Here is a 57,671-nt window from a genome sequence, read left to right on the forward strand (position 1 = left end):
TCCGACGGCACCCCTCGGGCCCGGTGACACCACCCCCCAGGTCATCCGTTCGACAGGGGGCAACAGTCATGCCGGGCCCGGAGGCCAGCGGCCCCATTGCAGGACCGCGAAAAACATAACGGGGCGGGCGGCGGGCGCCGGGGGGCGGGCGGCGGGCGGATCGGCGGCGAGGTCAGCGGTCAGGTCAGGTCAGGCCAGGCCAGATCAGGTCAGGTCAGGTCAGGTCAGGTCAGGTCAGGCCAGGCCAGATCAGGTCAGGTCAGGTCAGGTCGGATCAGCGGTGGGATCGGCGGGCAGGCACGTCGGGGTCAGGTCTCGGCACCGGGGCGGGTTCGTCCCGGGATGCCGGCCCGGCGCAGCGCGGACCGCCAGGACAGGGCGAGCACGACCTCGGCGACGCCGAGCAGGACCAGCCACAGGCCGAGGAGCCGCGTGAGGACCTGGGCGGACTCCGTGGGCAGGGCGAGCACGACGATCCCGGCGGTGATGCCGAGGACGGCGACCACCATGGCGACGCCGCGGTGCGGCATGTCCTTGGTGGCGACGGCCGCGTAGAAGCCCAGGATTCCGGACACCAGCCAGACCCCGCCGACGATCAGCGAGAGCGCGGCGATGGTCTGCAGCGGGTTCCGCAGGCACAGCACTCCGCCCAGGACGAACAGCAGGGCGACCAGCAGCCCCGCGACCCGCTCGCCCGCCTCTTCCCTGCCGAAGACGGCGACGAACCGGAAGGCGCCGATCACCAGCAGGTACAGGCCGAGGAGCACGGCCAGCACGTGCAGGGTCACGTCCGGCCAGACCAGGGCCAGGATTCCTGGAACGAGCGTGGCGATCGCCGCGCCCAGGACCCAGGTCCACGAACGGCCCAGGCGCGACAGCTGCTCCGCGGGGTCGGGCTGGCCGAAGGGGGCCGCCCCGCCGGCCGTCGGTTCGGGCCCGGCACCGCGTGCCGGGCCACTCGGCGTGGTCATGGCTCCTCCTCTCGTCAGGGCGGGCCGTTCCCCCCGATGGGCCGGGGAGGGGACCGGACCTGACTCCGTCCCTTCGAGCGTTCACCCGGTTCCCTTCCGTGGCCTCACCCGTTGCGGGTGAGGCCACGGAAGGGAACGGTCCGGCCAGGAAGGGAACGGCCCGGTCAGTGCTTCAGGATGATCTTGAACGAGATGATCAGCATGCCGAGCAGCAGGTTCACCGTGGCGGTGACCGCCATGAGCCGCGCGGTCGCACCGGCCCGCCGCGCGGCGGCCACCGACCAGCCGATCTGGCCGACCACCGCCACGCAGACCGCCAGCCAGAGCGTGCCCTCGATGTCCAGGCCCAGGAGCGGGCTGACGGCCACGGCGGCCGCGGGCGGGACGGCGGCCTTGACGATCGGCCACTCCTCCCGGCAGGCGTGCAGGACGGCGCGACGGTCCACGGTCCGTTCCACCAGCCGCGTGCCGAACAGTTCGGCGTGCACGTGGGCCGCCCAGAACACCACACCGGTGAGCAGGAGCAGCACCACCAGTTCCGCGCGCGGGAAGTTCCCCAGGGTGCCCGCGCCGATGACGACGGAGGCCGCGAGCATCGAACCGTAGACGCCGCCCGAGTAGTCGGCGTCGCGGCCGGTCGCGGAGGCGGGGGAACGCGTACGGGACATGGGGTCTCCCTGGGGTCCTGCGGGCCGACGGGTCCGGCGCCGGAACGGCCGGGTGCCGGACACCGGGCGCGGGCTTCCGCCGGCGCCGGCGCCCGGCGCACGTCTCCGCTCCCATTGCATCAGTGCGACCCGCCCCGCGCACCTCACCCGTGGCGCGGGCAGGGGCGGGACGTGGCCCGCCCGGACGGGCGGCGGCGCAGGTCCGGAACAAGATCGGTATCGTCCTCGCGACATCCGCTCCGCTTCTCCCGATCACACCGGACCTGCCCATGAACCGTCATCAAGGCCGCTCTCCCGGCCTCGCCGTACGCCGTCGCCCGCCTGCGCTTCCGGTCGCCCTGCTCACGGCCCTGTTCGCGGCCGTCCTGACCCTCGTCGCACCCGTCGCGCCGGCCCGCGCCGCCGACTGCGGCGGAGCGGGGGTGGAGCGCTTCGGGCCCGCCTCGCTGACCGGGGCGATCGTCGGCGCGACCGTGCACGAGGGGCGCGCCTACGTCGTCACCCGGGGCTTCAAGCCCCCGGTGCTCGCCGAGTACGACCTGGCGACGCGGAGGGTCGTCCGGGAGACGCCGATACCCGACGGTCCGGAGACCGGGGAGCCGGAGGGCGCGTGGGCCACCACCGTCTCGGGCGGCAAGATCTACGTCGGCACCTACCCCGTGCCGGACCTCTACCGCTTCGACCCGGCCACCGGGCAGATCGCCCGGGTGGCCTCGTTCGGCGTCAGCGGCGGCTTCGTCTGGAGCCTGGCCACCGCTCCGGACGGCAAGGTCTACGCGGGCACGTATCCGGACGGCAAGGTGCACGAGTACAACCCCGCCACCGGAGCGACCCGCGACTTCGGGGTGCTCGACGCGAAAGAGCACTACGTGCGCGGCGTGGACGTCGACGACACCTACGTGTACGCGGCCCTGCCCGACACCAAGAAGCTGGTATCGATCAACCGGTCCACGGGCGCGGTCAAGACCCTTGCCACGAGCGCGGCCGGCTTCTCCACCGTCTCCGTCGGCCGCACGCGGGTGCGCGCCGGAGCCGGCAGCACGCTGTACGACGTCAAGACGGACGGCACGGACCTCCGCACGGTGAACGTGGGCGCCTCCATCGACTCGTTCGGCCTGGCGCCCGACTACACCGCGTACGTCTCCACCCGCCCGAACGGCGAGATCTTCCGCTACCGCACGGCCGAGCCCCTGCAGTCGCTGGGCGTCCCGCGCTCCCAGGAGGAGACCCGCGGCCTGTTCCTCGACGGGAACACGCTGACCGGCTTCTCCGGCAGCGGCGGGATCTGGACGATGGACGTCACGACCGGCCGGTCGGAGTACACGAGCCTGCTCGACGCCGGTCTCACCGGCGGTGCCGAGCGTCCCCAGTCGGTCTTCCTCGACGCGGACCGCGGCAACGTCTGGGTCGGCGGCCACTTCTCCCTCACGGTGCACACGCCCGCCACGGGCGCCAGGACGACCGTCTGGGTACCGGGCGAGCCGAAGGCGCTGGCCCGTCGCGCCGACAAGCTCTACGCGGCGATCTACCCGAGCGGCGAGATCGTCGAGCTCGACCTCCAGGCGCCGCAGACCCCCCTGGTCTCCCTCGGCTACCTGGGACACGCCCAGCAGCGCCCTTGGGACATGGAGTACGACCCCGCCACCGACCGGCTCCTGGTGGCCAGTGCGCCGCTCGGCACCGGCACGCAGGGCGCGCTGTCCGTCGTCGACCCCGCCACGGGCACGAAGGACGTCTACCTGAACGTGATCCCCAACGAGAGCCTGATGAGCCTCAGCCTGGGCCCGGACGGCATCGTCTACCTGGGCGGCGACGTCCGGGGCGGCGGCTACGGCGACCCCGCGGACTGGAACGCCGCCGCCAGCGTCGCGGCCTTCGACCTGGCCACGCGCACCGTGAAGTGGGCGCTCGACCCGGTGGCGGGCAACCAGACGATCCAGGACATCAAGATCCACAACGGGATCCTGTACGGCATCTTCAAGCGGAACGCCGGCTGGTTCACGATGAACGCGTCGACCCGTCAGATCCTGGACAAGGGCACGCTGCCCGGTTACGGCGAGATCGAGGTGCACCAGGACAAGGTGTTCACGTCGACGTACTTCGGCGGCGGCAACGTGCACCTGCTCGGCCCCGGACTCGCGGATCCGCAGCTCGTCGCCACCGGCCTCGGCGACGACTGGTATACCGACCCGCAGCTCGCCTTCGTGCCGGGCAGTTGGAACGCCTGGGCGCTGGCCGGCCGCGACCTGGCCCGGCTGCGGCTCGACCCGGCATGCCCGCCGCTGACCGTCACTCCGTGACGCGGTGACACGGGTGGGGGCCGCGCCGCGGTGCGGCACGGCCCCTTTCGTGCGCCGGTCCGTCAGACCCCGGGGATCTGGCGGGCCTGGAAGGCCGCGCGGACGGCGTCCGCCGCGCTCTGGCCGTACATGCCGCGAGCCGTCGCGATGGTCTTGGCGGCCGCGTCCGAGAAGGAGGTGTCGGGCGCGAAGCCGAACTGGGCGTTCACGATGATCCGGTCGGCCGTCCGGGCGCCGAGCCGGCCACGGATGTCCCACAGGGCACGGGACCAGATCTCGCCGTCCGCGTGGACCTCGCCGACCCGGTCGGCATAGACCTTGTCGCCGTCGACAGTGCGCAGGCAGTGCGGGGCGGTGCTGTACGGGACGGAGTCCCAGTCGGCGACGCACGCGGGGTTCGCCTTCACCGGCCAGCCGTGGCGGGCGGCGGCGTTGCTGCCGACCGCGACGGCCAGGTAGTCGCCGAAGGCCTCGCCGATCGCGCCGGCCTCCGCAGAGCTGCCGAAGCCGGGCACCTGGGCCTCGTGCACGGCGTGCCCGTACTCGTGGACGATCACCTCGGCGTCCTCGGCGTCGTCGACGCCGCCCTTGCCGAAGCGGATCTCGTCCTTCTTGTCGGTGAAGAAGGAGTTGTCCGCACCCCACTGGTTGATGCGGACGGGCTGCTGCCGGTCGTTGGCGCCGGGCAGCTCGCTGCCGAAGCCGAGGCCCTGCAGGTACTCCTGGGCCTCGTTGACCCAGAAATAGGCCATGACCTGCTCGAACTGGTCGTCGTGCCGGTCGTACGTGCCGGCCTCGGCGGTCTTCGCCGAGGCGCCCGTGTCGGACCTGACGGAGGCCCAGCGGCCGGAGAGGCCGCCGCTGCCGTCGAGGTTGCGCAGCACGGCGGTGGCGTAGGCGCCGACGGGCACCGCGGTGGCGGAGTCCTTGGCGTCGGTGAGCAACTGGTCGCCCGAGGACTGCACGGGGTTGACCATGAAGATGCGGGCCTGCGGTCCGGCCGTGGCGGGGGCCTGCCCCGTGGCCGAGGCCGCTCCTGCCGGAGCGATCAGCGCCACGGTGGCGGTGGCCGCGGCTATCAGGCCGCGGGATGTGCGGCGAGCCATCAACGTCCTCCCGTTGGGGGGTGTGAGATGTGGGGGATGGCGTGGTGCGGCCGTGATCATCGCCCACGACCGGCCTCCGCGTCGAGGGTCAGGGCAGGAGAGCGGGCCGGGCCTCGCGGGCGAGCCCGTGGGCGAGGTCCGGCCACCAGGCGCCGGCCGGTGGATCGACGACGCCGTACTCGGGGTCGACGGTGCCGCCGGTGCCGCGGGTGCAGCGGCCGTCGGACTCCCCGATCGTCTTCACGTACAGGTACGCGTCGACGAGGGGGACGCCGGTGTCGGCGGTCGGGCGCGGGCCGATGCCGCGGCCGGGCGGGTTGCACCAGGTCTCGGGGTCGGCGTAGGCGCCGGCGGCGGGCTTCCAGGGGCCGAGGCCGTTGCGGCTGGTGTCGACGACGAAGTGGAGCAGCTCGCCTGCGGACGGGTGGCCGGCGGCCTGCTCGTACCAGGCGTCGGTCCAGTGCCAGGTGCTCGGGTCGTCGGGCGAGACGGCGTTGCCGGGCAGGCCGTCGTTGGGCGCGGCGGCCGAGTAGTACTGGTTGGCGCACCAGTCGGTGTGGCCGCGGGCCCAGTCGGGCCCCTCGGTGGCGAACCAGACGCAGGTGGCCACCCAGGTGCCGTACCGGGTGGACTGGTCGGTGGGCTGGAAGTTGGAGACGTTCAGGGCGAAGCCGTCGGCGCGTCCGGCACCGGCGTCGATGAGCCGCTGGGCGATGTCGCCGACGGCCCGCCACTGGCTGTTGCCGGCGTCGAGGTACACGGCGGTGCCCGTGTGGGCCTTGAGGGTGGTGACGGCGAAGTCGAGGTCGGCGAGCCGGGCGGCGGTGAGGGCGCCCGTCGGGTCGACGGCGCCCGCGCAGTCCTCGGGGAGGGCGGCGAGGCCGTCCGGCTCCAGGACCACGACGGCGTCCCGGTCCCCGATGCCGTCGGCGAGGGCGCTGATCCACTCCCGGTACGCGGCGGACGAGGCCGCGCCGCCACTGGAGTAGAGGCCGCAGTCGCGGCCGGGCACGTTGTACGCGACGAGTACGGGCAGCTGCCCGGCCGCGCGGGCCCTGACCACGAGGTCCGCCGCGTCGTCGCGGACCTGCTCGGGCGTGCCGCCGGTGAACCACTCGGCCTGCGGCAGTCCGGCGAGTGCCGTCATGCGGGCCGCGTCGTCGGTGTCGCCGGCAGCCCGGTCGACGAGCGCCTGCCGGGCGGCCCCGCTGTCGGGGTCCACGTAGAACCGGCTCGCGGGCGTGAGCGGCCCGGCGGCCGCGGGCTCCTCGGCCCCGGCCGCGGGGGCGACGGCGATCCAGGCGGCGCAGACGGCGAGCGCCGCCGCCAGTCGGGCGGCGCGCCGCCCTGGAATCCGGTCCTTCATGGAACGACCCTCCCTCGGTGTGATCGGGAGCAGCCTAGGCGGCCATGATCACTTCGGGGCGGGAACGGCCGGATCGGGCGGTACGCCCGGCGCGTGCGCCGGTGTACGGGGGCACGTGCGGGCGCTCAGTCCTGGCGGCTGCTCTCGTCCCTGAGCCACGTGTCGAAGTCGCGCTTCCTGATGGCTCTGCGCGCGCCGCGGCGGGCGGCGAGCGCGGCCGCGAGGAAGACGAACATCGCGGGGAGCAGGGCCGGTTCGGCGCGGAGGATCGCGCGCAGGTCACCCAGGCCGGTGCGGGCCGAGGGCGGCGCGGCGGGTGACGCGGCCCCCGCGGGGTCCGGTGCCCCGTCCGGGGGCGACTGGCGCTGGTGGTCCTCGAGTTGGGCCGTCGAGGTGGCCGCGCGGATCCGGCGCCGGACGAGGTCGGCCCAGGTGCGGGGCGGGCGGACCACGACGCGGGCGGCCGGGACCACGGCGCGTTCGGCCGGACCGAAGGCGAGCGAGGCGGCCAGGTCGTCGGCCATCAGGGGCGGCAGGGCCGCGATGCGGGCGTGGCCCTCACCGGACATGGCGATCACCCCGCGCCCGAACAGCCCGTCCCGTACGGCGGGAAGCCGCTGCCACACCCGGTAGTAGGCCCGGACCCGCCAGGAGCAGCCGGTCATCGGCAGCTCCCGCTCGGGCGCGGCGGCGAGGACGCCGCCGGGGCCGGCGAGCGCGTCGGTGAGGGCCCGTACGCCGGAGGCGCCGATCTCCACGTCGGCGTCGACGTAGATCCGCGGGAAGCCGTGGGCGTGCTCGTCGCCGAGGCGCAGGGCCTCGTGCTTGGAGGGGACGGGCGTCTCGACCACCCGGACCCGCGGCCCGCGCGCGGCGGCGACGTCGGCGGTGGCGTCCGTACAGCCGTTGCACACGACCAGGATGTCGAACTCCGGCTCGGAGGAGCCGTCCAGGAGGCCGTCCAGGAGGCGTCCGAGGGTGCGTTCCTCGTTGTGGGCGGGGATCACGATGCTGGGCACATGCACAGTATGACCAACCCGTCCCACTCTTACAGTTCCTTCAACTATCGGTAGGAGTTTCACACAACTGCTGGTTGGCCTGCCCCAGTTGGTCTAGATTGAGCGCTGCCGAACCCGCTCGGTCGCGAACACCCTCGTGTCCCGGGCGGTTTCTGCGTCCTGTGCGGACCCGGCCGTGGCTGGGGAGACTTGCGTCCTCGGTCCGCACCGTTCAGTCAGGCGGAAGAGCCGCGTACCCTTGCCGACCGTCGCCGCCCTTCCCCTGCCCATGAGCCGTGCGCTCATGGGCGAATCGGGGGAAAGGCCGCGAGGGGTCCGACGGGGTGCGCGCGAAGCGCCCTTGGGGGGAATGGATGACCGTCCTGCCGGTCACGCATGAGCGGCATCGTGTCGAATCCACACACGTCGACGTCCAACGCCTGTGGTGGCGAAGGAGACATCAGACAGCGCTGCTGGTCGCGGACGCCGCCGCGGCCGTCGCCGCCGCGGTGCTCGTGCTGCGGGCGGGCGGCGGCCACTGGCCTGTCGTCCTCGCCCTGCCGCCGGCCTGGTTGGTCGTGCTGTACGCCCACCGGGCGCACGCACGCAACACGCTCGGCTCCGGGACCGAGGTCTACCGGCGCGTACTGCGCGGCACGCTGGTCCTGCCGGCCCTGGCCGCGGGCATCGGCTGGGGGATCGCGGGCGATCTCGATCTGCTGCACGAGATGATCCTGGCGGCCCCGGCGGCCGCCGCGCTGTCCCTGGCGGCCCGGTTCGCGCTGCGGCAGCGGCTGCGCCGTGACTGGGCGCGCGGCGAGAACCGTACGACCGCGGTCCTCGTCGGCCCGTCGGCCGGCGTCGCCGAACTGCTCACGGCACTGCTGCGCGACGCGCGGCCCGGCGCTCCCGCGGCGGCCGTGCTCCAGGGCATGGACATCGCCGGGGTGTGCCTCACCGATCCGGCGAACGCCAAGGAGATCGACGCCCTCGGGGTGCCGGTGCTCGGCGGCGTCGACGAAGTCCCGGGCGCCATCCGGACGTTCCGCGGCTCCACGGCCGTGGTGGTGCTGCCGGCTCCGGAGATCGACGCGGCCCTGCTGCGCCGGCTCTCCTGGAGCACGGCCGCCGCGGGCGGCGACTTCCTGCTCGCGCCCGCGTTCGGCGACGTGGCGGCCGCGCGGCTGGAGGTCCGGCCGATCGGCGGCGTGCCGCTGATCCACGTCCGGGCGCCGCGGCTCTCCCGGCTCGCCCGGCTCCCGAAGGAGCTGGCCGAACGTCTGATCGCCGCGGTGCTGCTGGTGCTCCTGTCCCCGCTGATCTGCGTGGTCGCGGTGACGGTGCGGCTCGGCAGCCGGGGACCCGCCTTCTTCCGGCAGGTGCGGGTGGGCCTGCACGGCAAGCAGTTCACCATGCTGAAGTTCCGCACGATGCGGCCCGACGCGGAGGCCCTGCGGGCGGAGCTCGCGGACGCCAACCACAACAGCGACGGACTGCTCTTCAAGGTCCGCGAGGACCCGCGGGTGACCAAGGTGGGCGCCACGCTGCGCCGTTACTCGCTGGACGAACTGCCGCAGCTGATCAATGTGCTGAGCGGCCGGATGTCGCTGATCGGGCCGCGTCCGCCGCTGCCCGAGGAGGTCGCCGGCTACAGCCACGAGGTCCGGCGCCGCCTGCTCGTGAAGCCCGGACTCACCGGCCTGTGGCAGGTCAGCGGCCGCTCCGACCTGCCGTGGGACGAGGCCGTACGGCTCGACCTGGCGTACGTCGACAACTGGTCGCTCGGCCTCGACGCGGTGATCCTGCTCCGCACAGGTCCCGCCGTCCTGCGCGGCACGGGTGCCTACTGACATGCGCACACACCAGCCCACCGACCTGGGCACCGACCTGGAGGGGAACACGTTGAACGACGCCGCCCGACCCGACGAGCGACTGGGAGTCGCCGTCATAGGCGCCGGCTACTGGGGCCCCAACCTCGTGCGCAACTTCCAGTCCAGCGACCGCTTCCGGCTGCGCTGGCTGTGCGACCTCGACGTCACGCGCGCCCAGCGGGTCCTCGGCGGGTACTCGACGGTGCAGGCCACCGCCGACTACGCGGCGGTCCTGGCCGACCCCGAGGTGCACGCCGTCGCGGTCGCCACACCGGCCGGCACGCACCTGGACGTGGCGCTCGCCGCGCTGCGCGCCGGCAAGCACGTCCTCGTCGAGAAGCCGCTCGCCACCACCTACGCCGACGGGGCGCGCCTGGTCGCCGAGGCCGAGGAGCGTGGTCTGACGCTGATGTGCGACCACACCTACTGCTACACGCCGGCCGTGGCCAAGATCCGCGAGCTGGTGCACGAGGGCGCGCTCGGGGACATCCACTACGTGGACTCGGTGCGGATCAACCTCGGTCTGGTCCAGAAGGACATCGACGTGCTGTGGGACCTCGCCCCGCACGACCTGTCCATCCTCGACTTCATCCTGCCCGAGCACGTGGAGCCGGTGGCGGTCGCCGCGCACGGCGCGGACCCGATCGGCGCGGGCCAGGACTGCATCACGTACCTCACCCTGCAGCTCAACACGGGCGCCATCGCGCACGTGCACGTCAACTGGCTCTCCCCCACCAAGGTGCGCACCACCATGGTCGGCGGCGCCAAGCGCACCCTGATCTGGGACGACCTGAACCCGGCGCAGCGCGTCGCGGTCTTCGACCGCGGGGTGGACCTGGCGACCCCGCAGGACCTGGGCGCGGACGAGCGCCGCGAGGCCCTCATCTCGTACCGGAGCGGCGACATGGTCGCCCCCGCGATCGGCGAGAAGGAGGCGCTGCGCAGCATGGTCGACGAGTTCGCGGCGTCGATCACCGAGGGGCGGGCGCCGCTGACCGACGGGCGGGCGGGCCTGCGGGTCCTGGACATTCTGGAGGCGGCCTCGCGGAGCCTGGAGTTCCGTGGTGCGGTCGTCGGCCTGCGGACCGGTGCCGACCGGTCCCTGAAGCACGCGAACGAAGCGGTGGGAGAACGGCGTTGAGCGACATTCGGGACAAGCGGATCCTGGTCACCGGCGGTGCCGGCACCATCGGCTCCCACGTGACGGACCTGCTGGTCGAGGGGGGTGCGCGCGAGGTCGTCGTGCTCGACAACTTCGTGCGCGGCCGTCGGGCCAACCTGGCCCGGGCGATGGCGAGCGGGCGGGTCGAACTCGTCGAGGGCGACATCCGTGACGCGGCGACCGTGCGCCGGGTCACGGAGGGCGCCGACCTCGTCTACCACCTGGCGGCGATCCGCATCACCCAGTGCGCGGAGGAGCCACGGCTGGCCAACGAGGTGATGGTCTACGGCACGTTCAACGTGCTGGAGGCCGCGGCCGCCGCCGGGGTGGGCAAGGTGATCGCCTCGTCCTCGGCGTCCGTGTACGGCCTGGCCGAGCAGTTCCCGACCACCGAGCGGCACCACCCGTACAACAACGACACCTTCTACGGGGCGGCGAAGGCCTTCAACGAGGGCATGCTGCGCAGCTTCCACTCCATGTACGGCCTGGACTATGTGGCCCTGCGCTACTTCAACGTCTACGGGCCGCGGATGGACATCCACGGTCTGTACACCGAGGTGCTGATCCGCTGGATGGAGCGGATCGCTTCGGGCGAGCCGCCGCTGATCCTCGGCGACGGCACGCAGACGATGGACTTCGTCGACGTCCGTGACATCGCGCGCGCCAACATCCTGGCCGCCCGCGCGGACCTCACGGACGAGGTGTTCAACGTGGCGAGTTCCACGGAGACCTCGCTGCGCGAGCTCGCCGACGCGCTGCTCGACGTGATGGGCTCCGACCTGGAGCCGGTGCACGGCCCGGCGCGGGCGGTCAACGGGGTGACCCGGCGGCTCGCCGACACCACGCTGGCCGAGGAGCGGCTCGGCTTCAAGGCCGAGATCGACCTGCGCACCGGCCTGAAGGACCTGGTCGACTGGTGGCGGGCGGAGAAGGGCGCGACCGCGACGGACGCCGAGCAGGCACCGGTGCGGATCCCCGTGATGGTGCCGTGGCTGGGCGAGGAGGAGGCGACCGCCGCCGCCGAGGCCGTGCGGTCCGGCTGGGTCGCCCAGGGTCCCCGGGTCGCCGACTTCGAGCAGGCCTTCGCGGAGCGGGTCGGCGCCCGGCACGGCGTGGCCGTCAGCTCCTGCACGACCGCCCTGCACCTGGCGCTCGTCGCCCTCGGGGTCGGTCCCGGCGACGAGGTCGTCGTCCCGTCGCTGTCCTTCATCGCCACCGCCAACGCCGTGCGGTACGTGGGCGCCGAGCCGGTCTTCGCGGACGTCGACCTCGCCACCGGCAATCTCACCGCGGCGACGGTGGACGCGGTCCGCACCGGGCACACCAAGGCCGTCCTGGTCGTCCACCAGGGCGGGGTGCCCGCGGACGTGGAGGAGCTGCGGGAGGCCTGCGCGGCCTGGGGACTGCCGCTGGTGGAGGACGCGGCCTGCGCGATCGGCTCGACCGTCGCCGGCGGTTCCGTCGGCCGGGGCGCGCTGCTCGCCGCCTGGTCGTTCCACCCGCGCAAGCTGCTCACCACCGGCGAGGGCGGCATGATCACCACCGACGACGCCGAGTGGGCGGCACGACTGCGCCGGCTGCGCGAGCACGGGATGAACGTGTCGGCCGCGGAGCGGCACGCGAGCGGCAAACCGGTCCTGGAGAGCTACCTGGAGACCGGGTTCAACTACCGGATGACCGACATCCAGGCCGCGGTCGGCCTGGCCCAGCTGGCCAAGCTCGACGCGATGGTGGCGCGGCGCAGGGAACTCGGCGCCCGCTACGCCGAGTTGCTCGCCGACGTGCCCGGCCTGGAGCCCGTGCGGGACCCGGAGCACGGCGCGGGCAACTTCCAGTCGTACTGGGTGCTGCTGGCCGAGGACTTCCCGGTGAGCCGCGACGAGCTGCTCGCGCTGCTCGCCGAGGCCGGGGTCTCGGCCCGCCGCGGCATCATGGCCAGCCACCTCGAACCCGCCTACGAGGGGCACCCGGCGGCGGCGCTCCCGGTCACCGAGCGGATCAGCCGCGACTCGCTGATCCTGCCGCTGTTCCACACCATGACCGAGCAGCAGCAGGACCACGTGGTCGCCGTGCTGCGGGACGCGGCGGCGCGTCCGTGACCCAGCTCGTGATCATCGGCGCCGGCGGCTTCGCGCGGGAGACCGCGCAGGCCGCCCGCGCCGCGGGCCTGCCGCTGGCGGGCCATCTCGACGACGACCCGGCGCTGCACGGCGTCGAGGTCGACGGCGTGCCCGTGCTCGGGGGCACCGAGCGGGCGGCGGAGCTGCCGAACGCGTCCTTCGTGGTGTGCGTCGGCAGCCCGCGCGACTACGCGTCCCGGGCGCGGGTGGTGCGGCGGCTCGCCCTGCCCGAGCACCGCTACACCACGGTGGTCCACCCGACCGCCGCGGTCGCGGCGAGCTCCACGGTCGGGCCCGGCACGGTGCTGCTGGCCCACACCGTGCTGACCGCGGCCGTGCGGGTGGGCCGGCACGTCGCGGTGATGCCGCAGACGGTCCTCACCCACGACGACGACGTCGCGGACTTCGCCACCCTGGCCTCGGGCGTACGACTCGGCGGCGGCGCCCGGATCGGCCGGGGCGCGTACCTGGGGGCGGGTGCCCTGGTCCGCGAGGGCACGGCGGTCGGCGCCTGGTCGCTGGTCGGCATGGGCTCCGTGGTCCTCGGCGACGTGCCCCCGGGCCAGGTGTGGGCGGGCTCTCCGGCCCGTCTGCTGCGCCCGGCGCCGCCCTCCGCACTCGACGAACTGCACGACCGAAGCGACGACGGCATCGACCAGGGGGACCTGCCGGTCCCGGCACGAGGAGCGAACGCATGAACCAGATTCCCCTGGTGGACCTGAAGGCCGCCCACGCGGAGGTCGCGGAGGAGATACGCGTCGGCTTCGACCGGGTCCTCGCGAACACCGCCTTCATCGGCGGCGAGGAGGTCGCCGCCTTCGAGCGCGAGTACGCCGAGTTCGGCGGCGTCGCGCACGTCGTGGGCGTGGCCAACGGCACCGACGCCCTGGAGCTGGCGCTGCGCGCGAGCGGCGTCGGGGCGGGCGACGAGGTCGTGCTGCCCGCGAACACCTTCATCGCCACCGCCGGAGCGGTCGCCAGGACCGGCGCCCGCGCGGTCCTGGTCGACTGCGACCCCGACACCCTGCTGATCGATCCCCGGGCCGCCCGTGCCGCGGTCGGCGGGGCCACCAAGGCCGTGGTGCCCGTCCACCTGTACGGGCAGTGCGCCGACGTCGCCGCCCTCGCCGAGGGGCTGCCCGCGCACGTACGCATCGTGGAGGACGCCGCCCAGAGCCAGGGCGCGAGCCGGCACGGGCGTACCCCGGGCAGCGGAGGCATCGCCGCCACCAGCTTCTACCCGGGCAAGAACCTCGGCGCCTACGGGGACGCGGGCGCGGTCCTCACCGACGACGCCGAGGCCGCCGCCCTGGTGCGGGCCGTCGCCAACCACGGCGGGGTCCACAAGTACCGGCACGACGTCCCCGGCTTCAACAGCCGGCTCGACGGCCTGCAGGCCGTCGTGCTGCGCGCGAAGCTGCGCAGGCTCGCGGCCGGCAACGAGGCCCGGCGGACGGCGGCGGCGCGCTACGACGAGCTGCTCGCCCCCCTCGCCGGCACCGGCCGCGTGGTCCGCCCCACGACGGCCGACGGCAACGCGCACGTGTGGCACCTGTACGTGGTGCGCGTGCCGGGCGCCGACCGGGACGCGGTGGTGGGCAAGCTCAACGCGAGCGGCATCGGGGCGGGTGTGCACTACCCGGCGCCCGTGCACCTGACGCCCGCCTACCGCCATCTCGGCCATGAGCGCGGGGACTTCCCGCACGCCGAGCGGGCGGCCGACGAGATCCTGTCGCTGCCGCTGTTCCCGCAGATCACCCACGACCAGCAGCGACAGGTCGTGGACGCACTGGTGAATGCCCTGAACTAGGGCCCGCTCCCCCACCCCGGCCGGTAGGCCTGGACCTGTACTGCCCGTGAAAGGTACAGCGATGCAAAACCACTTCCGTCGGGCCAGAGGCGCCGTGTTCGCCCTGGCCGCGGCGCTGACAGCGATCTTCTTGCCGCCGGGCGGAGAGGCGAGCGCGCTCGCCGATCCCTGCGGAACGGGCAGTAATCCCATCGTCTGCGAGAACTCCAAGCCGGGCACACCCATGTCCGACTGGTTCGCGGGCAGCTCCTGGGGCGACATCGCGGGATTCCCCACCAAGATGAGCCTCCAGGCCGGGGAGACCCTCCAGTTCAAGGTCCAGTCCCCCTCTTCGTACCGCGTGAAGATCTACCGGCTCGGCTGGTACGGCGGTGACGGCGCGCGGCTGATCTCCACGGAGGCCCAGGCCGCCCAGACCTACCCCGCCACCTACCTGACGCAGCGTCCCAGCTGTGTGAAGGACCAGCCGACCGGCCTGATGGACTGCGGCAACTGGCCCACCACGGTGAGCTGGACGGTGCCGAACGACGCGGTCTCGGGCCTCTACGTGGCCAACTTCGACCAGGCGGACGGCAACGGCCTCATGCCGTACCCCTTCGTGGTGCGCAACGACGCCAGCCACTCCGACGTCGTCGTGCAGACCTCGGACCAGACCTGGCAGGCGTACAACGACTGGGGCGGCACCAACCTCTACGACGGGCAGGGGCCGGCGCCGGACGGGCGGGCCTACAAGGTCAGTTACAACCGCCCGATGGACATCGGCGGCGAGAACGGCATCTACGGCTCCGAGTACGAGATGATCTCGTGGCTGGAGCGCAACGGCTACGACCTGAGCTACGTCTCCGGTCTGGACACGGCCACCCGGGGCTCCTCCCTGCTCGCGAACCACAAGATGTTCATGTCGCAGGGGCACGACGAGTACTGGACGCAGGAGCAGTTCACCAACGTGCTCAACGCCCGCAAGGCGGGCCAGCACCAGACGTACTTCGCCGGCAACGAGGTCTTCTGGAAGACCCGCCTCGAGCCGAGCATCGACGGCAGCGGCACGGCGAACCGGACCCTGGTCTGCTACAAGGAGACCAAGCTCAAGTTCCCGACCCCGAACGGCGTCCCCGACCCGAGCAACGTGTGGACGGGGACCTGGATGGACCCGGACAGCACGAAGGAGGGCGAGCCCTACCGGCCGCAGAACATCCTCACCGGCTCGCTGTTCCAGGTGAACGGCCCGCGCAACGACGCCATCACCGTGCCCGCCGCGTTCGCGAAGATGCGCCTGTGGCGCAACACCACGGTCGCCGGCCTGACCGGCAACCAGGTCGCCACCTTCCCGCAGGGCACCCTCGGCTACGAGTGGGACAGCGACATCGAGAACGCCTCCCGGCCGTCCGGCCAGATCAGGCTCTCCTCGACCACCGTCGACGTGAACGACGGCAACTACCTGCTCGACTGGGGCAACTACTACGGCAACGGCACGGCGACCCACAGCCTGGTCGCCTTCCGTGACCAGACCTCGAACGCCCTGGTCTTCGGCACCGGGACCGTCCAGTGGTCCTGGGGTCTGACCAACGTCCCGACGGCCGACCCGAACGGCGGCGTGGTCACCGAGGACAAGCGGATGCAGCAGGCCACCGTGAACGTCCTGGCCGACATGGGCATCCAGCCGAAGTCCCTGCAGTCCGGGCTCGTCACGGCCTCCGCCTCCACCGACACCACCGGGCCGGCCGTCACGGTCACCAGCCCGGCCGCCAACGCCTCCGTCCCGGCGCTGCGTCAGATCACCGTCACCGGCACCGCCGCGGACTCGGGCGGCGGCGTGGTCGCCCGGGTGGAGGTCTCCACCGACGGCGGCACCACCTGGAAGGCGGCCGAGGGCACGGGCTCCTGGAGCTACAAGTGGACCCCGATCGCCGAGGGTCCGGTCCAGCTCAAGGTCCGCGCCGTGGACGACAGCGTCAACATCGGCAACGCCACCACCGTCCCGCTGACCGTGGCGCAGCAGCAGTGCCCGTGCACGGTGTGGCCGGCGACGGCCGCCCCGACCAAGCCCAACGGCGGCGACGGCAGCTCGGTCGAGCTCGGCGTGAAGGTCCGCAGCTCGGTGCCGGGCACGATCACCGGCGTCCGCTTCTACAAGTCGAGCGCCAACACCGGTACGCACAAGGGAAGTCTGTGGTCCGCCGGCGGTCAGCTCCTCGCGACCGGCACGTTCACCAACGAGACGGCCTCCGGCTGGCAGGAGCTGAAGTTCGCCACCCCCGTGCCGGTGAAGGCGAACACCACCTACATCGCCTCGTACTTCGCGCCGAACGGCGGATACTCCTACGACGCGCACTACTTCACGGACAAGGCCGCGGGGCTCGCCCCGCTGACGGCCCTGCAGTCCGGCACCGACGGCGGCAACGGCGTCTACCGGTACGGGTCCGCCGGAGGCTTCCCCAACCAGGCGGCCTCGGGCAGCAACTACTGGGTGGACGCCATCCTGGAGACCGGCTCGGCCAGTACCGTGCCGCCGACCGTCACCGGCCGCACTCCGGCCGCCGGCGCCACCGGCGTGTCGATCACGGCCCCGCTGTCGGCCACCTTCAACCAGAGCATCGACAGCGGCACCCTGGTGTTCACCGTGAAGGGCCCCGGCGGCGCGGCCGTCCCGGGCCGGGCCACGCTCGACGGCGACGGGAAGACCGCGGCCTTCACCCTCAACAGCCAGCTGGCGCTGGGCACCACGTACACGGCCTCCGTGCAGGCGGCCGACCTGTGGGGCAACGCGATGGCCGACCCGGTCACGTGGACCTTCACGACCAGCTCGACCCCGCCGCCCACCGCCTGCCCGTGCACCCTGTGGAGCGCGCAGACCGTGCCCCTGAAGCCGGCGGAGACCGGTGACGGCAACTCCCTGGAGCTGGGCACCCGTTTCCAGTCCTCGATCGCCGGCAAGGTCACCGGCATCACCTTCTACAAGGGCGCGACCAACACCGGCAGCCACACCGGCAGCCTGTGGGCCGCCGACGGCACCCTGCTGGCCACCGGCACCTTCAGCGGTGAGACGGCCACCGGCTGGCAGACGCTGACCTTCGCCACTCCGGTCACGATCACCGCCGGCACCACCTACGTGGCCTCGTACCACGCGCCCAACGGCAACTACGCCTCGGATCCCGGATACTTCACGGGCACGCACCTGAACTACCCGCTGTCGGCACCCGCCGACGCCAGCGGCAGCGCCAACGGCCTCTACCGGTACGGCGCCACGAGCGCCTTCCCGAACGGCTCCTACAACTCCACCAACTACTGGGTCGGCCCGGTCTTCACGACCGACTGACCGCCCGACCGACCGATCCACCCGACCGAAAACGGGGAACGCACCACATGAGCTCTGTCAGCGTCGTGATCCCCTGCTACAAGTACGGCCACTTCCTGGCCGACTGCGTACGCAGCGTGCTCGACGAACAGCCCGGCCTCGACGTGCGGGTACTGATCATCGACGACGCGTCCCCCGACGACTCGGCGGAGGTGGCCAGGAAACTGGCCGCCTCCGACCCGAGGATCGAGGTGCGGGTCCACGAGCGCAACAAGGGCCATATCGCCACCTACAACGAGGGCCTCCTGGAGTGGGCGGACGGCGACTACGTCGTCCTGCTGTCCGCCGACGACCGGCTGGTCCCCGGGGCGCTCGTGCGGGCCGTGGCCCTGCTCGACGCCCACCCGGAGGCCGGCTTCGCCTACGGCAGGCCGCTCCGTTTCCAGCACGGCGGGCCGCTGCCGGCGGCCCGCACCCGGAGCACCGGCTCCGTGGTCTATCCCGGCCACTGGTGGCTGGAGCGCCGCTTCCGCGAGGGCACCGGGTGCATCACCTCGCCCGAGGTCGTGGTCCGCACCAGCCTGCAGAAGAAGGTGGGCGGCTACGACCCCGAGCTGCCGCACGCCGGGGACATCGAGATGTGGATGCGGCTGGCCGCCCACGCGGACGTGGGCTACGTCCGCGGGGCGGACCAGGCCTTCTACCGCGTGCACGGCGGCAACATGTCCACCACGGACTTCGGCGGCCAGCTCGACGACATCCGCCAGCGGCGGGTGGCGTTCACCTCGGTCCTCGACAAGTGCGCCGACCTCCTCCCGCAGGCGGACCGCCTCGCCGGCCTGGTCGACACACGCCTGGCCCGCCAGGCGCTGCGCCGGGCCTACCGGGCGTACGACCGGGGGCGGACGGACGTCGTGCCCGTGGACGAGCTGGTGGACTTCGCCCGCGCGTGCCGGCCCGACGCCGAGGCGCTGCCGGAGTTCCGGGCGCTGCGGCTGCGCCGCCGGATCGGCGCCCGCACCATGCCGTACCTCCAGCCGCTCGTCCTCTCGGCGGTGGCCGAGCGGGCCCGCGAGTGGTTCTGGTGGCAGTCGTGGAAGCGGCGCGGGATCTAGCGGCTGCGGCCCGGCCTCGCCCCGCTGCGGCGCTCCGGGTCCCTTCCGGTCCCTCCGGGTCCCCTCCGAGTCACTCCGAACGAAAGGCATGTCCGTGAACTACCGGGTCCAGCCCACCGCCCAGGTCGACGAGAAGGCCGTCGTCGGCGCCGGCAGCAGCGTGTGGGAGCTCGCCCAGATCCGCGAGGAAGCCCGCCTCGGCGAGAACTGCGTGGTGGGCCGGGGGGCGTACGTCGGCCCCGGTGTGACCGTCGGCGACAACTGCAAGCTGCAGAACTACGCCCTGGTGTACGAGCCCGCGGTGCTCGGCGACGGGGTGTTCATCGGTCCGTCCGTGGTCCTCACCAACGACCACAACCCGCGCGCCGTGGACCCCGAGGGCAGGCTCAAGCGCGGTGGCGACTGGGAGCCGGTCGCCGTGCGGATCGGCGACGGCGCGGCCGTCGGCGCCCGCTCGGTGTGCGTGGCCCCGGTGACGATCGGGCGCTGGGCGCTCGTGGCGGCCGGCTCGGTGGTGACCGCCGACGTCCCCGACTTCGCCCTGGTGATGGGCGTGCCCGCGCGGCGGGCGGGCTGGGTCGGCAAGGCGGGCGTCCGGCTGACCGCCCACCCGGAGCGTCCGGGGATCTGGGAGTGCCCGGAGACGGGCGAGCTCTACGAGGAGCGGGACGGGCGTCTCACTGAGCACGGTGCGGCGCACTGACCTCCGGCTCCGGCTCGGCACGCCGGCGACGGCGCGCCGTCGCGTACCGCTCGGCCCACAGCGCGGACACGACGCCGCTGAGGGCGCCGAGGAAGCCCACTCCGGCGAAGGCGCGGGACCGGTTGGGGGGCAGCGCGACCGTGCCGGGGCGGTTCACCAGGTCGACGGTGAGCAGCGTCGCGGCGGGCACGCCCTGCGCGGCCTGGAGGGCGTTCAGGTGCCGGCTGTAGACCCCGATGATCGCCTGTACCGTGCGGTCGGCGGCCTCGGGCGCGGACCGCTCGGCCTCGATCTGCAGGGTGGGGATCGAGTAGTAGGGGGTGGCGCTGGTGCCGCTGTTGCGGGGGGTGATCCGGTAGGTGCCGCGCACCCCGGCCTCCCGCAGTTCGGCGCGCCCCGCGGGCGACTGGAGCTGCTGGACCACCGCGAAGGAGACCATGGCCAGCGAGGGCTGCAGGTTGGTCAGCTGGTTGGGCTGGTTGTCGGTGCGCGGCGGTTTCACCACGAGCACCGCGGAGCTCTGGTAGCGCGGTGCGGGCCGCAGCGCCGGGTAGCAGGCGGCGCCGGTGACGAGCGCGGCGAGGACCAGGACGTACCAGCGGCGCAGCAGCACGCGGGCGAGTCCCTCGGGAGTCAGCACGTCTCTGTTCATCAGCACCGATACTGGCAGCACCGAGGGGAACCGGGGGAGGGTTCGTGAGCATCGCCGAGATCTTCCGCGTGCTGTGGCGGCGTTGGTACGTGATGGTGCCGCTGACCCTGGTGGGTCTGGTCGCCGGCGGCTATCTCTACACGACGGTCCCCGTGACGTACGAGTCGCAGAGCGAGCTCGCCCTGCTCAACTCCAGCCGCGTGGCCAAGCCGGCCCCCAGCTACGGCAATCCGCTGGCGTACGCGAGCGGTTCGCTGATCGGCACCGCCGATGTGCTCATCCGGGCGCTGCAGTCGCCGGAGACGGTGCGGACCCTGCAGACGCAGGGGATCACCGACGAGTACGGGGTCGACTTCGCCGCCAAGGCCGAGGGGCCGCTGCTGACCGTGACGGTCAAGGGCGAGGACCGGGCGAAGGTGCTCGACGAGACCCGGAAGATCACGGACTACGCGGCCGAGCAGCTGCAGGTCCTGCAGAAGCAGGCCCGGGTGCCGGACGGCTACTACGTGCAGTCGGCGCGGATCGTGCCGCCGCAGAAGCCGGTCTCGCAGCCGAAGTCCCGCTACCAGAAGGTCGCCGCGGTCGTCGTCTTCGCGATCACCGGCGCCTTCCTGCTGTCGTTCCTGGTGGAGACCTGGGCCGGGGCCCGCCGCCGCTCCAAGGGCCTGCCGGACCCGCACCCCGCTCCCCCGGCGCCCGCGCCCGGGGCGGGCCGGCTGCGCCGGCTGCTCACCCGGCCGCTGGACGCGACGGCCGTGCTGACCGGCTACCTGGCCCTAGCCCTGTTCCTGCCCTCCAACCTGGCCCTGCCCGCCCTGGGCGGCGCGGGCACGCCGGCGAACGTCTTCGCGCTGCTCGGTCTCTTCTGGTACCTGGCGACCTGGTGCAGCGGCCGGATCGGCCCGGCGCCCGGCACCCGCACCATGCGGACGGTGATGCTGGTCGTGGGCTTCGCCGTCCTGCTGTCGTACATCGCCAACCAGGACCGCATCAGCAACCAGAAGGAGATCCTGGCGGCCGACCGCGGGCTGATCGTGCTGCTGGTGTGGGTGTCCCTGGTCGTCCTGACGACGGCCGGCATCCAGGACCGCGAGCGGCTGAACGTGCTGATGGGACGGCTCGTCGTGATGGGCACGGTGGTCGCCGCGCTGGGCCTGTACGACTTCTTCACCGGCACCAACATCGCCGACTCGCTGCGCATCCCGGGCCTCAACTCCAGCACGGCGAGCGTCACGGTGATGGACCGCGGCTCCTTCACCCGGCCCCGCTCGCTGACCGCGCATCCGCTGGAGTTCAGCGGCATGCTGGCGATCCTGCTGCCGTTCGCCGTCTGGTACGCCTTCGACCCGGCGCGGCGGCACCTGCGCGCGTACAAGCGCTGGGCGCCGGTGGTACTGCTCGGCGGCGGGCTGCCGCTGACCGTGTCGCGGACCTCGATCATCGGGATCGTGGTGGTCGCGCTGGTGATGGTGCCGCGGTGGAAGCCCGAGCGGCGCTGGACGGCGATCGGCATCCTGTTCGGCTCGGTGGCGGTGTTCAAGGTCCTCGTGCCGGGCCTGATCGGCACGATCACGGGGCTCTTCTCGGGCAGTCTCAACAACGCGGACAGCAGCACCCAGGCCCGCACCATCAAGTACCCGAAGATCTACGAGTACTTCGTGCAGGATCCGGTGTTCGGCCGGGGCTTCGGCACCTTCACGCCGGAGCGCTACTTCTTCACCGACAACCAGTACCTGCTCACCGTCGCCGAGCTGGGCGCCGTCGGTGTCGCCTGTCTGCTCCTGCTCGGTCTGACCGGGGTGCACCAGGGTGGTGCGATCCGGCGGCTCGCCCGCGGCGAGTCGGACCGGGAGCTCGGCCAGGCGTTCTTCGCCTCGGCGACGGTCGCCCTGGTGATCAGCGCCACCTTCGACACCCTCAGCTTCCCCATGTTCGCGGGCGTCTTCTTCCTGCTCCTCGGCGCGGGCGGCAGTTGCCTCGGCTTCGTACGGCGCGAGGCGGCGGAGGCCGCCGCGCCGCCGGTGCCTCCCGCGGACCGCGCGGCCGGCCCGACCCCGCCGCGTCCCCGTACACCTGGCTCCGAGCGTCTCGTGGAGATTTGATGCACCATCAGTCCGAATCCGCGGCCGGTCCCGTCGCCGTCCTCGTCGTCACCTGGAACAGCGCGGACGTGCTGCCCGGCTTCCTCGACTCGCTCCCGGCGGGGATGAAGGGCCTGGACTGGCGGCTCGTCGTCGCCGACAACGCCTCCTCCGACGACACCGTCGCCGTGGTGCGCGGGCTCGCGCCCGAGGCCACGGTCGTGGAGACCGGCCGCAACGGCGGCTACGCCTTCGGGGTCAACGCGGCCCTGCGCGCCGCCGACGCCTGGGAGGACGGCTACCGCGCCGTGCTGATCTGCAACCCGGACATCCGGATGGGCGAGGGCTGCGCCGCCACTCTGGTCGAGGCCCTCGGCACCCCGCTGCCGGACGGCTCGCGGGTCGGGATCTCGGTGCCGCTCCTGTACGAGGAGGACGGGGCCCTCATCCACTCGCTGCGCCGCGAGTCCAGCCTGAGCCGGGCCCTGGGCGAGGCGGTGCTCGGCAACCGCAGGGCCGGACGCTTCCCGCGCCTGAGCGAGCTGGTCACCGCACCGGCCGCCTACGCGGGCCCTACGACGACCGACTGGGCGACCGGCGCGCTGATGGCGCTGTCCCGGGCGTGCGTGGTCGCCTGCGGGCCGTGGGACGAGTCCTTCTTCCTCTACTCGGAGGAGACCGAGTACTGCCTGCGGGCCGGGGGCCTCGGCCTGCGGACCCGCCTGGAGCCGGCGGCGCGGGCGACCCACCTCGGCGGTGACTCGCGGATCTCCCCGCGCCTGTGGTCGCTGCTCGTGGTGAACCGGGTGCGGCTCTACCGGCGCCGGCACGGTCTCGCCGCCACCGCGGCGTTCCGCGGGGCGGTGCTGCTGCGGGAGCTGTCCCGGGCGGCGCTCGGGCGGGAGCCCGCGCGCGCCGCCGTGGGGGCACTGCTGCGCGGGCCTCAGTCCCGCCACGAGGTGTAGAAGCTCCCGGGGTTGACCAGGTACCGCACGGTCGGCCGGGCCACATGGGCGACCCTGCGCGTCCGGCCGTAGCGGCGGATCAGTTCCCAGTCCTCGCGGGGCAGCACTTCGGGAGTGCGCCGCAGCCGGCTGAAGTGCAGGGCCGGGGTCCGCCGCGCGACGAAGGCGTTGGTGTCGAGGAAGGCCTCGTGCGCGGCCCTGCGCCGGTCGTAGGGCACCGACAGGACGTCCATGTCGGTGCCGTCCGGCCGGACCCGGCGCAGCGCCGTGTACACGCCGTCCGGGCCGCCCGGGGCCTCCAGGGCGGCCAGGGCCTCCTGGAGGTGGTCGGGCTCCCACACGTTGTCGTCGTCGAGGAAGGCGACGTACGCCGAGTCGGTCAGCCGGATGCCCACGTTGCGCACGACGCCCGCCACGCCGGTGTTCCGGGCCAGCGAGACGGCGAAGAGGCGCGGGTCGGCGGGGAGTTCGGGCAGTCCCGCGCCGTCGTCGACGACGATGACGACCTGGTCGCGCACCGACTGCGCCAGGGCCGAGCGGACCGCCCGGAGCAGGGCATCGGGGCGCCGGTGGGTGGCGATGACGGTCGCCACCCGGGCCGTCGGACGCCTCCCGAGGACCTGGGCGAGCCGGGCGGTCTCCGCGTCCTCGACGCGGCGCAGCCTCCGCGCGGTGGGCGCGAGCAGGACCTTGTTCCGCAGCTCGTACAGGACGAGCCAGCCGAAGCGCCGTTTCAGCAGCTCCCAGGGCGCTCTCAGGGCCCGGCGCGGCAGGCCGCCCATCAGGGCCGGGTGCGGACGGCCGTCAGCGACTTGGTGAGCCCGGCCACCCGCTCGCTGAGGATCACCGACCGGGGGAAGAGGTAGCGCATCTCGGCGCGGGTCAGCAGCTCGATGTTGATGACCGCGTCCATGCCCTCCTCCGGCGTGCCGGGGCGGCTGTGGGTGAGTGGCCAGTGGCGTACGAGCTTGGCCTGGGCGGCCAGCGGGAGGAACTGGAAGCCGGGGGCGAGGAAGTGCGGCTCCACCGGGAAGTAGCGGTACGGCGTCTGCACCCAGTGCAGCGGGGCCAGTTGCTCGATGGCGCTGACGAAGCGGCGTCGCTGGCTGGGGCCGCCCACGTGCTCGATGGTCGAGTTGGACACGACGAGGTCGAACTCGCCGAGCTTGGCGGGGATCTCGGGATCGGTCACGTCGGCGATCTCGGCGGTGATCCAGTCGGGCAGCTCGGCGGGGTGCTCCTCCAGGTTCACCAGGTGCACGTGCTTCGGCCGCAGCGGGGAGCGCGTCCAGTTCGAGGCGGTGCCGCCGAGGTCGACGACGCGCATGTCGGCGATGCCGGGGAAGCAGTTGCGGAACCGCTCCCAGCGGGCCGCGCGGAATCGTTCGCCGAGCGAGTCGGGCGCGTCGACGAAACGATTGCGGAGGGCACGGATGCCGGACATCGCATCAACCACCTGGGGTTCGAGGAGAGGGTGGGGTCAGGCCCAACCCTATGCGGGGAGTGGGGATTTATCAGCTGATCTGGTGACCTTGTCGACTCACGGCTGGGACGGGACGACGGGCGTCCCGTCCGCCGTCCTGTTGCCGCGCCACACGTTCCCCTTGCCCGTGGGGTTCCAGTAGGCGACGGCGCCGTACCTGCCGCCCGCCGGGTAGTACTGGGGCGAGAAGACGTTGTCGGTGACCTCGATGCCCGTGGAGTCCTTGCCCCCGGCGTAGAGCGTGTAGGCGCCGCCGGCCAGCCAGTTGTCGTCGACGACGGTGTTGGTGACGGGCGCGCTGTCGGCGAAGAGGCCGATCGCGGCGGAGGCGCCCTTCTCGACGGGAGTCGCGTTGAGCAGGGTGTTGTGACGGATGATCAGTTTGCCCTTGCCGCCGCCGTTGCTGATGACGGCGTTGGTGTGCTGCCACTCCCCGTCGAGGTTCTTGAACGGGGTGATGTCGTGCACGTAGTTGTCGTGCAGGTTCCCCTGGCCCATGGAGAGGGCGTCGCCGAAGACGGAGATGTCGCAGTGGCCGACCTCGATCGAGCTCGTGCTCATGTTCGACACCGCGTAGTCCGAACCGCCGTTGTTGGGGCCCTTTCCGGGGACGGCGGTGATGGTGGTGTGGAGGACCCGCAGACCGGAGTAGCCGGGGCGCAGGTTGATCCCCCACCAGTTGGTCGAGGTGACGCGGCTGTCGATGACGGTGACGTTGTTGGCGTAGATGTCGAGGGAGCCGGTGATGTCCCAGCCCCGGATGACGGTGCCGTCGGTGCGGATCGACGCGTTGCCGGTGCTCTGCGGGGTCAGCGTCGCGATCCGCGGCCCGGTGGTGCTCGCGTCGGGGTAGCCGCAGGCCTTGGGGCTCGCGCAGCCCTTCGGCGCCGGCGGCTTGCCGTCCGCGGTGCCGGGGGACGCGCCGGGCGTGCCGGTGGCCCCGGGCGCGGTGATGGCGCGCGAGTCGCACAGGGCCGCGCCGCCCAGGCACAGTGCCTTCTGGCCGAGTCCCGTGAAGGTGAACAGCGAGAACAGCAGGACAGCGGCGAGCAACGCCGCGCCGAGGACCTTGCGGCGGCGGGATCGGGCCAGGGGACTCACCTCATCGCTCACGGGCCGGCTCGGCCGGCCGCTTCTGCGCCGGTACGGGGGCGACGGCGCGCTCGGCGTCCGCCACGGACCGCTCGTTCCCCCGGCTCCGGCTCCGCCGGGCGAGCGCGCCGCGCACCAGTGTGCGGCCGGGCAGCACGCACAGCCCGTAACACACGAGTCCGACGGCGCTCGTGGCGCACAGGGCCGCGATCCCCTCGCCGAGGCGCTGCCGCAGCAGGACGAGGACGACGCCCATCACGGCCCCGCCCAGCACCGGCCGGACGCAGACCCGCGCGAGGGCGCGGGCCGCGATGCCGCCGCGGCGCAGGGCGACGAGGAAGGCGGGCAGGACGACCGCGCCGGCGACCACGACATGACCGACGGCGACCGTGCCGATGCCTCCGGCGCGGGCCGCGAGGATCAGCACGGGGACCAGGGTGACCAGCCAGAGCCCCTGGATGAGCAGCAGCGAGCGGCGCCGGCCGATCGCGACCAGGCAGTCGTACGTGAGCTCGGCGGCGATCCTGGCGAGGCCGAGGGCCATCAGCCAGGGCAGCGCCTCGGCGGCGGGCCGCCACTTGGCGCCGTAGACGAGCTCGACGAGGGGTCCGGCGAGCGCGCCGAGCAGGACGCAGGCCGGGACGGTGGCGGCCATCAGGACGCCGAGTGCGCGGGCGAAGCCCTCGGAGAGGGCCTTCGGGTCGTCGGCGAGGCGGGAGAAGCCCGCGAAGGAGACCCGGCGGGCGGTCTCGGAGATGACCCGCACGGGCCAGCCCGCCATGTTGAAGGCGAGCATGTAGAAGCCGAGGGCGATGTTGCCGAGGACCGCGCCGACGATCATGGCGTCGGCGTTCACCACGGCGAGCGAGAGCAGGCTGGCGCCGGCGAGCGGCAGGCCGAAGCGGAGGAGCGCCCTGGCCTGCTCCTTGTCCCAGCCGAACTTCAGCATGCCGGGGGCGGCGACGGCGCAGCCGGCGAGGGCCACCACGTTGCCGGCGACGGCGCCGCAGGCGAAGCTCATGGCGCCCCAGCCGCGGAGGGCGAGGACCAGCGTCACGGAGGTGCTGACGACGAAGTTGAGGGCGTCGACGACCATCCGGCGGCCCTGCCGGAACTCGCGCGTGAGGACGCCCGCGGGCACCTGGGACAGCCCGTCGAGCACCAGGCACAGGCACATGACCCGCAGCACGGCGGTGGCCTCGCTCGAACCGAGCAGTGCGGCCACGGCCGGCGCGGAGACGAAGAGCACCAGGTAGAGCAGGCCGCTGGACAGGGCGCCGAGGGTGAGCACGGTCGGCGCGAACCGCCGTACGTCGCCGTCCCACCGGACGACGGCGAGGGTGACGCCCAGCTCGTTGGCGGCGAGCAGGACCATGAGGACGGTCTGGGCGACGCCGTAGACACCCCAGGCGGCCGGGTCGAGCACGTAGCGGACCAGGATGATGCCGGTGGCGAAGTTGCCGAGCCGCATCACCATCGTGTTGACGAGGCTCCACCGGGTCGCCGAGCGGACCTTGGTACCCAGGGACGCCTGGCCCTCGGCGGGTGCGGACTCCATCGAGGGGCTCCTTGTCACTTCACCCACGACGGCGGCCGCTTGGCGGGGCGGCGCTCGGCGGCGGGCAGCACGGGCAGCTGGACGGTGGGCTGGTCGGGCTGCTGCTCCCGGTCGCCTTCGGACCGGTCGTGCTCGGGGGCGGGGTGGGTGTCGGGGGCGTCCTGCGCGTCGGTGCCGGTCAGCAGCCCGTCCGTGAGGTGGCCGCCCAGGTCGGCCGGCCGGGCGGGGCGGGCCGCCGCCGGTGCGGGCCGGGGGGCGGCCTCGGAGACGGGCTCGGGCGCGGGCTCGGTCCGATCGATGTCCGAATCCTGACGGTGCTTCCTCGGGGACCGGCCCCGGCGGCGGGCCTCCGCGAAGAAGGTCGCCACCAGACTGAGCACGATGCCGAGGCCCGCGGCCATGACCAGGTACTGGACCTTGGACTTGAGCTGGGGCTCGGGATCCTGCGGCGGGACGATCGTGGTGATCCGGATCATGGAGTCCGGGGACACCTTCTGGTCCGCCTGCAGGTCCTCGAGCCGCTGGGCGGTGAACGCCATCAGCGTCTTGTTGCCCTGCAGGACCGCGTCCCGGTCCTCGCCGGTCACGGTGAGCCAGAGCAGCGGTCCCTGCGCGTTGTCCGCGATCTTCGCCTCGTACTTCTCGGTGAGCCCCTGGGCCTTCAGCTCGGCCGCGGAGGCGTCGGAGTTGACGTTGCGGGCGAGGCTGTCGGCCATGCCGGTCAGCGAGGGCTCCATGCTGAGGAAGGGGTTGCCGTCCGCCTCCGCGCCCTTGCGGGAGTTGAGCATGGCGACCGTGCTCTGCGACTCGTACGAGACCGGTACGAGCAGCCACGCGCCCACCGTCAGCCCGGCGGTGAGCAACAGCCCGGGCACGAGGACGTACCACCGCCGGCACATGACCCGGAAGATCTCTGCGAGGTCCATGGCGTTCCCCCTTGCGCGCCCCTGATCGGCGGCTGCTCAACTGCCTTGCCGCAGATGAGGATAGGTGGGATCGCGAGCGGACGTGAGCCCTTCGCGATCACCACGTTCGACGTTCTGCGGTGATACGTGCCGTCGACGGTGTCGGTCGACGGTCAGCGGTGGTCCGTGGGGCGGGGGTGATCGGTGGGTCTGGGACGTTCGGCCGCCGTTCCGCCGTCCAGGAGCACCCGGGCGATGCGTTCGCCCGCGTGCCCGTCCCACAGTTCGGGGCGGCGGGGCGGCGGCGGGTCGTCGAGGAGCCGGACGGCGGTGGCGACGATCCGGGCCGGGTCACGGCCGGCCAGGACGTTGGTGCCTTGCTCGACCGTGATCGGGCGCTCGGTGTTGTCCCGCAGCGTCACGCACGGCACCCCGAGGGCGGTGGTCTCCTCCTGGACGCCGCCGGAGTCGGTGAGCACGATGCGGGCCCCGGCCTGCAGGGCGATGAAGTCGAGGTAGCCGGCGGGCGGCACGAGCCGGATGCCGCCGGGCACGCCGAGGGCGTTCAGCTTGTCGGCGGCCCTCGGATGGACGGGCAGGACGAGCGGGCAGTGCGCGGCGACCTCGCCGAGCCCCTTGAGGAGCCCGGCGAGGATCTCGGGGTCGTCGACGTTGGCCGGCCGGTGCAGGGTGACGAGACCGTACCGCCCCGCGTCCAGACCGAGTTCGGCCAATGTGGCCGACTCCTTCGCCCGTTCCAGGTTGGCGAAGAGGGTGTCGATCATGACGTTGCCGACGACGTGGATCTGGTCGTCCCGGTAGCCCTCGGCCCGCAGGTTGTCGGCGGCGTCGGGGGACGGGGCCAGCAGGTAGTCGCTGATCCGGTCGGTGGCGACCCGGTTGACCTCCTCCGGCATGGACCAGTCGCGGCTGCGCAGGCCCGCCTCGACGTGGGCGAGCAGCGGGCCTCCCTTGGCCGCGACCAGGGCGCAGGCCAGGGTGGAGTTGACGTCGCCGACCACGACCACGACGTCCGGCGCGAGCTGCTCGACGAGCGGCTCGAAGGCGGCCATCACGCGTCCGGTCTGGGTGGCGTGGCTGCCCGAACCCACGCCGAGGAAGTGGTCGGGCGGGCGCAGGCCGAGGTCCTGGAAGAAGACGTCGTTCATGGCCGGGTCGTAGTGCTGACCGGTGTGGACGAGGACCACCTCGGCGCCCTGGGCCTCCAGGGCGTCCATCACCGGTTTGATCTTCATGTAGTTGGGCCGTGCGCCTGCGACGCAGAGGATCCTACGGACGGTGGTGACGGTCATGTGGTTCAGAGCACCTCGGTCCTGGGTCCGCTCAGCCGGCGCCGGCAGTCGAGTACGTAGTCGGCGTGGGCCTCGACGAGCTCGTAGTCGAAGGCGTCGTGGTCGGTGATGAGCACCACCGCGTCGGCGGCGGCGAGCTCCTTCTCGGTGAGCTCCACGCGGCGGAGGCGGTTGTCGACCCGGTGGCCCTCGACCACGTGCGGGTCGGCGGCGCGGACCTCGGCGCCCATGTCCAGGAGGAGTTGGGAGATGCGCAGGGCGGGCGACTCGCGGGCGTCGCCGGTGTTCTTCTTGTAGGCGAGGCCGAGCAGCAGGATCCGGGAGCCGTTGACGGCCCGCTTGCGGGTGTTGAAGGCGCTGACCAGCCGCTGGATCACGTAGTCGGGCATGTGGTTGTTGATGTCGTTGGCGAGCTCGACGAAGCGGAAGCTCTGCCCGAGTTCGCGCTGCACCCGCCAGGAGAGGTACGAGGGGTCGATCGGCAGGCAGTGCCCGCCGACGCCCGGTCCGGGGGTGAAGCGCATGAAGCCGAAGGGCTTGCTGGAGGCGGCGTCGATCGCCTGCCACACGTCGATGTCGAGGTGGCGGGCGAACATCGCTATCTCGTTGACCAGGGCGATGTTGACGTGCCGGAAGGTGTTCTCCAGGAGCTTGGCGAGCTCGGCCTCCTTGGGCGAGCCGACGGGCACCGTGGTGTCGACGAGGCCGTCGTAGAAATCCTGCACGGCCTTGAGCGAGCCCGCGTCCACGCCGGAGACGACCTTGGGGGTCTGCTCGAAGCCCCAGACCGGGTTGCCCGGGTCGATCCGCTCGGGGCTGTAGCCGAGGTGGAAGTCCGATCCGGCGACGAGTCCGGACCCCTCTTCGAGGAGGGGGCCGAACAGCTCCTGGGTGGTGCCGGGGTAGGTGGTCGACTCCAGGACGACGGTCGCCCCGGGGCGCAGGTAGCGGGCCAGGGTGCGGGCCGACTCCTCGATGTAGCGCAGGTCGGGGGTGCCTTCGTGCAGCGGGGTCGGCACGGTGACGACGGCGACGTCGAAGCCGCCGATGTCCCGTACGGAGTCGCTCGCGCGGTAGGTCCCGGCCTCGATGGCGGCGCGGAGGCGTTCGGAGGAGACGTCCTCGACGTACGACTCCCCCGCCGCGAGGCTCTTCACCCGGTCGGCGTCCACGTCGTAGCCGATGACCTCGTGCCCGGTCTCGGCGGCCCGGACGGCAAGCGGCAGTCCGACGTATCCCTGTCCCACGACGACGACGCGCATCACGATTCCCCCCTGCTTGCGGTGCTGATCGACGGTGCCGGCGTGCGGCGGAGCAACTCCCGTCCCGTCATGAGGGCGAAGGAGACGTTGGTGGTGAGGTAGCGCCTGCCGAGCCGGCGCGGCTCCTGGAGCGCGCGGTAGAGCCATTCGAGACCGAGTCGCTGCCAGCGCTCGGGCGCGCGTCGGGTGACCCCGGCGAGGATGTCGAAGGAGCCTCCGACGCCGTGCACGAGCGCCACCTTGCTGCGCTCGCCGTAACCGGCGGTGAAGATCTCCTTCTTGGGCGAGGTCATGCCGAGGAACAGCATGTCGGCGCCGGCGGCGGCGATGGCGTCGGCGATCGCGGGCTGCTCGCTGTCGTCGAAGTAGCCGTTGCGGCTGCCGGCGACGCGCAGGCCGGGGAAGCGGACGGCGATCTGGCGGAGCATCTTCTCCAGGACGTCCTGCCGGGCGCCGAGGAGGTAGACGGAGTGTCCGGCGGCCTCGGCCTCGCCGAGCAGCCGCATGAACAGGTCGATGCCGGCGACGCGTTCGGGCAGAGGACGGCGGAGCAGCCGGGCCGCCCACACGACGGCCTGGCCGTCGGCGAGGACCAGGTCGCAGCCGGAGACCGCCCGGGCGAGCGCGGGGTCGCGGCGCATGTTGACCAGCTTGGCGGCGTTCACGACGCCGATCTCCAGGCGCTCGCCGGCGCGCACGGCGGCGAGGCAACGGTCGACGGTCTGGTCCATGGTGAGCGCGTCGAGGGTGACACCGAAGAGGTGCTGACGGTTCGTCATCTGCCACCCGCCCCGGTGTCGTCGGCCCCCGGCGCCGTGGCCTTCGCCCCGGTGACCCCGACCCCGGCGCCGGCGCCGTCGTCGCGGATCGAGCCGAGCCAGGCGAAGAGCATCCAGCCGAACTCGTACGGCCGGCACTCGCGGTCCACCGCCGTGGGGCGGAACACGGAGTCGAGCACGCCGAGCCGCAGCCCGGGCACCAGGCGGGTGGACAGCCCGCGGGCGGCACGCACCGCCTTCTTCGGGTCGCCGCGGTACACCTTGCGCCAGGTGACCCCGAGGTCGTCGAGGATCATCGGCTCGGGCGTGCCGGCGCGGGCGAGTTCGGGGACCTCGGTCATCCAGCGCAGTCCGCGCCGGATCGGCTCGCCGAAGTCGGTGCCGCCGGCCTCGGCGAGGTCGAGCAGCGCCGTGGGGGCCATCGCGTGCTGGTGCACGCTGTAGACGGGATATCCCTCGACGACGGTGCCGCGCCGGGCGTCGTAGTGCCACCACCACTGCCCGCCGTCGCCCTGCAGGGCGCAGATGCGGGTGGCGCAGGCGTCGGCGGCGGCGAGGGCCTCCGGGTCGTCGCCGGAGGTGTGCGCGCGGGCGAGGGCCTGCAGCGGGTAGGTCTGGTCGGCGAAGCAGCCGATGTGGTCGCGGTACCAGGCGTTGAGGCCGGGTCCGGTGGCGTGCGGGAAGAGCGGGCTGCCGCCGATCCGGGCGCGCAGCAGCCGGTCGCGGGCGGCGGCGAGGCGCTGCTCCACGTCGAGGGTGCCGCGGGCGGCGGCGAGCGCGGAGAGCACCCAGGCGGCCTCGACCGTGTACTGGGGGCGGCCCGGTACGTCGAGGGCGGCGACCCGGTCGAGCGCGTCCGACAGCTTGGGGTGGCCGGTCTCGGCGGCGGCCCACGCGACGAGAGCGGCGTCGCCGAGGTTGCGGACGCAGGGGAGCCGCTCGACGAGCAGGCCGGTGAACTCCTCGGCGGTGTGGCCGCCGAGGACCGCGCGCTGCCGGTCGGCGGGCAGGAAGCGCACGCCGAGGGCGGTGATCGCGGCGTAACGGATGCTGGTGCCGCGCTGCTCCAGGGTCCACCCGCCGGCGTCGGCGCGGTGCCCGGCCCGGGTGAAGACGAAGCCGGTCCCCTCCGGCACGAGCATCTTCGGGAGCCCCCGCTCCGCCACGGCGAGCAGGCGGGTGGCGAGGTCGTGGAGCGGCCGGTCGGCCGTCGCGAGCTCGGTCATCCGTGAACTGCGTGGAATGTCGGGTGTGTTGGCAGGACGATCGGACACACCCACCCCCCTCGGGTCGGTCCCGGACCAGAGCGGCTGGTCCGGATCGGCTGGCTGATCCACCGGCTGTGATGCCGGCTGTTGTGGTGCGGGACTGCGACGGGGTGTCGTGCGACGCCGGGTTGCGGGCAGCGCGACGCGGCGCAGGACGTGACCGCGGCACCCCTGGGGGGACGCCGCCCTGCGCGTCGGCGCGCTCATCCAGCGGTTGCCCGCTTCTCGGGCAGGCCGGCGCGCGATCGGTCCCGGGTGTCACGAACCCGGGCAAGTCGAACATGATGAGACGGACAGGCGGCGTCGAAGCGTCTGCGCTTCGGCCCCCTGCCGGTGAAACCCCCCACGAACACCCCCAGCGCACAGCGCGAACGTTGTGCTCAACTCGCAGCGTACAACGGGAAGATAGGCGCACAACACGGTGACGATGAGGCCTTTCGCGGAATTGGTGGCAAGCGGTCGCGAAGCCGCACCGATCGCGCCCTTCCGACAGACGTCCAGCGGTTACAGTGGGCGCGCGCTCACCCGCTCGACGAGGCTGGAGTCCTGGACCGTGTACCTGGCCGACCGCTCCACACCACAGGGGACGACCGGCTCCGCGCCGGACCGCGTCCGCGGCACGGTCCGGGCGGTCTCCCCGACCGTCCTGGCGCTGGGCACGGTCAGTCTGATCACCGACGTCTCCAGCGAGATGGTCACCGCCGTGCTGCCGCTGTACCTGGTCGTGGGGCTCGGGCTCAGTCCGCTGGGCTTCGGGATGCTCGACGGCGTGCAGAACGGCGTGAGCGCCCTGGTGCAGCTCACCGGCGGCCATCTCGCCGACCGGGTGCGCAACCACAAGCTGATCGCCGGCATCGGTTACGGCCTGTCGGCGTTGTGCAAACCCCTGCTGCTGGTCCACAACTTGGGCGCCCTGGGTACGGCGCTGGCCCTGGACCGTACGGGCAAGGGCCTGCGCACCGCCCCGCGCGACGCCCTGATCTCGCTGTCCGCCCCGCCGGAACGGCAGGGACGGGCCTTCGGCGTGCACCGGGCGATGGACACCACCGGGGCACTGCTCGGCCCGATCCTCGCGTTCCTCATCCTGGGCGTGGCGGCCGGGGGTTACGACGCGGTGTTCGCGGTCAGCGGGTGCGTGGCGGCCCTGGGGGTGCTGGTGCTGCTGCTCTTCGTGCCGGGCGGACGGACGGCTCCCGCCCCCGCGTCGGCCGAGGGGGCCGCGTCCCCTTCCCGCGAGGCACGGGTGGATCTGCGGGCGGCGTTCGGGCTGTTGCGGACACGACGGCTGCGGGCCCTGTTCGCGTGCGCGGTCCTGCTCGGCCTGACGACCGTCAGCGACGCGTTCCTGTACCTGCTGGTGCAGCGCCGGACGGGGATCGACGAGCAGCTGTTCCCGCTGCTGCCCCTGGGCACCGCCACGGTGTTCCTGCTGCTCGCGCTGCCGGCCGGGCGGCTCGCCGACCGGGTGGGGCGCCGGGTGGTGTTCCTGGCCGGGCACGCCGGGCTGCTGCTCGCGTACGCCCTCCTGCTGTGGGCGCCCGGCACCCCGGCGCTGCCCTGGCTGGTCCTGGTGCTGCACGGCGTCTTCTACGCCGCGACCGACGGCGTGCTGCCCGCGGCGGTCGCCGCCGTGGTGCCCGAGCGGCTCCGGGCCAGTGGCATCGCCCTGGTCGGCACGGGCCAGGCGCTCGCCCGCTTCTGCTGTTCCCTGGCCTTCGGCGCCGCGTGGGCCGCGTGGGGCGACGGCCCCGCGCTGGCCGGGGCGGCCGTCGGCCTCGCCTGCTGCGCGGCCGTCGCCGGTGCCGCCCTGCGTCCCACGGGAGATCCGCGATGACCCTCACCCCGCTGCGCCGCCTGCTGATCCTCGTCGCGGGGTTGCTGCTCCTCGGCGGCGTGGGCGCCTGGTCCGTCCTGTCGGCGGCCGACCGGGCCGCCGAGGAGAACGAGCCACGGCCGGGCGGTCCGGTCTTCGCCGGCGGCACGGTGCGGTTGGACGAGCCGGGCCGGCTGGTCTTCCGCAACACGGCGGCGGGCCCGCACCGCGACCGTCTGGTGTCGGTCCCGGCCGCCACCGCGGCGGGCGCGACCCGCACCGCTTCCGACGTGAGCTGCCTGCGCTTCCACGCCGCCGCCGGCACCGGTGTCTGCCTCCAGTCCACCACCGTCCTGGGCCGCCCGGCCTACCGCGCGCAGATCCTCGACGCCGATCTGCGCGTGCGACGGACGTACTCCCTCGCGGGCATCCCGAGCCGGGCTCGGGTCTCCCCCAGCGGGCGGCTTGCCGCCTGGACGGTGTTCGTGAAGGGCGAGTCGTACGGGTCCGCGTTCTTCTCGACCCGTACCGCGGTCCTCGACACGCGCGGCTGGGAACTCGTCCCGAACCTGGAGGAGTTCGCGATCGTCCTGGACGGGCGGCCGTACCGGAACAAGGACGTCAACTTCTGGGGCGTGACCTTCGCGAAGGACGACGACACGTTCTACGCGACCCTGAGCACCGGCGAGGAGACGTACCTCGTCCGCGGCTCGCTCGCGGCCCGCTCCGTCACGACGCTGACCCGTAACGTCGAGTGCCCGTCCCTCTCGCCCGACGGCACGCGGGTCGCCTACAAGAAGCGCGTCCTCGGGAAATCCGCACTCTGGCGCGAACACGTCCTGGACCTGCGGACCCTGACGTCCACCCCGCTCGCCGAGCGGCGCAGCGTGGACGACCAGGCCGTGTGGCTCGACGACCGGACCCTCGCGTACGCGCTGCCGGCGGACACCCGCGCGAACTCGGACGACGTCTGGACCGTCCCGGCCGACGGCACGGGTTCCCCCCGCGTCCTCCTGGAGGACGGCCTGGCCCCGGCGGCCTCCGGGGCGGCCGGGTGAGGAACGTGCGGCGGCTCCGGTCCAGGGGTTGACCGGAGCCGCCGGAGTGCAACCGCGTGGGGCGCGGTCCTGCCGTTCAAACACGAGGGCCGTCTGAGGAGGAGGGGGCGACCCTTCGATGTTCTGTTCGGGCCCGTGGGGGCTCCTTTAGTAAATATACTTTCTGTCGAGAAAGCAAGAGAATGAAAATTTTCATGCTACCCGCGGGTACGGCCCATCATCCGGCCCCGCTCCGGGCCCAGCCGGACGGATCAGTCGTCCAGGAAGAAGGCGTGCTGGTCCGCCGCCTGCTCGTACTTCTCCAGCCGTAGCTGCGTACGCTCCGGGTCCGCGTCCGCCATGGCCTGGAGGATCGCCGCGGACAGCACCCCGGGCGCCGCGTACGAGTCGAAGACCAGGCGTGAGCCCGTACCGGCGGCGAAGACCACGTCGGCCTGGTCGACGAGCGGGCCGAGCGCCTGGTCGGTGATCAGCGCGACGCGCAGACCGGCGCCGCGCGCGGCCTTCACCACGGCGAGGGTCTCGTTGGCGTGCCGGGGCATCGCGAAGGCCAGTACCCAGGTGCCGCCCGCCTCCCGGGCCTGGAGCAGCCCGTCGTAGGCGACGCTGCCCCCGCGCGTGACCACCCGGACGTCCGGGTGGATGCGACGCGCGGCGTACGCGAAGTACTCGGCGAGGGAGACCGAGATCCGCAGCCCGACGACGGTCAGCGGCACGGACCGGGCCAGCTCGCGACCGATGTCGAGGATCCGGTCGGGGTCGGCGAAGACGCGCCGCAGGGCCGTCAGGTTCTCGATCTCGGCATCGACCGCCGACTGGAGCTCGTTGCGGAGCCGCCCCTCCCCCTCCCTCTCCCCCTCGTCCGGCGCACCGGCGACCGCGCTGAGCGCGATGGGCTGCAGGGCCTCCCGGAGCGCCGGGTAGCCGGTGAAGCCCAGTGACACGGCGAACCGGGTCACGGACGGCTGACTGACCCCCACGCGCTCGGCGAGCTCGGTGATCGACAGGAACGCGGCCTCGGTGAGGTGGTCGATCAGGAACTGGGCGATGCGCCGCTGCGCGGGGGACAGCCGGTGTCCGCCGAAGAGCGCCCGGACCCGCTCGGCGGGCGTGGCCGCCTCCGGCTCCGGCGAGCGTCTGCCCGGCGTGATCGCGGCCGCCTGTGCGCGCGCCTGCTGCCCAGATGGCACGGGGTGCCTCCTTCTCGTCTCCTTGTCGCCCAAGATAGTTCAACGGGCCGCCCTTTCCGGCGAGCGGCCGTCCCGGCCGACCTGAGGTGACCGCCGTTCACCACGCCGTCGCCCGCGCGCCCCGTCCCCCGGACGCACCGTTCGCTTGGTGCCGCGGCCCGGCAGACCTTAGCGTCCACTTCGGGGCAGAATGTCCGCTCTTCGCCCGTAAGGGGATCGCCGATGACGCACGAACGGCGCCACCGCACACCGGAGACCGACGAAGAGGTCGACGTCGTCGTGGTCGGTTCGGGCTTCGGCGGCTCCGTCGCCGCGTACCGGCTCGCCGCCGGCGGCCGGTCCGTCGTCGTCCTGGAGCGCGGCAAGCCGTACCCGCCGGGCAGCTTCCCCCGGACGCCCGCAGCCATGGCCCGCAATTTCTGGGACCCCAGCGAGGGCCTGCACGGCCTGTTCGACATCTGGTCCTTCCGCGGGCTCGAAGGAGTCGTCTCCAGCGGCCTCGGCGGCGGCTCGCTCATCTACGCCAACGTGCTCCTGCGCAAGGACCCCGAGTGGTTCGTCCACGAGTCGCCCCTGCCCGGCGGGGGGTACGAGAACTGGCCGATCAGCCGTCAGGACCTCGACCCCCACTACGCGGAGGTCGAGCGGATGCTCGGCGCCACGCCGTACCCGTACCAGGACACCCCGAAGACCCGGGCCATGCACGAGGCCGCCGACCTGCTGGACCTGCGCGTGTCCCGGCCGCCGCTCGCCGTCTCCTTCTCCGCCGACGGCGAGGGCGGGACCCCGGTCCCCGGCACCCCGCTGCCCGAGCCGCCCTACGGCAACCTCCACGGCCTGCCGCGCGAGACCTGCCGGCTCACCGGCGAGTGCGACCTCGGCTGCAACTTCGGCGCCAAGAACACCCTGGACCACACCTACCTGTCGGCCGCCCGGCACCACGGCGCCGACCTGCGCACCCGCTGCGAGGTACGCGGCTTCGCACCTCGCCCCGGCGGCGGGTACGAGGTCCGGTACGTGATCCACGACCCGGCCCGCGAAGGGCACCGCACCCCCACCGGCCGGCTGCCGCTGCACCGGATCCGCTGCCGGCGCCTCGTCCTCGCGGCAGGCGCGTTCGGCTCGACGTTCCTGCTGCTGCGCAACCGCTCCGCGCTGCCCGGCATCAGCACCGCCCTCGGCAACCGCTTCAGCGGCAACGGCGACCTGCTCGGGCTGATCCTCAAGGCCACCGGCGGATCCGCCGGCAGCGGCCCGCGCAGGCTCGCGAGCAGCACCGGGCCGGTCATCACCAGCGCCATCCGCGTCGGCGACGCACTCGACGGGGACGGCTCGACGGGCCGCGGCCACTACGTCGAGGACGCGGGCTACCCGGCCTTCGTGGACTGGCTCGCCGAGGTGTCCCAGGTCCCCAAGAGCCTGCCCCGCACCGCCCGTTTCGCCCTGCACCGGTTGCGCTCCCGGCTCGGTCTCGCCCCGCAGAGCAACATCAGCGCCGCGCTCGCGCTGCTCCTCGGCCCCGCCGTCTTCTCCGACTCCTCGCTGCCGCTGCTCGGCATGGGCCGGGACGTCCCGGACGGCCGGATGAGCCTGCGCCGCGGCTACCTCGACGTCGACTGGACCACCCTCACCTCGCGCGGCTACTTCGAGGGGGTGCGCCGCACCATGGCCGACGTGGCCGGGGCGCTCGGCGGAGAGTTCCACGACAACCCGCTGTGGTGGACCCGCCGGGTGATCACCGTGCACCCGCTGGGCGGCGCGCCGATGGGCCGTCATCCCGCGGAAGGGGTCTGCGACGGGTACGGAGAGGTGTTCGGGCACCCCGGCCTGTACGTGCTCGACGGCGCCGCCCTGCCCGGTCCGGTGGGTGCCAACCCGTCGCTCACCATCGCCGCCTACGCCGACCGCGCCTGCACCCGCATCCTGGAGCAGCCCGCCACCCCGCGGGCCGCGAGGACGCCGCCCGCGCCGGCCGACGCTCCCGGGCATCTCACCGGCCCGTCCGCGGCCGCCAATTCTCCGGACGGCGAACGCCCGACCAGCCTGTCCTTCACGGAGGAGATGAAGGGGTACGTCGCGCTCGGCGCCACCGACCCCGAGGAGGGACGGGCGCTCGGCCGGACCCGCGGGCAGCGCCTGATGTTCCGGCTCACGATCACGGCGGACGACGTCGACCGCTTCGTGGCGGACCCGCGGCACCCGGCGGGCGCCGTCGGGCACGTCGAGTGCGACGTGCTCGGCGGCCGACTGCCCGTCGAAGCGGGCTGGTTCAACCTGTTCACCCGGGACGGTGACCCGTCCCGGCGCCGGATGCTGTACCGGCTGCACCTGCGCGACCCGGGCGGCAATCCGCTCACGCTCGTCGGGCACAAGGAAGTGCGTGACGACCCGGGCCTCGACGTGTGGAGTGACACCTCGACCCTGTACGTCCGGGTGCTCGCGGGCCACGTCCCGGAGGGCGGCGACGACGGGGCGCGCGTCCTCGCCGCGGGCGTGATCGTCATCCTGCCCGCCGACTTCGCCCGGCAGCTGACCTCGTTCCGCGCCTCCGGGCCGCATCCCGCGCGGGCGCTCACCCGCTTCGGCCGCCTGTTCCTGGGCGAGTTGTGGGACGCGTACGGCTCCCTCGTCGCGCCGGCCCGGGAGCGCGGGTGAGGACGCGCGAGCTGCGGGGACACGCCGCCGAACTCGGCTTCACGCCGCAGGACCAGGTGCGCTGGCTGGCCCCCAGGCAGCTGGCCCGCACCGCGGTCAAGGCCGCCCTCGCGGCCGTGTTCGCCGACTACTCGGACAAGCGGGAGTTCCAGAAGGTGCTCGACGCGGACCTCCTGGAGGTCCCGCTCGGCCACCCGGCCGCTCGGGAGCTCTGGATCGACTTCGTCGCCGACCTGGGCGACGGCTTCGACGCGACCGCGTCGGTGGCCTTCACCCTGGCCGCGGAGGAGCTCACCGTCGCCGCCCGCGCGACCGGGGTCGACGGCGCCGCGCCCCGGGACGGCTCCCTCGCGCCGGAGGACCAGCCGCTCCGGCTCAGCCGCGGGTCCCTCCTGGTCCTCGGCGGCGACGAGGTGTACCCGGCGGCGTCGGCCACCGGCTACGAGGACCGCATGAAGGGTCCCTACCGGGCGGCGCTGCCCGAGGCGGCCGACCCGCCGCTGATGGTTGCGCTGCCGGGGAACCACGACTGGTACGACGGCCTGACCGCGTTCCTGCGGATGTTCACCCAGGCCCGTTCGATCGGCGCCTGGCGGACCCTGCAGACCCGCAGCTACTTCTGCGTCCGGCTGCCCGAGCGCTGGTGGCTGGTCGGCCTGGACAGCCAGCTGGGCTCGTACTTCGACGACCCGCAGCTGCGCTACTTCGAGCAGCACCTGTCGGCGAACCTGCGCGAGGGCGACGGCGTGATCGTCTGCTCGGCCGAGCCGACCTGGGTGAAGAGCGCCGACCGGAACGTCGACGCCTTCAACGCCCTGCACTGGTTCGACCGCAACATCGTCCGTACCCGCGTCGACCCCGGCACCGGGCAGCGGGTGCCGACCCACGCCTCGGTCCGGCTGTGGCTGACCGGAGACCGCCACCACTACGCCCGCTACGCGGAACGCCTGCCCGGGGATCCGCCCGGCGCCGCGCCACCGCCGCCGGACCCGGCGCGGCGCCAGATGGTGACCTGCGGGCTGGGCGGCGCCTTCCTGGCGGCCACCCACCGGCTGCCCGCGGTGCTGTCCCTGCCGCCGCGCGGGGCGCGGCTGCGCGACAAGGACGACCCGCCCGTGGAGTTCGCCCGCACGGACCGGACCTATCCGGACACGGCGGAGTCCCGACGGCTCGCCCGGGGCATCGCCGTGCCGTGGTCGGGGCGCTGGCTGCCGTGGCGCAACATCGGGTTCGCGAAGCTGGCCGCGGTCGTGCACGCGGTGCTCTTCCTCCTGATGAGCTTCCTGTTCGCGCTGGCGGAGGGGGTGCTGCGGCCCGTCGACGCCGTGCGCCGGGCCGGTCTCGGCGACTTCTGGGGCTTCGGCGCGGTGTGCCTGGGCGTGGCCGTCGGGCTGCTGGTGCTCGGGTTCCTCGGCCGGCTGCTGCGCGGGCGCCCGGCGACGCCGCCCTCGGGCCCGGCGGTCGCGGTCCTCGCCCAGGCCGCCGTGGCGGTGTTCGCGCTGGCCGTGACGATCGCCATCCCGTACCCGAAGGGCTGGGACGGGTGGGTGGTGCTGTCCGCCTGCCTGGGCGTCGCCGCCGTCGTGGGCGCGGTGCTCGGCTCGGGGGTGTTCGCGCTGTGGGTGCTGTCGGCGACGGGCGGGGAGGTCGCCGAGTGGCAGATGTCCGGCCAGTCCATCGAGGACCACAAGGGCCTGCTGCGTCTGCACATCGCCCCGGGTGGCGATCTCACCCTCTATCCGCTGGCCCTCGACACCGTCTGCCGCGACTGGGAGCTGCGCGAGGACCCGAACGGCGGGAAGCGGCCCGTGCCCGCCACCCCGCCGGCCGTCCGTCTGATCGAGGACCCCGTCGTGATCTCCCGGGGAGCGTGACCGCATGACCGCCACACCGGAGCCGGCCCCGACGACCCGCCGCGACCACGTCACCGAGGTGCGACCGCTGACCGCGCTCGACGGCCGGCCGCTGACCCTCGTGCACGTCCAGGGGCGGCGCCCGCCCACCCGGGGCCCGGTGCTCGTCGTCCACGGCGCCGGCGTGCGGGCCGAGCTGTTCCGCCCGCCGCTGCGGCGCACCTTCGTGGACGCCCTGATCGACGCGGGCTGGGACGTGTGGCTGCTGAACTGGCGCGCGTCGATCGACCTGGACCCGGTCCCGTGGACGCTGGACCAGGCGGCGGCTTTCGACCATCCGGCGGCGGTGGCGCACGTCCTGGAGGCGACGGGCGCGGACCGGCTCAGGGCCGTGGTGCACTGCCAGGGCTCGACGTCCTTCATGATGGCGCTGTCCGCCGGGCTGCTGCCCCAGGTGGAGACGGTGGTCAGCAACGCGGTGTCGCTGCACCCGGTCGTGCCCCGGCTCTCCGTGTTCAAGATCGCCCGCCTGGCGCCGGCGATCAGCCGCTTCCTGCCCGCCATCTCGCCGGCGTGGGGCGACCGGCCGGCGGGCCCGCTGTCACGTCTGATCGTGGGGTTCGTCCGCGCCACCCATCCGGAGTGCCGGAACACGGTGTGCCGCATGGTCAGCTTCACGTACGGCACCGGCTGGCCGGCCCTGTGGTCGCACGCGAACCTCGACGAGGTCACGCACGACTGGATCCGCGGTGAGTTCGCCGAGGTGCCGATGACCTTCTTCGCCCAGATGAACCGGTGCATCCGGGCCGGACAGCTGGTGTCGACCGAGGGCATCGGGTCGCTGCCGCCGGCCTTCGCCGACAAGGCGCCGCGGACCGACGCGCGGATCGTGCTCCTCGCGGGCGAGGACAACCGCTGCTTCCTCGCCGAGAGCCAGCAGCGCACCCACGACTTCCTGGCCCGGCACCGCCCCGGGCGCGACGACCGCCTGCACCTCCTGCCCGGCTACGGCCACCTCGACGTGTTCCTGGGCCGTGACGCGGCGACCGACACGTACCCCCTGATCCTTGAGGAGCTCGCCCGATGAACCGGATCCTGGACCTCGCCCGGCTGGGGCTCTCCGCGCTGCCCTCGCCCGTACCGCGCCGGCAGCGCCGGCTGGCCGGACGGCACGCGCTGGTCGACGACATCCCCTTCGTGCTGCCCGTCGACTCGGTCGACACGCCCGCCCTGATGGCCGGCTTCCCCGTCGACCGGGCGGCGGCCGCCGCCCTCCTGCCCGGCGGCGAACTGCACCCGCTGACCCTGCCCGGCGGGAAGGGGCTGCTGCTCATCACCGTCGTCAACTACCTGCGGACCGACATCGGGCGCTACATCGAGTTCTCGGTCGCGATCGCCTGCACGCACGGGCCGCGGCCCGCCCCGCCGCTGCTGCCCGGGCTGCTGCGCGGCGCGTTCCGCACCGGACAGTACGTCCTCGACCTGCCCGTGAGCAGCGAGATCTCCGTCAAGGGCGGCAAGGGCATCTGGGGAATGCCGAAGCACCGGGCCAGCCTCGACTTCCAGGTCGGCGACGCGGCCGTCTCCAGCCAGTACGAGGTCGACGGGCGGCTCGGGATGTACGTCGAGATCGCCCGTCCGCCGGCGACGGCGCTGCCGATGCGGGTCGGCGCGGTCAACTACTGCGCGTTCCGCGGGATGCTGATGAAGTCCTCCATCTACTTCGACGGCAGGGCCGACGTCGCCGTCGGCCGGCGGGCCCGCGCCCGGCTCGTCCTGGGCGACGCGCCGCAGGTCGCCGCGCTGCACGGGCTCGGCATCGCCGACGACCCGCTGTTCACCGTCTACCTGACCTCGGCGCAGGGCGTCCTCGACGACCACTTCGAGTGCTGGTTCCTGACCAGCGAGGAGCCGGGGCGGACGTACGGGGAAGGCCTGGAGAGCGTCGTCGGCCTGGGCCTGTCGCAGGAGTGGCCCGAGCCGCCGCGCATCGACGTGGAGGCCGAGGCGTGAAGGAGTCCCTGCTGCTGCTGAACGCCCTGTACTTCCTGTTCGGCGCGACCATGTACATGGGCACCATGTGGGTGCTGCGGTTCTTCCTCTATCCGACCTGGCGCACTCTCACGCCGGACAACGTCGACGACCACTTCGGCGTGCCCACGACCGAGGCGACCAAGTTCTTCACCGTCGTCGTCCCGCTGATGTTCGTCTCCGGCATCGTGCTCGTCTGGAGCGAGTGGGGCGAGTGGTACGTCGCCCTGTCGGCGGCCTGCCTGGCGGGCATCGTGCTGCTCACCTGGGTGGGCCAGGTCCTCATCATCCCGATCAACAAGAAGATCCGGGCGGGGGACTTCGACGGCCCCGCCGGGCTGACGCCTCTGCTCATCCGCTGGATGCGGCTCAACGACATCCGTTTCGCGGGCTCGACGGTCACCTGGGCGGCGATCGTCTGGTACATCGTCGCCAAGGGCGACCTGCTGGGAGCACTGAAGTGAGCGTGCTCCCGGCCCGGGTCACCCGGGACCCGCTCCGACTGGTCCTGGTCCTCATCGGTGCGGTGACGGTGCTGACGGGCGCGAGCCAGGTCGTGGCGCCCGGGCCGGTCCTGGACCTGCTGTCGGCGGACCCGACGGCCCTCAGCCGCCACCTCTTCGCCACTGTAGGCATGTTCATGATCGTGGTCGGCGGCCTCCTGGTCCATGGCCTGCTGGGCCCGGCCCCGCCCCCGTACCTCCTGTGGTGGACGGGACTGCAGAAGTTCGGCGCCTTCGTGCTGGTGGGCGTCGGGGTCCTGCGCGACCTCTTCGGCCCGATCGCCCTGCTCGTCGCGTTCTTCGACCTCGCCACCGCCCTCCTGTGCTGGCTGCTCGGCCACCGCCTCGGCTCGCGCTCCGGACGCCCGCTCACCGCGGGGGCGGGCCGGTGAGGCGGTCCCTGGTCCTGGCGGGCGGCGGTATGCGCGTGGCGTGGCAGACGGGCGTGGTGCGAGCCCTGTGGGAGCACGGACTCGCCTTCGACCACGTGGACGGCACGTCCGGCGGCATCATGACGACGGGCATGCTGCTGTCGGGCCAGGACCCGGCGGAGATGGGGCGCCGCTGGTCGGGCCTGGACGTCCGCACGTTCAGCTCGCTCCTGCCGCTGACTGACTACCTCAAGGGCCCGTGGGCGCTGCCCGCCCTGGGCGACGCGGACGGCATCGTCCACGACGTCCTCCCGGCCCTGGGGGTGGACCCGGCGGCGATCCGGTCGTCCCCCGTGGCGGGCACCTTCAACGTGGCCGACTTCGCCAGCAAGACCTGCGTGGCCGTCCCGCACACGGAGATCGACGCGGAGCTGATGGCCGCGGGCATGTCCCTCCCCCTGTTCGTCCCCCCGCTGCGCCGGGGCGCGCGCATCTGGACGGACGCGGTGTGGATCAAGGACGCGAACGTCTCGGAGGCGCTGCGGCGCGGCGCCGACGAGGTCTGGCTGGTGTGGTGCATCGGGAACACCCCGTACTGGGGCGACGGTCCGCTCGAACAGTACGTCCACATGATCGAGATGAGCGCGAACGGGGCGCTCTTCGCCGAGCTGGAGGCGGCGCGGCGCCCGTTCGTGCTGCACGTCGTCACACCGCGGCACGCCCTGCCGCTGGACCCCGAGTTCCTGGCCGGCCGGATCTCCGCCGACACCCTGGTCGCGATGGGCTACCGGGACGCCTGGCACTACCTCGACTCGGCACCGGCGGCGGGCGTGCCCAAGGACCCCACGTGCACGGTGATGCCGGACCAGCCCCGGGGCGTCCGGTTCCGCGAGCGCCTGCGCGGCGAGGCGGCCGGTGCCGGACTCACCCTCGACGTCACCGTGGAACTGCCGCTCCCTCCCGACGGCGCCCCCTCCCCCGGCGCCCGCCTGGTGGGCCACGTCGACCACGCGCCCTGGGGCGGCCGCGTGCTGCTGGCCGACGGCCGGGCGACGGCGGACGGCGCGACCCTGGAGTACACGGCGCGCGTACGCCTCGACGGCACGTGGCGGGAGCTCCGCGCCCGACGGGACCTGAGCGACGCCCCGGGCCCGGACCTCTGGTCCGACTCGCGCACCGTGGACTTCTCCGCGGGCGACGGGAGTTCGGCCCGCCTGGAACTGAGCCTGGGCGACGCCGCCCGGGCCCTCGCCTCGGTGGAACCGACCGGCACCCACGGCTTCCGCAGCCGTGCCGAGGCACTGAGGGAACTGGCCGGGGACGGTCTGCGCCGGGCCCTGGCGAGGGACTGAGGACAGGCCGGGACCGGGCCGGCGCCGGGCCCTTGCGGGAGACCGAGGACGGCACCGTGTGTGCGTCCGTCTGTCCGCCCGTCTGTCCGTGCCGCCTGTCCGTCCGCCTGTCCGCCCGTCTGTCCGTGCTGCCTGTCCGTGCCGCCTGTCCGTCGGGGGACGCACGGCCCCGGCCTCATTCCCCCGTGGTCGTGACGGTGACGACGGCCGTCACACCGTCGACCTGGAAGGCGTCCGCCTGGTCGCCGGAGAACAGGACGGCGTCGAACCGGTCGAGGGCGACGCCGGACCCGGCGACGGTCGCCGTGCCCGCCAGCGCGATCACGAGGGTCAGGGTCCCGCTCCGCGGGACGACGGAGAACCCCTCGCGCGTCACGCGCACCTGCGCGGTGGCGGCGGCCCGGCGCGTCATGACGTTGAAGTCGACGAGGGGGCCGCCGAGCAGCCGGCAGTCCGTGGCGGCGTCGCCGGAGAAGGAGAACGGCTCGTACGGAGCGGCGACGGTGTGCGGGACGCCGTCGACGGTCAGCTCCATCCCCGGCCCGTCGACGACGGTGATGATCCGGTCCACTCCGGGGAAGGCGGAGAAGGGGCCGCCGGTCGCGACGTCGGCGAGGCTCACCCGCCAGGCGAAGTCCTCCAGGCCCGCTTCGGCGGGGCCCGCGGCGACCTCCCGGGTCACGCCGCCGCCGTTCCGCCAGGGCGTCGCCACCCGGTCGCGCGCCCTGAGCAGGCGTCCTGCGGTCATGTCGTCAGCTCCTTCGGCGTGTGCTCGCTGCCGATGCGCGCCGGCCGAGCTGTGTTAGGGTTACAGCGTTGCAGTTGCGGTACCCATGAACCTATGTGCACCTGACAGGAATGCTTTCCCCTCAGGTGCATATTTTGTTTTCCGGCATCTCCGGATGGGGCCTCTGCCTACAGAAGGAGAAGATCATGGCACAGGGAACCGTGAAGTGGTTCAACTCGGAGAAGGGCTTCGGCTTCATCGAGCAGGACGGCGGCGGCCCGGACGTCTTCGCCCACTACTCGAACATCGCCACCCAGGGCTTCCGTGAGCTCCAGGAGGGCCAGCGGGTCTCCTTCGACGTGACGCAGGGCCAGAAGGGCCCGCAGGCGGAGAACATCGTCCCCGCCTGATCGCCACTCGCGTATCCGCTCACCGGGGTCCGCACCGTCATGGTGCGGACCCCGGTTTGCGCTGTTTCCAGGAAGAAGGCAGACCACCGCATGTCCCGTAGGCCCCAGAAGTCGAACCGGCGCACCTCGTCGCCGTCACCGGCGTCCCCGAGGGAGTTCCGGCTGCCGGAAAGCACGACGCCGGCGCTTCCCGCCGTCGAGGACTTCGCGGAAATGGACCTGCCCGCAGGTCTGCTGAAGACCCTCGCCGCACAGGGTGTCACCACCCCGTTCCCCATCCAGGCCGCCACGCTCCCCAACTCGCTGGCCGGCCGTGACCTGCTCGGGCGTGGCCGCACCGGCTCCGGCAAGACCCTCGCGTTCGGCCTGGCGCTGCTGGCCCGTACCGCCGGTCTGCGGGCCGAGCCCAAGGCGCCCCTCGCCCTCGTGCTGGTGCCCACCCGGGAGCTCGCCCAGCAGGTGACGGACGCGCTCACCCCCTACGCCACGGCGGTGAACCTCCGGCTGACCACCGTGGTCGGCGGGCTGTCCATCACCAAGCAGGCCGCCGCGCTCCGGCGCGGCGCCGAGGTGCTCGTGGCGAGTCCCGGCAGGCTCAACGACCTCGTGGAGCGCGGCGACTGCGTGCTCGACCAGGTGCGGACGACGGTGCTGGACGAAGCCGACCAGATGACCGACATGGGCTTCCTGCCCCAGGTCACCAAGCTGATCCAGCAGGTGCGGGCCGACGGGCAGCGGATGCTCTTCTCGGCCACCCTGGACGCCAACATCGACCGCCTCGTGCAGCGGTTCCTCACCGACCCCGTCGTGCATTCCGTGGACCTGTCCGCGGGAGCGGTGACCACCATGGAGCACCACGTGCTCCACGTCCTGGACGAGACCGACAAGAAGGCCGTCACCACCCGCATCGCGGCCCGCGACGGCCGGGTCATCCTCTTCCTCGACACGAAGAGGTCCGCCGACCGGCTCGCGAAGCGGCTGCTGGCCGTCGGTGTCCGTGCCGCCGCCCTGCACGGGGGCCGCACGCAGCCGCAGCGGAACCGCACCCTGGACCAGTTCAAGAGCGGCAAGGTCACCGCGTTGGTGGCGACGAACGTGGCGGCCCGTGGCATCCACGTCGACGACCTCGACCTCGTCGTGAACGTCGATCCCCCCATGGACCACAAGGACTACCTGCACCGGGGCGGCCGCACGGCGCGCGCCGGCGGCAGCGGCAGCGTGGTCACCCTGGTCCTGCCGGACCAGAAGCGGGACGTCACCAAGATCATGTCCGACGCGGGCATCCGCCCCAGGACGGCCCGCATCAAGTCCACCGACGAGGAACTGACCACCATCACCGGCGCTCGCGAGCCGTCCGGCGTTCCCGTGACCCTCGAGGTCGTCCCCCCGGCGGCGCCGTCGGCGCCCCGCCGGGACCGGGGGACCGGCTCCGAGCCCGGCACGCGGTCCGGCCGCCGTCGGCGCAAGAGCGACGGCCCGGCGGCGCCGGATGCCTCCGGCGGCACGCGGGACCGGGGCGCCGGCAGCCGCAGCGCCGCCGGGTCGGCGGGGACCGACCGGCCTTCCGCGGGCAACGGGCGCGGCTCGTCGCGCCGGACCGGGGCCGGGGCGGGAGCCGGCAAGGCCACGGGTGCCGCTGCCGGCTCGGGCGGCCGCGGCACCGACCGCCGCCGAGGCGGCGGCGAGGGGACGGCGCCCCGTGGCGCGTCCGGCAACGGCCGGGGATCCGGTCGGCGGGCGGCGGGCGAGCACTCCTCCGGCGGAGGGGACCGCCGCCGGTCCGCGTCGTAGCCCGGACCGTGGCGCCCCGCTCCGCGCGGCGGGCGTGATCGGTGCACGGCCCGGCCGGTGACCTCGCGCGCGGGCGTCGCCGGGCGGAGCCCACCGGCACCGGCCGGGCGGGGCGGGTACGTTCCACCGCGGGCGGTACGTCCCACCGCCGACGGCCCGGGTCCGCCGCCGACGGCCCCGGTTCCGCCGGGTGGCGTGGTGGTCAGTCCGCCGGCGGAGGTCCCGGCCGCGGCGGCCCGGCCGACGTCGTGTCGTCCGGCCGCGGGGCCGGCGGGCCGGGCGGCTCAGGCGTGCCCAGGTGGCGGGCCGCCCAGGGCTCACGGGCGATGACGGCGCCCGCCGTGACGCACAGTGTCACCACCACGCAGAGCGCGATGAGCCAGGACAGCAGCGTGAACACCGCGCCCAGCGAGCCGTACTTCTCCAGGCTGCGGTTCAGCGCCCTGGGCACGTACAGCGACGCGGTCGAGGTGGCGACGCTCAGGGCGACCCCGGTCAGCACCGCGCCCGGCAGCAGCGGCAGCCACGGCACGCGGGCGGCCAGCAGCAGGTGCTGCGTCCACCACCACATGCCGACCTCCGTGAGGACCACCAGCGGCAGCCCCAGCCACAGCCCCAGGCCGAAACCACTGCGCAGACCCCCCTGCAGTCCGATCATGACCATCCACGCGGCGAGCCAGGCGACCCAGCGCCAGGCGGCCACCCGGGCACTCGCCCCCCGAAGGCTCCAGGCACGCTCGCACAGGCGCTGCATGGCACGGCTGCACGCGGTGGCCGAGATGAGCACCATCAGTCCGCTGACGACGCCGAAGGTCTGCCGCAGTTCGTCGGAGGGGGCGCCGGTGCCCTGCAAGGCCTTGTCCAGTTCGTCCTTCGCGCTCCCGGACAGGCCGAAGAGCTCGTTCACCGACGCCACGAACTGGTCGCGCAGCTCCTCCGGGGCGACGGAGGCGACCACGAACAGCAGGGGCACCGCGGTGAGGAACGTCTGGGCGGCCAGCCGGGTCGCCGAGTCGAACACGTTCACCGAGATGAGGTGGGACGCGAGATGCGTGATCAGCGGGAACCGCTCCTCGGCCCGGGTGCGCAGCCGCGCGACCCTGGTCTTCAGCCGCGCGCCCCGGGACCGCAGCGAGGCCCCGGACCGCCGCCTCCGCTCGCGCCGCCGGTCCCGGCCCGCCCGGCGGCCCGGCCGGCGCGGTCCGCCCCTTGTCGCTCGCTGCATGCTGCCAGCGTGCCGCCCGGGCGACCACCCGGCTCGCAGCCGCGGCGCGAGCGGGGCCCGAACGGGTGAACCGTGCCCGCACAAGGCGGCGGGACACGGGGCCGCGCGCCCCGGGACGGACCCCGCCCTCGAGGATTTGTGGGGTTCCGGCGGGACGGTGAAGATGAAGCCATGAGCGAGAGCGGCCCGGCCGCCGGGCCCGCGGGGCTGCGCGGGGGCCGTGATGGTTCCTGACCTGGTGGTCATCGGACTGGGCATCGCGGTCTTCCCGCTGTCGGTGACCGCGTTCGTCCTGGTCCTCTCGGCGGATCGCGGGAGCTGGAAGGGCCTGGCCTTCATCGTTTCCTGGCTGGCCTGCTTCGTGGCCGTCCTCGCGGCCGTGCTGATCTCCACCGGCGGCCGGCCGCCGCCGCCCAGGTCCCCTCCGTCCACCGCCGCGTCCGCCGTCAAGCTCGCCGTGGGCATGGGGCTGGTCGGGTACGGGTGGTACCGGCACAGGACCGGCGGGCGGACCCACCGGCCGAAGAAGCCCAGCAGGATGTCGGCACGGCTCGACCGGATCTCCGTGTGGTCCGCTGCGGCGCTGGGGCCGCTGCTCCAGCCGTGGGGACTCGTGGCTGCCGGCGCGGCGACGGTGGTGGGCGCCGACCTGTCCCGTACCTCCTCGTACGTGGCCCTGGCCGTGTACTGCGTCCTCGGCACGAGCAGCCTGCTGGCGATGGAGCTCTACGCGCTGTTCGCGCCCGACTCCGCCCGCGTACGGCTCGGGAAGCTGCGCACCTGGCTCCAGGCCCACCAGAACCAGGCCCTCGTGGGGGTGAGCGTCGTGGTGGGCCTGTTCCTGGTGGGCCGGAGCATCGTCCAGCTGACGTCCTGAGCCGGTCCCACCGGGCCTCACGGCTGCGGCTGCCGCCTTGCGGCGGCCGGCTCCTCCCTCCTGCGCCCGTCGGCGGCCAGCAGGGCGATCACGGCGAGCACCGCGAGCAGGATGAGGACGAGGAGCAGGACGGTGAGGACCGTGGGGTGGTTCCACAGGGCGAACAGCAGGGCGACGAGCAGCAGGGCGCCGACCGTCAGCCACTTGCGGTGGGCCTCGGTCCAGGTGCCCACGGGCCCGGTGTCGATGCCGTGGCGGCCCCACCACCCGGCGGCCGAGTCGGCGCCCCGCTCGGCGGTCGAGCGCGTGGCGCGGGCCAGCCGGCCGGGGCCGATGAAGTAGGCGCCGAGGGCGATGACGACGCCGAGCACGATCGCGGTGCGCAGGGCGACCCTCAGGAAGCGCAGGAGCGTGTCGAAGACGGCGGCCGCGGCCGCCTCGGACTGGACCTGGGCCGGCAGGTGGTCCAGGTAGTAGCGGCGGGCGACGACGAGGCCGATGGCCACGACCAGGCACGCGAAGGCCGCGCCCAGGGCCGTCTTCGCCAGGGCACGGCGGCGCCGGTGGGCCAGGAGGACGCCCCCGGCGGCGAGCACCACCGTGATGACGGGCAGCCAGTTCCCGATGACGTCCAGCGCGTGCGCGGCGCCCTGCACCTTCTTCAGCTTGTCCGACTGGAAGAGCACCAGCTGCTTGTCGACGTCCGGGATCTTCGCCGCCGGTTCCAGGCCGGCGTCCACCAAGTCCTGCTTGACCCGGTCCACGGCCTCGCCGACGTCGAGGGTGACCGTGCCCTCCGAGACGCCGATCGCTCCGCGGCCCGTGCCGGTCAGGGCGTGCACGACGGCGTTGTGGGCCGCCCGGTTGGCGGTGACCCACAGCTTCTCGAACCGGTCGCTCTCGACGAAGCGGTTCGCCACCTTGTCCGCGGCCGCGTTCACGGCGTCGTCCAGCTGCGGGGCCAGCCCTCGGACGGCCTTGGCCGCGCGCGGCGGCAGGCCCTGCGACTGCAGCCAGGCCGCGATGTCCGCGGTGATCTCCTTGCCGTCGACCCGCACGTCCACGGCGTGGACGATCCGGTTGTGCATGGCCGCCTCGATGGCCGGGTCGTCGGCGAGGGGTTTCATGGTCGCGACATAGCGGTCGGTGTCGAGGACGATGTCGTGCACCCACACCGTGAGCACGCTGACGGGGACCAGGATGCAGGCGAGAACGATCAGCACAGCCGACGCGACACTCCGCAGCGCTCTTGTCATCCGTCCTCCATGGTCACGTCGGCGCCTGTCGGGGACAGGCGTCCGTGTCCATTTCCGTGGATGTGCGAGCGCACGGCATCCCGGGCTGGGCTGTTCGGGGGCCCGAGAAGAAGCCCCCGACCATGCGGGGGCTTCTCGGAAAGGGTCCGGCGAGGGGGCCGGAGACGGGGCCGAGGGGCTCAGGAGCCGAGGATCTTGCTCTTCTGGGCAGCGAACTCCTCCTCGGTGAGCACGCCTTGTTCCTTCAGCTCGCCGAGTTGCTTGAGTTGAGCGATCTTGCTGCTCATGTCGTCGGCCGGCGCGGGCGCCGGGGGCGGAGGCGGAGGCGCGTACTGCTGCTGGGGCGGTGGCGCCGCCGCTTCCTCCTGGGCGGCCCAGCGGCCCGCCTGACGCCGCGAAACCCTGTTGGACACCGCGGTGGCCGTTCCGGCCACTACCGCGGTGCGCGCCACCCCGCGAAGAAGTCCTGGCATGTCGGGTCCTCCTTGGACGCTTTCGAGTGGATCGGCTTCCCCGGTCGTCCGGGGCCCCGTTCGGCCGGGGACGTCAAGCGGCCGCTCCGCCGCCCTCCGCCGCCTCGACGGCGTCGAGCGAGGCGAGGAGCGCCTGTACGGGGATGCGCCCGCCGGCCACGAGTTGCGCACCCGAGCGCCGCAGGGCTCCCGCGAGGGGGGCGGCCCAGAGGTTCTCGTAGACCAGGATCCCGGCCGCGTTCCCCGGCTGGAGGACCGCTCCCGCCTCGTCGAGGTCGTCCTGGCCGAGGAGCCCGGACGAGGAACCCTCGAAGACGGACACGTCGAACGCGCCGTCGGCGTCCAGATCTCTCAGTTCCATGGCGACGACGCTGCCGTCGGTGTCCTTGCGGACGAACAGGAGGTCGAGAATGCGCACGATGCCCCTGTCGACCAGGTCGAGGAGAAGGGGAAAGGCCTCGCCCGTCATGCGGTTGCCGGGGAACTCGATGACCAGGTAGTCGACCGGTCCCATGTCCTCGAAATCATCGCTCATGATCACTCCACACAGCTGGGGGACGTGACCGCACCCGCCCCCACCTGCGTCACTCTCGACGAACGTGACCGGACGCTGTCGCACCTCCATTGGAGCATTCGCCCGAACGCTTCGCACGTCCGCGCGGGACGGCTTCCCGGGCCTGCTCAGGGCACGCTGTTGATGCGGGCGACGAGGAGGGCGATGTCGTCGTCCGCGGAGGCCGGGACGAGGTGGGTGAGCAGTCGGTCGCACACGGCCGACAGGGACGGGACGGGCTTGGTGAGCAGGTCCGTCAGTTCGGCGAGGCGGGCGTCGATGTCGCTGCTGCGGGCCTCGACGAGGCCGTCGGTGTAGAGGACGAGGAGGCTGCCGAGGGGCAGGGTGATGTCGGTGGTCGTGAAGGGGACGCCGCCGACGCCCAGCGGCAGCCCCGGCGGTACGTCGAGCAGGCGGACGGCGCCGTCGGGAAGGACGGCCGCGGGGGGCGGGTGTCCTGCCCGGGTGATGCGGCAGTGGCCGGTGGCCGGGTCGACCACGACGGACAGGAAGGTCGCGAGCATCGGCTCGGCGAGATCGTGCAGGGCGGCCTCCAGTTGGTGCAGCACCTCCTCCGGGGAGAGGTCGAGGCGGGCGAGGGCCCGGACGCTCGCGGAGAGCCGTCCCATCACCGCCGCGGCCGCGGTGCCGTGCCCCATCACGTCGCCGATGACGAGGGCGGCCCTGCCGTCGTCCAGGGCGATGACGTCGTACCAGTCGCCGCCGACCTCGTTGACGTCGCTGGCGGGCAGGTAGCGGTGGGCGACCTCGATCCCCGGCGGCGGGGTGATGTGCTGCGGCAGCATGCTGCGCTGCAGGACCGCGGCGGTGTCGTGTTCCCGGCGGTAGAGGCGCGCGTTGTCGACGCAGACCGCGGCACGGGCCGCCAGGTCACCGGCCAGGGCGACCTCGCTCTCGGTGAAGGGGCCGACGGGCCGGGTCCGGTAGAAGGTGGCCAGGCCCAGCACCACGCCGCGGGCGAGCAGCGGGGTCATCATGAACGAGTGCACGCCCAGCGGGAGCAGTTCGGCGGGCGCGCTGGAGTGGCCGGCCGCCGGGGCGATGGCCTCCGCGTCGAACTCGGCGACGACGTAGGGGCGGAGCGCACAGAGGGCCTTGGTGTAGGGGGCCTGGGGAGGGAAGGCGAGCGTGCGTCCCAGCGGAGCGAGCACGCTCGTGACCGGCGACCCGGTCAGCGGCGCCTTGGCGAGCCTGCGCAGCGCGGCCCCGCCGATCAGACCGGCGCCGAGCTCGCCGCCGGCCGCGAGGGTTTCCAGGACGTCGACGGTGACGGCGTCCGCGAGATCGGGTACGGCGACGTCGGCGAGTTCCTGCGCGGTGCGTTCCAGGTCCAGACTGGTGCCGATCTTGAGGGTGGCCTCGTTGACCAGCGCGAGGTGGCGGCGGCCGGCGTCCGCCTCGAGCTGCGCCCGCTGCTGGGCGGTGATGTCGATCAGGGTGGCGGCCAGCCCGATCGGGCGTCCGTCGGTGTCCTCCAGCCGGACGTACGACCCCGACCAGACGTGGTCGTGGTCCGGATCGGCCGGGGTGCGACCGGTGCGACGGGAGTCCAGGACGGGCGTTCCCTCGTCCAGGGCCCGGCGCATGGCGCGCTCCATGTCCGCGGCGTTGACATCGGGCAGGACCTCGACCAGGCGGCGTCCGATGTGAGCGGCCTGCGACAGGCCGTTCATGGCCTCCAGCGCCGGGTTGACGCGCAGGAACCGCAGCTGGGTGTCCAGGACCGCGATGCCGACCGGGGAACGGGAGAACAGTCCGTCCCACACCGCCGAGGAGCCCCGGATCCGTCGCGCGGCCTGCGCCTCCGCGGCGAAGACCAGTACCGTCGTCCCGCCCCGGTGCCGGGCCGGGACCGGGCACGCCCAGATCTCCAAGTCCAGCGGGCGTCCCTCTTTGTGCCAGACGGTCACCGTGCCCATGACCCCGCGCCCGGTGGCCGCGCCCTCCCACAGCGAGCGGCCGAGGCTCCGGTCCGCGCCCGGGTGGAGCAGCTCGGCGATGTGCAGGCCGAGCACCTCGTGGGGGGTGTATCCGAGCAGGTCCTCCGCCGCCTGGTCCCAGCGCACGATCGCCCCGTCCCCGCTGGTGGCCACCACGGCGACCGGCAGGGCCCCCAGCCATCCGCCCGCGTCCCTGGCCGCGCTGGTGGTCACTTCGTCGAAGGGCACCTGCTGCATCGCCACCGCGATTCCCGTACGTGCGCCCCCTTGACGACTGCCGGCTGCGACCGCCGCCCGCCGTCATCCTCAGTATGGGTGCGCGTCCCCCGGTTCGTCGCGCCGACCGTGGGACGCGCGCCCCTCCCGACCTGCACAGGGTGCCCGCCCGGTGACTCACGGCGAGCGGTGGCCGCGCTCCGGCCCTCGCCGTCCGGTCCGCGCGCCGGGGACCCGTTCGGGGCGCCCGGGGTGTGCGTCCGGTGATTCTGAGGTGGACTCGGGAGGCGAGGGTCCCGAGTTCTTCGAGCGGAGATGAGCGTCGATGTCGCCGAGCAAGCCGAGTGTCGTGTTCGCCCATGGACTGTGGGCCGACGGCTCCTGCTACAGCAAGCTGATCCCCGTGCTCCAGCGTGAGGGTCATGAGGTGGTGTCCGCCCAGAATCCGCTGGACTCGCTGGAGGGCGACGTGGACGCCGTGCGGCGTGCGCTCGCGCGGGTCAGCGCGCCGGCCGTGCTCGTCGGGCATTCCTGGGGCGGGTTCGTCATCACCGCGGCCGGGAACGACGAGCGGGTCGCCGGACTCGTCTACCTCGCCGCGCTGGCGCCGGACGCCGGGGAGACCCCCCAGGACCTGATCGGCAGGTTCGACCCGCCGCCGCTGTTCGCGCACCTCGACGAGCAGGACGGGCGGATCTGGATCGCCCGCGACGGCATCTCCGACTTCTGCGGGGACCTGTCCGAGGCCGACCAGCAGCTGGTGTGGGCGACGCAGGTCTCCGCCGACGCGCGGGTGCTGGGGGCCACGACCGACGCCCCGGCCTGGAAGTCCAAGCCCAGCTGGTACGTGGTCGCGACGCAGGACCACGCGGTCGTGCCCGCGCACCAGCGCTTCGCGGCCGATCGCATGGGGGCCACGACCGTCGAGGCGGACTCGGCCCACGTGGTGATGCTCTCGCACCCCGACGTCGTGCTCGACGTCATCCGCGACGCCGCCGCGGCGGTCTGACCACGACCGCGCCGCCTGCCCGGGGACGACGGCCGCGCCCCGGGCAGCGGCCCGGTTCCTCCGTCCTGGACGGGTGGTCCCGCCGTGCGGGTCCCCCGCGGCAGGACCACCCGCGGGTCAGGACCGCGGCGTCGGCTCCTCCGGTGCCAGCGAGTTGCCCGCGGGGATGCGGCCGCAGTCCGACGGGGCCGTGCGGCCCGCGAAGCGGTCGTCGAGCCAGTCCATGGCGAGGGGGGCCCAGATGACGGGCACGCCGATGTGGCTGAGCAGCTCGTACTGCCGGTACTCGATGGCGCCGTTGCCGGTGGCGCAGTACTGCCGGGCGAGCGCGCGCACGTCCCCGGCGACCATGACTCCGTCTCCCGTACCGATCCCGGGGTGGTGGGAGAAGGTCCCTTCCAGGACGCCCGCGTCGCCCTGGGCGATGAACCCGGGGACGGTCGGGGTCGGTGCGGAGCCGAGGTTGATCCGGTTCACCGCCCTGACGAGTTCGGGGACCGTGTTGAGGTTCTCGTACTCGGGCTTCGCCATCTTCTTCCAGGTCAGACCCGGGTAGTGGCCGAGGGCGTCGATGATGGAGCCCTTCTCCAGCTCCGCGGACACCTTCAGGCCGTAGCTGTTCAGGTAGGGCTCGACGTCGATGTCGAAGGAGCGGCCGACGCCGATGATCGCCATGGGGATGACGCCCGACCACGCGAGGGAGCCGTCCACGTACGTCAGGTTGTGCGCCGGGGCCACGAGCAGACCGCCCTCGGCGAAGCCGACCAGCCTCCGGTTCACTTCCGGGGCGTAGGCCGGTGCCATCGCGGCCGCCCAGTTCGTGGCGATGGCGCCGCCCGAGTAGCCCAGGAGACCGAACCTGGTGTCGTCGCCCAGACCCGTCTCCGCGGATCGGCTCGCGGCACGGATCGAGTCCAGGGTGTTGGTTCCGTACTCGGGTCCCGCGGCGAAGGCGGCCCGCTGTCCCTGGGTGTCCGGGATGACGAGGGTGTAGCCCTTCGCCAGCAGCGGAGCCATGAAGACGGCCTCGGCGTTGGGGATCACGCCCCCGAGGGTGAGGTTGCCGGCGATGGCACGGGACGGCCCGTCCTCCGGGTCGAGCGAGTCGTAGAACGACTGGTACGACACGGCCTTGCTCCCGTCACCGGTGAGGCTGCGCACCACCGTGGTCACGTTGGCGACCGGGCGGCCCTGGGCATCGGTGCTGCGATAGAGCAGCTGGATCGCCCTCAGCGGGGTGGGAATGCCGACGAGGTGGTACGGCAGGGTCCGCGTCTTCAGTACGGCGCCCGGGGCGAACGACGACAGGGGCTCGCTGCCGTCGTATGCGTAGAACGGGTCGCTCGCGGTCGACGCGACCGTGGTCGCGGTCGCGGCCGGTGCGGACTCGGTGGCGACGGCCGCCGGCGCGGCGGTCATGGCCGCCGCGGTGGCGACGGCGGCGGAGATCAGACGAGCGGATGTCCTGGACATGGTTCCTCGATTCGGGAGTGGGGGCCCGTGC

At 73.2% G+C, this 57,671-nt stretch carries 47 protein-coding genes; 24 read left to right on the forward strand and 23 right to left on the reverse strand.

What is annotated here, in order from left to right; all coding sequences use genetic code 11:
• Positions 1-308: 308 nt before the first annotated feature.
• Entirely contained in the window at positions 309-971 is a 663-nt protein-coding gene (locus tag AB0M16_RS22345) for a DUF308 domain-containing protein (RefSeq protein ID WP_365345510.1), read from the reverse strand.
• A gap of 164 nt (positions 972-1,135) precedes the next feature.
• Complete coding sequence (locus AB0M16_RS22350; protein ID WP_365345512.1) at positions 1,136-1,639, reverse strand: hypothetical protein; 504 nt, start codon at positions 1,637-1,639, stop codon at positions 1,136-1,138.
• 269 nt (positions 1,640-1,908) lie between these two features.
• Between AB0M16_RS22350 and AB0M16_RS22355 the strand changes: the two genes are divergently transcribed.
• The gene (locus AB0M16_RS22355) at positions 1,909-3,939 is read left to right on the forward strand and encodes a hypothetical protein (RefSeq protein WP_365345514.1); all 2,031 of its coding nucleotides are present in this window, start codon (positions 1,909-1,911) and stop codon (positions 3,937-3,939) included.
• Positions 3,940-4,001: 62 nt separating this feature from the next.
• On the opposite strand, the gene AB0M16_RS22360 is transcribed toward AB0M16_RS22355, so the two are convergent.
• The 3 genes from AB0M16_RS22360 to AB0M16_RS22370 form a co-directional block, all read right to left on the reverse strand.
• Entirely contained in the window at positions 4,002-5,045 is a 1,044-nt protein-coding gene (locus AB0M16_RS22360; RefSeq protein ID WP_365345516.1) for a M36 family metallopeptidase, read from the reverse strand.
• An 88-nt stretch (positions 5,046-5,133) separates the two neighbouring features.
• The gene (locus AB0M16_RS22365; protein ID WP_365345518.1) at positions 5,134-6,411 is read right to left on the reverse strand and encodes a glycoside hydrolase family 6 protein; all 1,278 of its coding nucleotides are present in this window, start codon (positions 6,409-6,411) and stop codon (positions 5,134-5,136) included.
• A 125-nt stretch (positions 6,412-6,536) separates the two neighbouring features.
• A complete protein-coding gene (locus AB0M16_RS22370; RefSeq protein WP_365345520.1) occupies positions 6,537-7,430 on the reverse strand; it encodes a glycosyltransferase in 894 nt (297 codons plus the stop codon).
• Between the two features lie 353 nt (positions 7,431-7,783).
• Between AB0M16_RS22370 and AB0M16_RS22375 the strand changes: the two genes are divergently transcribed.
• The 8 genes from AB0M16_RS22375 (at position 7,784) to AB0M16_RS22410 (ending at position 19,485) form a co-directional block, all read left to right on the forward strand.
• Positions 7,784-9,259, forward strand: a complete 1,476-nt coding sequence (locus AB0M16_RS22375) for a sugar transferase (RefSeq protein WP_365345522.1) — start codon at positions 7,784-7,786, stop codon at positions 9,257-9,259.
• 1 nt (position 9,260) lies between these two features.
• The gene (locus tag AB0M16_RS22380) at positions 9,261-10,421 is read left to right on the forward strand and encodes a Gfo/Idh/MocA family oxidoreductase (protein WP_365345524.1); all 1,161 of its coding nucleotides are present in this window, start codon (positions 9,261-9,263) and stop codon (positions 10,419-10,421) included.
• Positions 10,418-12,541: an aminotransferase class I/II-fold pyridoxal phosphate-dependent enzyme gene (locus AB0M16_RS22385; protein WP_365345526.1), complete on the forward strand. Its 2,124-nt coding sequence runs from the start codon at positions 10,418-10,420 to the stop codon at positions 12,539-12,541. The genes AB0M16_RS22380 and AB0M16_RS22385 overlap by 4 nt, the downstream gene beginning before the upstream one ends.
• Positions 12,538-13,260: a NeuD/PglB/VioB family sugar acetyltransferase gene (locus AB0M16_RS22390; RefSeq protein ID WP_365345527.1), complete on the forward strand. Its 723-nt coding sequence runs from the start codon at positions 12,538-12,540 to the stop codon at positions 13,258-13,260. Before AB0M16_RS22385 ends, AB0M16_RS22390 begins: the two co-directional genes overlap by 4 nt.
• The gene (locus tag AB0M16_RS22395) at positions 13,257-14,372 is read left to right on the forward strand and encodes a DegT/DnrJ/EryC1/StrS family aminotransferase (protein WP_365345529.1); all 1,116 of its coding nucleotides are present in this window, start codon (positions 13,257-13,259) and stop codon (positions 14,370-14,372) included. Before AB0M16_RS22390 ends, AB0M16_RS22395 begins: the two co-directional genes overlap by 4 nt.
• Positions 14,373-14,433: 61 nt before the next feature.
• A complete protein-coding gene (locus AB0M16_RS22400; RefSeq protein WP_365345531.1) occupies positions 14,434-17,688 on the forward strand; it encodes a DUF4082 domain-containing protein in 3,255 nt (1,084 codons plus the stop codon).
• 47 nt (positions 17,689-17,735) lie between these two features.
• Positions 17,736-18,782, forward strand: a complete 1,047-nt coding sequence (locus AB0M16_RS22405; RefSeq protein WP_365345533.1) for a glycosyltransferase — start codon at positions 17,736-17,738, stop codon at positions 18,780-18,782.
• A 94-nt stretch (positions 18,783-18,876) separates the two neighbouring features.
• Positions 18,877-19,485 (forward strand): acyltransferase, encoded by a 609-nt coding sequence (locus AB0M16_RS22410; RefSeq protein WP_365345817.1) that lies wholly within the window; start codon positions 18,877-18,879, stop codon positions 19,483-19,485.
• Here AB0M16_RS22410 and AB0M16_RS22415 read toward each other — a convergent pair.
• A complete protein-coding gene (locus tag AB0M16_RS22415) occupies positions 19,460-20,137 on the reverse strand; it encodes a hypothetical protein (RefSeq protein WP_365345535.1) in 678 nt (225 codons plus the stop codon). The genes AB0M16_RS22410 and AB0M16_RS22415 overlap by 26 nt on opposite strands.
• 44 nt (positions 20,138-20,181) lie before the next feature.
• On the opposite strand from AB0M16_RS22415, the gene AB0M16_RS22420 reads away from it, so the two are divergent.
• On the forward strand, positions 20,182-22,239 hold the full coding sequence (locus AB0M16_RS22420) for an O-antigen ligase family protein (RefSeq protein WP_365345537.1): 2,058 nt from the start codon (positions 20,182-20,184) through the stop codon (positions 22,237-22,239).
• A complete protein-coding gene (locus AB0M16_RS22425; protein ID WP_365345539.1) occupies positions 22,239-23,183 on the forward strand; it encodes a glycosyltransferase family 2 protein in 945 nt (314 codons plus the stop codon). Before AB0M16_RS22420 ends, AB0M16_RS22425 begins: the two co-directional genes overlap by 1 nt.
• Here the strand turns inward: AB0M16_RS22425 and AB0M16_RS22430 are convergent.
• The 9 genes from AB0M16_RS22430 to AB0M16_RS22470 all read right to left on the reverse strand — a co-directional run bounded on the left by AB0M16_RS22430 (position 23,162) and on the right by AB0M16_RS22470 (position 32,801).
• On the reverse strand, positions 23,162-23,965 hold the full coding sequence (locus AB0M16_RS22430; RefSeq protein WP_365345541.1) for a glycosyltransferase family 2 protein: 804 nt from the start codon (positions 23,963-23,965) through the stop codon (positions 23,162-23,164). The genes AB0M16_RS22425 and AB0M16_RS22430 overlap by 22 nt on opposite strands.
• Positions 23,965-24,627, reverse strand: a complete 663-nt coding sequence (locus AB0M16_RS22435) for a class I SAM-dependent methyltransferase (protein ID WP_365345543.1) — start codon at positions 24,625-24,627, stop codon at positions 23,965-23,967. The genes AB0M16_RS22430 and AB0M16_RS22435 overlap by 1 nt, the downstream gene beginning before the upstream one ends.
• Before the next feature lie 96 nt (positions 24,628-24,723).
• The gene (locus AB0M16_RS22440; RefSeq protein WP_365345544.1) at positions 24,724-25,779 is read right to left on the reverse strand and encodes a hypothetical protein; all 1,056 of its coding nucleotides are present in this window, start codon (positions 25,777-25,779) and stop codon (positions 24,724-24,726) included.
• Complete coding sequence (locus AB0M16_RS22445; RefSeq protein ID WP_365345546.1) at positions 25,769-27,316, reverse strand: oligosaccharide flippase family protein; 1,548 nt, start codon at positions 27,314-27,316, stop codon at positions 25,769-25,771. Before AB0M16_RS22445 ends, AB0M16_RS22440 begins: the two co-directional genes overlap by 11 nt.
• Positions 27,317-27,330: 14 nt before the next feature.
• Positions 27,331-28,242 carry a chain length determinant protein gene (locus AB0M16_RS22450; RefSeq protein ID WP_365345548.1) on the reverse strand — a complete coding sequence of 304 codons (912 nt, stop codon included), beginning with the start codon at positions 28,240-28,242 and terminating at the stop codon, positions 27,331-27,333.
• A gap of 152 nt (positions 28,243-28,394) precedes the next feature.
• Entirely contained in the window at positions 28,395-29,534 is a 1,140-nt protein-coding gene (gene wecB / locus AB0M16_RS22455; protein ID WP_365345550.1) for a UDP-N-acetylglucosamine 2-epimerase (non-hydrolyzing), read from the reverse strand.
• A gap of 5 nt (positions 29,535-29,539) precedes the next feature.
• The gene (locus tag AB0M16_RS22460) at positions 29,540-30,796 is read right to left on the reverse strand and encodes a nucleotide sugar dehydrogenase (protein WP_365345551.1); all 1,257 of its coding nucleotides are present in this window, start codon (positions 30,794-30,796) and stop codon (positions 29,540-29,542) included.
• The gene (locus AB0M16_RS22465; protein ID WP_365345553.1) at positions 30,796-31,575 is read right to left on the reverse strand and encodes a WecB/TagA/CpsF family glycosyltransferase; all 780 of its coding nucleotides are present in this window, start codon (positions 31,573-31,575) and stop codon (positions 30,796-30,798) included. Before AB0M16_RS22465 ends, AB0M16_RS22460 begins: the two co-directional genes overlap by 1 nt.
• Positions 31,572-32,801, reverse strand: coding sequence for a hypothetical protein (locus AB0M16_RS22470; protein ID WP_365345555.1), 1,230 nt, complete (start codon positions 32,799-32,801; stop codon positions 31,572-31,574). The genes AB0M16_RS22465 and AB0M16_RS22470 overlap by 4 nt, the downstream gene beginning before the upstream one ends.
• A gap of 595 nt (positions 32,802-33,396) precedes the next feature.
• On the opposite strand from AB0M16_RS22470, the gene AB0M16_RS22475 reads away from it, so the two are divergent.
• Positions 33,397-34,677, forward strand: a complete 1,281-nt coding sequence (locus AB0M16_RS22475) for an MFS transporter (protein ID WP_365345557.1) — start codon at positions 33,397-33,399, stop codon at positions 34,675-34,677.
• Positions 34,674-35,714 (forward strand): TolB-like translocation protein, encoded by a 1,041-nt coding sequence (locus tag AB0M16_RS22480; RefSeq protein ID WP_365345559.1) that lies wholly within the window; start codon positions 34,674-34,676, stop codon positions 35,712-35,714. The genes AB0M16_RS22475 and AB0M16_RS22480 overlap by 4 nt, the downstream gene beginning before the upstream one ends.
• Before the next feature lie 251 nt (positions 35,715-35,965).
• On the opposite strand, the gene AB0M16_RS22485 is transcribed toward AB0M16_RS22480, so the two are convergent.
• Positions 35,966-36,904: a MurR/RpiR family transcriptional regulator gene (locus AB0M16_RS22485; RefSeq protein WP_365345561.1), complete on the reverse strand. Its 939-nt coding sequence runs from the start codon at positions 36,902-36,904 to the stop codon at positions 35,966-35,968.
• A 222-nt stretch (positions 36,905-37,126) separates the two neighbouring features.
• Between AB0M16_RS22485 and AB0M16_RS22490 the strand changes: the two genes are divergently transcribed.
• From AB0M16_RS22490 to AB0M16_RS22520, 7 genes are read left to right on the forward strand one after another with little or no spacing between them, the layout of a single operon-like run.
• Entirely contained in the window at positions 37,127-39,559 is a 2,433-nt protein-coding gene (locus AB0M16_RS22490) for a GMC oxidoreductase (RefSeq protein WP_365345562.1), read from the forward strand.
• Complete coding sequence (locus tag AB0M16_RS22495; protein ID WP_365345564.1) at positions 39,556-41,433, forward strand: metallophosphoesterase; 1,878 nt, start codon at positions 39,556-39,558, stop codon at positions 41,431-41,433. Before AB0M16_RS22490 ends, AB0M16_RS22495 begins: the two co-directional genes overlap by 4 nt.
• 4 nt (positions 41,434-41,437) lie before the next feature.
• Positions 41,438-42,499: an alpha/beta fold hydrolase gene (locus AB0M16_RS22500; RefSeq protein WP_365345566.1), complete on the forward strand. Its 1,062-nt coding sequence runs from the start codon at positions 41,438-41,440 to the stop codon at positions 42,497-42,499.
• Positions 42,496-43,425: an acetoacetate decarboxylase family protein gene (locus AB0M16_RS22505; RefSeq protein ID WP_365345567.1), complete on the forward strand. Its 930-nt coding sequence runs from the start codon at positions 42,496-42,498 to the stop codon at positions 43,423-43,425. The genes AB0M16_RS22500 and AB0M16_RS22505 overlap by 4 nt, the downstream gene beginning before the upstream one ends.
• Positions 43,422-43,907: a DUF1772 domain-containing protein gene (locus tag AB0M16_RS22510; RefSeq protein WP_365345569.1), complete on the forward strand. Its 486-nt coding sequence runs from the start codon at positions 43,422-43,424 to the stop codon at positions 43,905-43,907. Before AB0M16_RS22505 ends, AB0M16_RS22510 begins: the two co-directional genes overlap by 4 nt.
• Positions 43,904-44,338: a hypothetical protein gene (locus AB0M16_RS22515; protein WP_365345571.1), complete on the forward strand. Its 435-nt coding sequence runs from the start codon at positions 43,904-43,906 to the stop codon at positions 44,336-44,338. The genes AB0M16_RS22510 and AB0M16_RS22515 overlap by 4 nt, the downstream gene beginning before the upstream one ends.
• Positions 44,335-45,669, forward strand: a complete 1,335-nt coding sequence (locus AB0M16_RS22520; RefSeq protein ID WP_365345574.1) for a patatin-like phospholipase family protein — start codon at positions 44,335-44,337, stop codon at positions 45,667-45,669. Before AB0M16_RS22515 ends, AB0M16_RS22520 begins: the two co-directional genes overlap by 4 nt.
• Before the next feature lie 175 nt (positions 45,670-45,844).
• Here AB0M16_RS22520 and AB0M16_RS22525 read toward each other — a convergent pair whose 3' ends face one another.
• On the reverse strand, positions 45,845-46,417 hold the full coding sequence (locus AB0M16_RS22525; protein WP_365345576.1) for a HutD family protein: 573 nt from the start codon (positions 46,415-46,417) through the stop codon (positions 45,845-45,847).
• Positions 46,418-46,602: 185 nt separating this feature from the next.
• On the opposite strand from AB0M16_RS22525, the gene AB0M16_RS22530 reads away from it, so the two are divergent.
• Positions 46,603-46,806: a cold-shock protein gene (locus AB0M16_RS22530; RefSeq protein ID WP_007502648.1), complete on the forward strand. Its 204-nt coding sequence runs from the start codon at positions 46,603-46,605 to the stop codon at positions 46,804-46,806.
• Between the two features lie 90 nt (positions 46,807-46,896).
• Positions 46,897-48,597 carry a DEAD/DEAH box helicase gene (locus AB0M16_RS22535; protein WP_365345578.1) on the forward strand — a complete coding sequence of 567 codons (1,701 nt, stop codon included), beginning with the start codon at positions 46,897-46,899 and terminating at the stop codon, positions 48,595-48,597.
• A 202-nt stretch (positions 48,598-48,799) separates the two neighbouring features.
• Here AB0M16_RS22535 and AB0M16_RS22540 read toward each other — a convergent pair whose 3' ends face one another.
• The gene (locus AB0M16_RS22540; RefSeq protein WP_365345580.1) at positions 48,800-49,822 is read right to left on the reverse strand and encodes a YhjD/YihY/BrkB family envelope integrity protein; all 1,023 of its coding nucleotides are present in this window, start codon (positions 49,820-49,822) and stop codon (positions 48,800-48,802) included.
• 223 nt (positions 49,823-50,045) lie between these two features.
• Between AB0M16_RS22540 and AB0M16_RS22545 the strand changes: the two genes are divergently transcribed.
• The gene (locus AB0M16_RS22545) at positions 50,046-50,699 is read left to right on the forward strand and encodes a GAP family protein (protein ID WP_365345583.1); all 654 of its coding nucleotides are present in this window, start codon (positions 50,046-50,048) and stop codon (positions 50,697-50,699) included.
• Between the two features lie 17 nt (positions 50,700-50,716).
• Here the strand turns inward: AB0M16_RS22545 and AB0M16_RS22550 are convergent, their stop codons facing one another.
• The 4 genes from AB0M16_RS22550 to AB0M16_RS22565 form a co-directional block, all read right to left on the reverse strand.
• Positions 50,717-51,955 (reverse strand): hypothetical protein, encoded by a 1,239-nt coding sequence (locus AB0M16_RS22550; protein WP_365345585.1) that lies wholly within the window; start codon positions 51,953-51,955, stop codon positions 50,717-50,719.
• A 179-nt stretch (positions 51,956-52,134) separates the two neighbouring features.
• Positions 52,135-52,428 (reverse strand): SHOCT domain-containing protein, encoded by a 294-nt coding sequence (locus tag AB0M16_RS22555; RefSeq protein ID WP_365345586.1) that lies wholly within the window; start codon positions 52,426-52,428, stop codon positions 52,135-52,137.
• A gap of 73 nt (positions 52,429-52,501) precedes the next feature.
• Positions 52,502-52,963 carry a DUF6325 family protein gene (locus tag AB0M16_RS22560; RefSeq protein ID WP_365345588.1) on the reverse strand — a complete coding sequence of 154 codons (462 nt, stop codon included), beginning with the start codon at positions 52,961-52,963 and terminating at the stop codon, positions 52,502-52,504.
• 146 nt (positions 52,964-53,109) lie between these two features.
• Positions 53,110-55,179 carry a SpoIIE family protein phosphatase gene (locus AB0M16_RS22565; RefSeq protein WP_365345818.1) on the reverse strand — a complete coding sequence of 690 codons (2,070 nt, stop codon included), beginning with the start codon at positions 55,177-55,179 and terminating at the stop codon, positions 53,110-53,112.
• 304 nt (positions 55,180-55,483) lie between these two features.
• Here AB0M16_RS22565 and AB0M16_RS22570 point away from each other — a divergent pair, with 304 nt between their 5' ends.
• The gene (locus AB0M16_RS22570; RefSeq protein WP_365345590.1) at positions 55,484-56,167 is read left to right on the forward strand and encodes an alpha/beta hydrolase; all 684 of its coding nucleotides are present in this window, start codon (positions 55,484-55,486) and stop codon (positions 56,165-56,167) included.
• A 117-nt stretch (positions 56,168-56,284) separates the two neighbouring features.
• On the opposite strand, the gene AB0M16_RS22575 is transcribed toward AB0M16_RS22570, so the two are convergent.
• Positions 56,285-57,640 (reverse strand): lipase family protein, encoded by a 1,356-nt coding sequence (locus tag AB0M16_RS22575; protein WP_365345592.1) that lies wholly within the window; start codon positions 57,638-57,640, stop codon positions 56,285-56,287.
• Positions 57,641-57,671 lie beyond the last annotated feature (31 nt).

Source organism: Streptomyces sp. NPDC051921, assembly GCF_040680975.1.
Taxonomy (GTDB): domain Bacteria; phylum Actinomycetota; class Actinomycetes; order Streptomycetales; family Streptomycetaceae; genus Streptomyces.

Coding starts and splice junctions, on each gene's coding strand:
- AB0M16_RS22345 (WP_365345510.1), bottom strand. CDS start 971: ATGACCACGCCGAGTGGCCCGGCACGCGGTGCCGGGCCCGAACCGACG.
- AB0M16_RS22350 (WP_365345512.1), bottom strand. CDS start 1,639: ATGTCCCGTACGCGTTCCCCCGCCTCCGCGACCGGCCGCGACGCCGAC.
- AB0M16_RS22355 (WP_365345514.1), top strand. CDS start 1,909: ATGAACCGTCATCAAGGCCGCTCTCCCGGCCTCGCCGTACGCCGTCGC.
- AB0M16_RS22360 (WP_365345516.1), bottom strand. CDS start 5,045: ATGGCTCGCCGCACATCCCGCGGCCTGATAGCCGCGGCCACCGCCACC.
- AB0M16_RS22365 (WP_365345518.1), bottom strand. CDS start 6,411: ATGAAGGACCGGATTCCAGGGCGGCGCGCCGCCCGACTGGCGGCGGCG.
- AB0M16_RS22375 (WP_365345522.1), top strand. CDS start 7,784: ATGACCGTCCTGCCGGTCACGCATGAGCGGCATCGTGTCGAATCCACA.
- AB0M16_RS22380 (WP_365345524.1), top strand. CDS start 9,261: ATGCGCACACACCAGCCCACCGACCTGGGCACCGACCTGGAGGGGAAC.
- AB0M16_RS22395 (WP_365345529.1), top strand. CDS start 13,257: ATGAACCAGATTCCCCTGGTGGACCTGAAGGCCGCCCACGCGGAGGTC.
- AB0M16_RS22400 (WP_365345531.1), top strand. CDS start 14,434: ATGCAAAACCACTTCCGTCGGGCCAGAGGCGCCGTGTTCGCCCTGGCC.
- AB0M16_RS22405 (WP_365345533.1), top strand. CDS start 17,736: ATGAGCTCTGTCAGCGTCGTGATCCCCTGCTACAAGTACGGCCACTTC.
- AB0M16_RS22415 (WP_365345535.1), bottom strand. CDS start 20,137: ATGAACAGAGACGTGCTGACTCCCGAGGGACTCGCCCGCGTGCTGCTG.
- AB0M16_RS22425 (WP_365345539.1), top strand. CDS start 22,239: ATGCACCATCAGTCCGAATCCGCGGCCGGTCCCGTCGCCGTCCTCGTC.
- AB0M16_RS22430 (WP_365345541.1), bottom strand. CDS start 23,965: ATGGGCGGCCTGCCGCGCCGGGCCCTGAGAGCGCCCTGGGAGCTGCTG.
- AB0M16_RS22435 (WP_365345543.1), bottom strand. CDS start 24,627: ATGTCCGGCATCCGTGCCCTCCGCAATCGTTTCGTCGACGCGCCCGAC.
- AB0M16_RS22445 (WP_365345546.1), bottom strand. CDS start 27,316: ATGGAGTCCGCACCCGCCGAGGGCCAGGCGTCCCTGGGTACCAAGGTC.
- AB0M16_RS22450 (WP_365345548.1), bottom strand. CDS start 28,242: ATGGACCTCGCAGAGATCTTCCGGGTCATGTGCCGGCGGTGGTACGTC.
- wecB (WP_365345550.1), bottom strand. CDS start 29,534: ATGACCGTCACCACCGTCCGTAGGATCCTCTGCGTCGCAGGCGCACGG.
- AB0M16_RS22460 (WP_365345551.1), bottom strand. CDS start 30,796: ATGCGCGTCGTCGTCGTGGGACAGGGATACGTCGGACTGCCGCTTGCC.
- AB0M16_RS22465 (WP_365345553.1), bottom strand. CDS start 31,575: ATGACGAACCGTCAGCACCTCTTCGGTGTCACCCTCGACGCGCTCACC.
- AB0M16_RS22470 (WP_365345555.1), bottom strand. CDS start 32,801: ATGACCGAGCTCGCGACGGCCGACCGGCCGCTCCACGACCTCGCCACC.
- AB0M16_RS22480 (WP_365345559.1), top strand. CDS start 34,674: ATGACCCTCACCCCGCTGCGCCGCCTGCTGATCCTCGTCGCGGGGTTG.
- AB0M16_RS22490 (WP_365345562.1), top strand. CDS start 37,127: ATGACGCACGAACGGCGCCACCGCACACCGGAGACCGACGAAGAGGTC.
- AB0M16_RS22500 (WP_365345566.1), top strand. CDS start 41,438: ATGACCGCCACACCGGAGCCGGCCCCGACGACCCGCCGCGACCACGTC.
- AB0M16_RS22505 (WP_365345567.1), top strand. CDS start 42,496: ATGAACCGGATCCTGGACCTCGCCCGGCTGGGGCTCTCCGCGCTGCCC.
- AB0M16_RS22525 (WP_365345576.1), bottom strand. CDS start 46,417: ATGACCGCAGGACGCCTGCTCAGGGCGCGCGACCGGGTGGCGACGCCC.
- AB0M16_RS22530 (WP_007502648.1), top strand. CDS start 46,603: ATGGCACAGGGAACCGTGAAGTGGTTCAACTCGGAGAAGGGCTTCGGC.
- AB0M16_RS22535 (WP_365345578.1), top strand. CDS start 46,897: ATGTCCCGTAGGCCCCAGAAGTCGAACCGGCGCACCTCGTCGCCGTCA.
- AB0M16_RS22540 (WP_365345580.1), bottom strand. CDS start 49,822: ATGCAGCGAGCGACAAGGGGCGGACCGCGCCGGCCGGGCCGCCGGGCG.
- AB0M16_RS22545 (WP_365345583.1), top strand. CDS start 50,046: ATGGTTCCTGACCTGGTGGTCATCGGACTGGGCATCGCGGTCTTCCCG.
- AB0M16_RS22550 (WP_365345585.1), bottom strand. CDS start 51,955: ATGACAAGAGCGCTGCGGAGTGTCGCGTCGGCTGTGCTGATCGTTCTC.
- AB0M16_RS22555 (WP_365345586.1), bottom strand. CDS start 52,428: ATGCCAGGACTTCTTCGCGGGGTGGCGCGCACCGCGGTAGTGGCCGGA.
- AB0M16_RS22560 (WP_365345588.1), bottom strand. CDS start 52,963: ATGAGCGATGATTTCGAGGACATGGGACCGGTCGACTACCTGGTCATC.
- AB0M16_RS22565 (WP_365345818.1), bottom strand. CDS start 55,179: ATGCAGCAGGTGCCCTTCGACGAAGTGACCACCAGCGCGGCCAGGGAC.
- AB0M16_RS22570 (WP_365345590.1), top strand. CDS start 55,484: ATGTCGCCGAGCAAGCCGAGTGTCGTGTTCGCCCATGGACTGTGGGCC.
- AB0M16_RS22575 (WP_365345592.1), bottom strand. CDS start 57,640: ATGTCCAGGACATCCGCTCGTCTGATCTCCGCCGCCGTCGCCACCGCG.